The sequence below is a fragment of the Actinomadura chibensis NBRC 106107 genome (assembly GCF_001552135.1).
GTDB classification, from domain to species: domain Bacteria; phylum Actinomycetota; class Actinomycetes; order Streptosporangiales; family Streptosporangiaceae; genus Spirillospora; species Spirillospora chibensis.
Map to the genome: position 1 here is coordinate 1 of NZ_BCQP01000016.1, position 56,372 is coordinate 56,372.

At 72.9% G+C, this 56,372-nt stretch carries 52 protein-coding genes (1 of these 52 running past the window's edge); 13 read left to right on the forward strand and 39 right to left on the reverse strand.

What is annotated here, in order from left to right:
• The first annotated feature begins 171 nt into the window (after positions 1–171).
• Complete coding sequence (locus ACH01S_RS09130; protein WP_067887841.1) at positions 172–783, forward strand: hypothetical protein; 612 nt, start codon at positions 172–174, stop codon at positions 781–783.
• Between the two features lie 33 nt (positions 784–816).
• Positions 817–1,989, forward strand: a complete 1,173-nt coding sequence (locus tag ACH01S_RS09135) for an epoxide hydrolase family protein (protein WP_067887844.1) — start codon at positions 817–819, stop codon at positions 1,987–1,989.
• Between the two features lie 37 nt (positions 1,990–2,026).
• Here the strand turns inward: ACH01S_RS09135 and ACH01S_RS09140 are convergent, their stop codons facing one another.
• A complete protein-coding gene (locus tag ACH01S_RS09140; protein ID WP_218010197.1) occupies positions 2,027–4,072 on the reverse strand; it encodes a glycoside hydrolase family 31 protein in 2,046 nt (681 codons plus the stop codon).
• Between the two features lie 166 nt (positions 4,073–4,238).
• On the opposite strand from ACH01S_RS09140, the gene ACH01S_RS09145 reads away from it, so the two are divergent.
• Complete coding sequence (locus ACH01S_RS09145; protein WP_067887847.1) at positions 4,239–6,536, forward strand: hypothetical protein; 2,298 nt, start codon at positions 4,239–4,241, stop codon at positions 6,534–6,536.
• 278 nt (positions 6,537–6,814) lie between these two features.
• Positions 6,815–8,176 (forward strand): M28 family peptidase, encoded by a 1,362-nt coding sequence (locus ACH01S_RS09150; protein ID WP_067887851.1) that lies wholly within the window; start codon positions 6,815–6,817, stop codon positions 8,174–8,176.
• Between the two features lie 63 nt (positions 8,177–8,239).
• Here ACH01S_RS09150 and ACH01S_RS09155 read toward each other — a convergent pair whose 3' ends face one another.
• The 20 genes from ACH01S_RS09155 to ACH01S_RS09250 all read right to left on the reverse strand — a co-directional run bounded on the left by ACH01S_RS09155 (position 8,240) and on the right by ACH01S_RS09250 (position 28,952).
• Positions 8,240–8,995 carry an N-acyl homoserine lactonase family protein gene (locus ACH01S_RS09155; RefSeq protein ID WP_067887855.1) on the reverse strand — a complete coding sequence of 252 codons (756 nt, stop codon included), beginning with the start codon at positions 8,993–8,995 and terminating at the stop codon, positions 8,240–8,242.
• Positions 8,992–10,059 carry an Ldh family oxidoreductase gene (locus tag ACH01S_RS09160; RefSeq protein ID WP_067887858.1) on the reverse strand — a complete coding sequence of 356 codons (1,068 nt, stop codon included), beginning with the start codon at positions 10,057–10,059 and terminating at the stop codon, positions 8,992–8,994. The genes ACH01S_RS09155 and ACH01S_RS09160 overlap by 4 nt, the downstream gene beginning before the upstream one ends.
• Positions 10,056–11,495, reverse strand: a complete 1,440-nt coding sequence (locus ACH01S_RS09165; protein ID WP_067887861.1) for an aldehyde dehydrogenase family protein — start codon at positions 11,493–11,495, stop codon at positions 10,056–10,058. The genes ACH01S_RS09160 and ACH01S_RS09165 overlap by 4 nt, the downstream gene beginning before the upstream one ends.
• Positions 11,492–12,994 (reverse strand): amidase, encoded by a 1,503-nt coding sequence (locus ACH01S_RS09170; RefSeq protein WP_067887864.1) that lies wholly within the window; start codon positions 12,992–12,994, stop codon positions 11,492–11,494. Before ACH01S_RS09170 ends, ACH01S_RS09165 begins: the two co-directional genes overlap by 4 nt.
• Positions 12,975–14,393, reverse strand: coding sequence for a 3-oxoacid CoA-transferase (locus ACH01S_RS09175; RefSeq protein WP_218010198.1), 1,419 nt, complete (start codon positions 14,391–14,393; stop codon positions 12,975–12,977). The genes ACH01S_RS09170 and ACH01S_RS09175 overlap by 20 nt, the downstream gene beginning before the upstream one ends.
• 37 nt (positions 14,394–14,430) lie before the next feature.
• A complete protein-coding gene (locus ACH01S_RS09180; RefSeq protein ID WP_067887867.1) occupies positions 14,431–14,871 on the reverse strand; it encodes a Zn-ribbon domain-containing OB-fold protein in 441 nt (146 codons plus the stop codon).
• Positions 14,868–16,043 (reverse strand): thiolase domain-containing protein, encoded by a 1,176-nt coding sequence (locus ACH01S_RS09185; protein WP_067887870.1) that lies wholly within the window; start codon positions 16,041–16,043, stop codon positions 14,868–14,870. Before ACH01S_RS09185 ends, ACH01S_RS09180 begins: the two co-directional genes overlap by 4 nt.
• Positions 16,040–18,376, reverse strand: coding sequence for a CaiB/BaiF CoA-transferase family protein (locus tag ACH01S_RS09190; protein WP_067887873.1), 2,337 nt, complete (start codon positions 18,374–18,376; stop codon positions 16,040–16,042). Before ACH01S_RS09190 ends, ACH01S_RS09185 begins: the two co-directional genes overlap by 4 nt.
• Positions 18,373–19,179 (reverse strand): enoyl-CoA hydratase/isomerase family protein, encoded by an 807-nt coding sequence (locus ACH01S_RS09195; RefSeq protein WP_067887877.1) that lies wholly within the window; start codon positions 19,177–19,179, stop codon positions 18,373–18,375. The genes ACH01S_RS09190 and ACH01S_RS09195 overlap by 4 nt, the downstream gene beginning before the upstream one ends.
• Before the next feature lie 60 nt (positions 19,180–19,239).
• Positions 19,240–19,665, reverse strand: coding sequence for a Zn-ribbon domain-containing OB-fold protein (locus ACH01S_RS09200; protein ID WP_067887878.1), 426 nt, complete (start codon positions 19,663–19,665; stop codon positions 19,240–19,242).
• A gap of 31 nt (positions 19,666–19,696) precedes the next feature.
• Positions 19,697–20,827, reverse strand: coding sequence for a thiolase family protein (locus tag ACH01S_RS09205; protein ID WP_067887881.1), 1,131 nt, complete (start codon positions 20,825–20,827; stop codon positions 19,697–19,699).
• 65 nt (positions 20,828–20,892) lie between these two features.
• Positions 20,893–21,573 (reverse strand): GntR family transcriptional regulator, encoded by a 681-nt coding sequence (locus ACH01S_RS09210; RefSeq protein WP_067887884.1) that lies wholly within the window; start codon positions 21,571–21,573, stop codon positions 20,893–20,895.
• 73 nt (positions 21,574–21,646) lie between these two features.
• Entirely contained in the window at positions 21,647–22,702 is a 1,056-nt protein-coding gene (locus ACH01S_RS09215; RefSeq protein WP_067887887.1) for an ABC transporter ATP-binding protein, read from the reverse strand.
• A complete protein-coding gene (locus ACH01S_RS09220; protein WP_067887889.1) occupies positions 22,699–23,697 on the reverse strand; it encodes an ABC transporter ATP-binding protein in 999 nt (332 codons plus the stop codon). Before ACH01S_RS09220 ends, ACH01S_RS09215 begins: the two co-directional genes overlap by 4 nt.
• Positions 23,698–23,770: 73 nt before the next feature.
• The gene (locus tag ACH01S_RS09225) at positions 23,771–24,676 is read right to left on the reverse strand and encodes an ABC transporter permease (RefSeq protein WP_218010199.1); all 906 of its coding nucleotides are present in this window, start codon (positions 24,674–24,676) and stop codon (positions 23,771–23,773) included.
• A 14-nt stretch (positions 24,677–24,690) separates the two neighbouring features.
• Complete coding sequence (locus tag ACH01S_RS09230) at positions 24,691–25,635, reverse strand: ABC transporter permease (RefSeq protein ID WP_067887896.1); 945 nt, start codon at positions 25,633–25,635, stop codon at positions 24,691–24,693.
• Between the two features lie 81 nt (positions 25,636–25,716).
• Positions 25,717–27,303 (reverse strand): ABC transporter substrate-binding protein, encoded by a 1,587-nt coding sequence (locus ACH01S_RS09235; RefSeq protein ID WP_067887899.1) that lies wholly within the window; start codon positions 27,301–27,303, stop codon positions 25,717–25,719.
• Positions 27,304–27,670: 367 nt separating this feature from the next.
• Complete coding sequence (gene crcB / locus ACH01S_RS09240) at positions 27,671–28,036, reverse strand: fluoride efflux transporter CrcB (RefSeq protein WP_067887902.1); 366 nt, start codon at positions 28,034–28,036, stop codon at positions 27,671–27,673.
• Complete coding sequence (locus ACH01S_RS09245; RefSeq protein WP_067887905.1) at positions 28,033–28,410, reverse strand: DUF190 domain-containing protein; 378 nt, start codon at positions 28,408–28,410, stop codon at positions 28,033–28,035. The genes crcB and ACH01S_RS09245 overlap by 4 nt, the downstream gene beginning before the upstream one ends.
• A complete protein-coding gene (locus ACH01S_RS09250; RefSeq protein ID WP_067887908.1) occupies positions 28,407–28,952 on the reverse strand; it encodes a fluoride efflux transporter FluC in 546 nt (181 codons plus the stop codon). Before ACH01S_RS09250 ends, ACH01S_RS09245 begins: the two co-directional genes overlap by 4 nt.
• Before the next feature lie 279 nt (positions 28,953–29,231).
• On the opposite strand from ACH01S_RS09250, the gene ACH01S_RS09255 reads away from it, so the two are divergent.
• A complete protein-coding gene (locus tag ACH01S_RS09255) occupies positions 29,232–30,122 on the forward strand; it encodes an endonuclease/exonuclease/phosphatase family protein (protein ID WP_067887911.1) in 891 nt (296 codons plus the stop codon).
• Positions 30,123–30,126: 4 nt separating this feature from the next.
• Here the strand turns inward: ACH01S_RS09255 and ACH01S_RS09260 are convergent, their stop codons facing one another.
• From ACH01S_RS09260 to ACH01S_RS09290, 7 genes are all read right to left on the reverse strand, one after another.
• Positions 30,127–30,546: a carbohydrate-binding protein gene (locus ACH01S_RS09260; protein ID WP_067887914.1), complete on the reverse strand. Its 420-nt coding sequence runs from the start codon at positions 30,544–30,546 to the stop codon at positions 30,127–30,129.
• Positions 30,547–30,855: 309 nt separating this feature from the next.
• Positions 30,856–32,064, reverse strand: a complete 1,209-nt coding sequence (locus ACH01S_RS09265) for an acyl-CoA dehydrogenase family protein (protein ID WP_067887917.1) — start codon at positions 32,062–32,064, stop codon at positions 30,856–30,858.
• Positions 32,065–32,067: 3 nt separating this feature from the next.
• Positions 32,068–33,132, reverse strand: coding sequence for an acyl-CoA dehydrogenase family protein (locus ACH01S_RS09270; RefSeq protein WP_169809235.1), 1,065 nt, complete (start codon positions 33,130–33,132; stop codon positions 32,068–32,070).
• Positions 33,133–33,164: 32 nt separating this feature from the next.
• Positions 33,165–33,608: a nuclear transport factor 2 family protein gene (locus ACH01S_RS09275; protein WP_067888502.1), complete on the reverse strand. Its 444-nt coding sequence runs from the start codon at positions 33,606–33,608 to the stop codon at positions 33,165–33,167.
• Positions 33,608–34,129 (reverse strand): Zn-ribbon domain-containing OB-fold protein, encoded by a 522-nt coding sequence (locus ACH01S_RS44360; RefSeq protein WP_067887923.1) that lies wholly within the window; start codon positions 34,127–34,129, stop codon positions 33,608–33,610. The genes ACH01S_RS09275 and ACH01S_RS44360 overlap by 1 nt, the downstream gene beginning before the upstream one ends.
• Positions 34,130–34,131: 2 nt before the next feature.
• On the reverse strand, positions 34,132–35,364 hold the full coding sequence (locus ACH01S_RS44365; protein WP_067887926.1) for a thiolase C-terminal domain-containing protein: 1,233 nt from the start codon (positions 35,362–35,364) through the stop codon (positions 34,132–34,134).
• Positions 35,364–36,341: an LLM class F420-dependent oxidoreductase gene (locus ACH01S_RS09290; RefSeq protein ID WP_067887929.1), complete on the reverse strand. Its 978-nt coding sequence runs from the start codon at positions 36,339–36,341 to the stop codon at positions 35,364–35,366. The genes ACH01S_RS44365 and ACH01S_RS09290 overlap by 1 nt, the downstream gene beginning before the upstream one ends.
• Positions 36,342–36,477: 136 nt before the next feature.
• On the opposite strand from ACH01S_RS09290, the gene ACH01S_RS09295 reads away from it, so the two are divergent.
• Positions 36,478–38,190 (forward strand): thiamine pyrophosphate-binding protein, encoded by a 1,713-nt coding sequence (locus ACH01S_RS09295; protein ID WP_067887931.1) that lies wholly within the window; start codon positions 36,478–36,480, stop codon positions 38,188–38,190.
• Positions 38,191–38,201: 11 nt separating this feature from the next.
• Positions 38,202–38,543: a DUF6907 domain-containing protein gene (locus ACH01S_RS09300; protein ID WP_067887934.1), complete on the forward strand. Its 342-nt coding sequence runs from the start codon at positions 38,202–38,204 to the stop codon at positions 38,541–38,543.
• An 89-nt stretch (positions 38,544–38,632) separates the two neighbouring features.
• Here ACH01S_RS09300 and ACH01S_RS43315 read toward each other — a convergent pair whose 3' ends face one another.
• Genes ACH01S_RS43315 through ACH01S_RS09315 form a run of 3 tightly spaced genes read right to left on the reverse strand, consistent with a single transcriptional unit; the run spans position 38,633 to position 41,407 of the window.
• Positions 38,633–39,568: an enoyl-CoA hydratase gene (locus tag ACH01S_RS43315; RefSeq protein ID WP_067887937.1), complete on the reverse strand. Its 936-nt coding sequence runs from the start codon at positions 39,566–39,568 to the stop codon at positions 38,633–38,635.
• Positions 39,565–41,088: a class I adenylate-forming enzyme family protein gene (locus tag ACH01S_RS43320; protein WP_067887940.1), complete on the reverse strand. Its 1,524-nt coding sequence runs from the start codon at positions 41,086–41,088 to the stop codon at positions 39,565–39,567. The genes ACH01S_RS43315 and ACH01S_RS43320 overlap by 4 nt, the downstream gene beginning before the upstream one ends.
• A gap of 10 nt (positions 41,089–41,098) precedes the next feature.
• The gene (locus tag ACH01S_RS09315) at positions 41,099–41,407 is read right to left on the reverse strand and encodes a hypothetical protein (protein ID WP_067887943.1); all 309 of its coding nucleotides are present in this window, start codon (positions 41,405–41,407) and stop codon (positions 41,099–41,101) included.
• 138 nt (positions 41,408–41,545) lie between these two features.
• On the opposite strand from ACH01S_RS09315, the gene ACH01S_RS09320 reads away from it, so the two are divergent.
• On the forward strand, positions 41,546–42,442 hold the full coding sequence (locus ACH01S_RS09320; RefSeq protein ID WP_169809236.1) for a VOC family protein: 897 nt from the start codon (positions 41,546–41,548) through the stop codon (positions 42,440–42,442).
• Between the two features lie 80 nt (positions 42,443–42,522).
• On the opposite strand, the gene ACH01S_RS09325 is transcribed toward ACH01S_RS09320, so the two are convergent.
• The 5 genes from ACH01S_RS09325 to ACH01S_RS09345 all read right to left on the reverse strand — a co-directional run bounded on the left by ACH01S_RS09325 (position 42,523) and on the right by ACH01S_RS09345 (position 48,212).
• Positions 42,523–43,419, reverse strand: coding sequence for an SDR family oxidoreductase (locus ACH01S_RS09325; RefSeq protein WP_067887946.1), 897 nt, complete (start codon positions 43,417–43,419; stop codon positions 42,523–42,525).
• A gap of 157 nt (positions 43,420–43,576) precedes the next feature.
• Complete coding sequence (locus ACH01S_RS09330; RefSeq protein ID WP_148344653.1) at positions 43,577–44,257, reverse strand: TetR/AcrR family transcriptional regulator; 681 nt, start codon at positions 44,255–44,257, stop codon at positions 43,577–43,579.
• 186 nt (positions 44,258–44,443) lie between these two features.
• Positions 44,444–45,652 carry a CaiB/BaiF CoA transferase family protein gene (locus ACH01S_RS09335; RefSeq protein ID WP_067887952.1) on the reverse strand — a complete coding sequence of 403 codons (1,209 nt, stop codon included), beginning with the start codon at positions 45,650–45,652 and terminating at the stop codon, positions 44,444–44,446.
• Positions 45,653–45,666: 14 nt separating this feature from the next.
• Positions 45,667–47,313, reverse strand: a complete 1,647-nt coding sequence (locus tag ACH01S_RS09340; protein WP_067887955.1) for an AMP-binding protein — start codon at positions 47,311–47,313, stop codon at positions 45,667–45,669.
• 17 nt (positions 47,314–47,330) lie between these two features.
• Entirely contained in the window at positions 47,331–48,212 is an 882-nt protein-coding gene (locus tag ACH01S_RS09345) for an acyl-CoA thioesterase (protein ID WP_067887958.1), read from the reverse strand.
• Between the two features lie 158 nt (positions 48,213–48,370).
• Here ACH01S_RS09345 and ACH01S_RS09350 point away from each other — a divergent pair, with 158 nt between their 5' ends.
• Together ACH01S_RS09350 and ACH01S_RS09355 are read left to right on the forward strand one after the other, a co-directional pair.
• Entirely contained in the window at positions 48,371–49,585 is a 1,215-nt protein-coding gene (locus ACH01S_RS09350; protein ID WP_218010200.1) for an amidohydrolase family protein, read from the forward strand.
• A 90-nt stretch (positions 49,586–49,675) separates the two neighbouring features.
• Complete coding sequence (locus ACH01S_RS09355) at positions 49,676–50,194, forward strand: DoxX family protein (protein ID WP_067887964.1); 519 nt, start codon at positions 49,676–49,678, stop codon at positions 50,192–50,194.
• Positions 50,195–50,216: 22 nt separating this feature from the next.
• On the opposite strand, the gene ACH01S_RS09360 is transcribed toward ACH01S_RS09355, so the two are convergent.
• The 3 genes from ACH01S_RS09360 to ACH01S_RS09370 are packed head-to-tail and all read right to left on the reverse strand — an operon-like array spanning position 50,217 to position 53,181.
• Positions 50,217–50,894, reverse strand: coding sequence for a TetR/AcrR family transcriptional regulator (locus ACH01S_RS09360; RefSeq protein WP_067887966.1), 678 nt, complete (start codon positions 50,892–50,894; stop codon positions 50,217–50,219).
• A 26-nt stretch (positions 50,895–50,920) separates the two neighbouring features.
• The gene (locus ACH01S_RS09365) at positions 50,921–52,117 is read right to left on the reverse strand and encodes an acyl-CoA dehydrogenase family protein (protein ID WP_067887969.1); all 1,197 of its coding nucleotides are present in this window, start codon (positions 52,115–52,117) and stop codon (positions 50,921–50,923) included.
• Between the two features lie 2 nt (positions 52,118–52,119).
• Entirely contained in the window at positions 52,120–53,181 is a 1,062-nt protein-coding gene (locus tag ACH01S_RS09370; RefSeq protein ID WP_067887972.1) for an acyl-CoA dehydrogenase family protein, read from the reverse strand.
• Positions 53,182–53,593: 412 nt separating this feature from the next.
• Here ACH01S_RS09370 and ACH01S_RS09375 point away from each other — a divergent pair, with 412 nt between their 5' ends.
• The 3 genes in view from ACH01S_RS09375 to ACH01S_RS09385 are tightly spaced (at most 12 nt apart) and all read left to right on the forward strand, a layout consistent with a single transcriptional unit that may run on beyond the window.
• Positions 53,594–54,700, forward strand: a complete 1,107-nt coding sequence (locus tag ACH01S_RS09375; RefSeq protein ID WP_067887974.1) for an ABC transporter substrate-binding protein — start codon at positions 53,594–53,596, stop codon at positions 54,698–54,700.
• Positions 54,701–54,712: 12 nt separating this feature from the next.
• Positions 54,713–55,579, forward strand: a complete 867-nt coding sequence (locus tag ACH01S_RS09380; protein ID WP_067887977.1) for a branched-chain amino acid ABC transporter permease — start codon at positions 54,713–54,715, stop codon at positions 55,577–55,579.
• Position 55,580: 1 nt separating this feature from the next.
• Positions 55,581–56,372, forward strand: partial view of a branched-chain amino acid ABC transporter ATP-binding protein/permease gene (locus ACH01S_RS09385; protein ID WP_083980493.1) — the beginning only. It continues 1,086 nt past the right edge of the window; the window shows 792 of its 1,878 coding nt (coding positions 1–792); the start codon lies at positions 55,581–55,583; its stop codon lies beyond the right edge, outside the window.

Below are 56,372 nucleotides of genomic sequence, written 5' to 3' on the forward strand. Positions count from 1 at the left end.
GGCCGCCGTGGACCGGCCCGCCTCGCCGGGCGTCGTCCGGTACTCGCCCGTCCCCGGCCGGATGATCGCCTTCCCGAGCTGGCAGGCGCCCCGGATGGTGGCGGCGCCGGCCGGCGCGCGGACGCGGATCGCCGTCGCCTGGACCATCTCCTACGCCCGGGGACGGGCGTCATGACGCTCACCGTTCCCGCGCCCGTCCCGTCCTCCGGCAGCGTCCGGCGCAGTTGCGGCGCCGCCGGGACCGCCGTCCGGCAGCACTGGGGGACGCCCGTCGCGTTCGCCACGCTCGACCCCGCCGGGCTGCTGTCGCCGTCCGCGGCCGCCATCGGAGCAGACGGGCCGCCGGTCGAGTCCGTCCCGCCGGGCGAGGCTGTCACCGACCCGGAGGCGCTCGCCGCGCAGTTCCGCGCCTCGTTCGACGCGCTCGCCGCCGCCCACGGGCCCGGTCTCGCGTCCCCGGTCGGCCGCGTCGACGTCGCCGTGCGGATCTGGCGGCACGGCCACGCGGCGCCCGCCGCCGCGCATCCCGCCGACATGGTCGGATGGTGGGTGCTCGACGCGAGCCCCGCCCCCGCGCACTCCGAGTCCGGCGCGCTGGCCTTCGCCGACCCCCGGGACGGCACGGAGGCGGCGGCGCTGCCCGGCCGCCCCTGGGGCCGCCGCCTGCTGGTCCGGCCGGTGCCCGGCGCGCACGTCGCCGTCCCCGGCTGGCTCGCCGCCGCGGTGATGCCCGTGGCGCGCGGCCAGCACGTCCTCGTGGCCGTCGCCTCGACCGTCCGGTGATCACCGGGAGGGCGCCCGCGTAGGGTGGGTGCCATGCCGGAGACGCCGTCCCGACCCGAGCCCTTCGTCCAGCGGACCGACCCGGCGGCGCTCGCCGACCTGCGCGCCCGCCTGCGCGCCACGCGCTGGCCGGACGCGCCCGAGGACGCCGGGTGGTCGCTCGGCGCCGACGTCGGCTACCTCCGCGAACTCGTCGCCTACTGGGCGGACGGCTTCGACTGGGCCGCCCAGGAGGAGGCGCTCGCCCGGCTCCCCCGGTACCGCGTCCGGGTCGGCGGGATCGGGATCCACGTCCTGCACGCCCGGGCGGCGGCGCCGTCCGGGCCCGTGCTGCCGCTCGTCCTCGGGCACGGCTGGCCGGACTCGTTCTGGCGGTACACGAAGGTCGTCCCGCTGCTCACCGATCCCGGCGCGCACGGCGCCGACCCCGCCGACGCGTTCGACGTGGTCGTGCCCGACATGCCCGGGTTCGGGTACTCCGACCGGCCGACCGGGCCGCCGCTCGACTCCGTCGCGGTGGCCGGGCTGTGGGCGGAGCTGATGGACGTCCTCGGGTACCGCCGGTTCGGCGCCTCGGGCGGGGATCTCGGCAGCCACGTGAGCCGCTACCTGGCGCTCGACCACCCCGACCGGGTGGTCGCCGTCCACCGCACGGACGGCGGGCTGCCCGTCTTCGGCGGCGACCCGGCCGAGCTCACGCCCGAGGAGCGCGACTGGTTCGCCGACGTGGCGGCCTGGGGCGCGGCGGAGGGCGCGTACGCCGCCGTCCACCGCACCAAGCCGCAGACCGCCGCGTTCGGGCTCACCGACTCGCCCGCCGGGCTGGCCGCGTGGATCGTCGAGAAGCTCCGGTCGTGGAGCGACTGCGACGGGGACGTCGAGAACAGCTTCACCAAGGACGAGATCCTCACGAACGTGATGATCTACTGGCTCACCGGGACGATCGGCTCGTCCATGCGGATGTACCAGGCCAACGCGGCGATCCCGGTCGAGCAGCACGCCCGGCGGGTCGAGGTCCCGTCCGGCTTCTCGCTGTTCGCGGGCGACGTCCTGCGCCCCCCGCGGGCCTGGCTGGAACGCACGACCAATCTGGTGCGCCTTTCCGAACCGGCCCGCGGCGGGCATTTCGCGCCGTTCGAGGAACCCGAACTCTACGCCGCGGAACTCCGCGAGTTCTTCCGCCCTTACCGGAAGGAATGGGCGTAGCGCGCATCCGGGTTCTCTCCGGGCTTCGGACTCCCGGCTACCGGTTGCCGAGTACGGAGATGAGGCGGGACGTGTCCTCCGTTCCCATTCGGACGAACAGCGGAAGCGCGCCGAGGTCGGCCTTGTACGCCTTGATGTCGCCGCCGCCGATCACCTTGCGGCGCGCCACGTCGTACCAGCGTCCGGGCGGCAGATGGACGGCGCGGGAGGTGCCCTTCGCCAGCACCGGAGCGGCCAGCAGCGAATCGCCGAGCAGCCATTCGTCGGAGATCGAATAGCCGGCGCGGTCGTCCGGGAAGGCGAAGAACAGCGGCTTCATGATGGGCTCGCCGGTCGCCACCGCCCCCTTCACCTGATCCTGGATGTAGGGGTTGAGGGCCTTGTGCAGGCGCATCGCCGCCGTGTAGTGCCGCGCGACCTCCGGCGGATAGGTGACCCATTTCTTGTTGACCTGGTCGTACACCCGGATGGGCGAGGTCGAGGAGTAGACCAGCGGCATGGCGGCGGCGGCCTGCGCCCAGCGGACGAGGACGTCCTTCGACGGCGGCGGCTGGCCCATCGAACCGCCGATCATGTCGGTCTCCACGAACGGGTATCCGACGGTCGAGACGGCGAGGTTCTGATTGACCGCCGCCCGCAGCGAGGGGAAGTCGGTGCCCTTGTCGAGCATGCGGGTGACGAAGCCGTACTTCTGCGCGCCGGTCCAGTGCACGCGGACGCCGACGCTCTGCTGGTCGAACCCGTCGGCGAGCTCGGCGCCGAGGCGGCGGTAGTCGGCGGCGGTCAGGCCCTTGGCCGGGGCGCAGCCCTCGTCGAAGAACCGGGTGTCGAACTTGAAGCCGTCGATGCCGTATCTGCGCTGCAGGTCGCGGAGGTTGTTCTCGTACCAGCGGTAGGCGGCCGCGTTCCCGAGGTCGATGAGCCCGGCCTCGCCGTTCCACCACGTGACGACGCACGGTTTCGACGGGTCCCCCTTCGACTTGAGGAGGTAGCCCTTCTGCTTGGCGATCGCGTAGTTGTCGGCGTCCATGTTGATCCATTGCGTGACCCACACGCCGAAGCGGTAGTTCATCTTGTGGATCTCGTCCGACATCGCCTTCGGATCGGGGAACTTGTCGTTGAAGACGAAGTCGCCGTAGTGCTTCATCCAGCCGGAGTCGAGCGACATCGTGTGGCCGGGCAGGCCCTTGGCGTGGAGGCTGCGGGCGTATTCCAGGAAGCTCTTCTGGTCGACGTCGTTGTAGAACTGCGCCCAGGAGTTCCAGAGCGGGCTCTCGAACTGGTCGGGGGGCGCGTCGCTCTTCTCGGGCTTGCCCGCGATGCCGATGTAGTCCTGGTAGACGGCGCGGGGCGTCGGCTCGACGAACACGGTCGCCTTGAGCGAGGACGTGTCGGCGACACTGAGGTCGGCGACGCCCTTCTGCTCGCGCCCGAGGGACACGTGCATCAGGTTGCCGGTGTCGACGTAGATCCCGGCCGCGGACTGCGTGAACCAGAACGGCTCGACCATCAGGTAGGACGCCGGGCCGAACGCGGGGTCGTTGACCTGCTCCTTGCCGCGCGCGGCGTCCAGCGGCCACGGCTGGAGGAGGTGGGGGTCGCCCTCGGCGTCGGACCTGGCCTCGCCCTGGCCGTACCAGTGCCCGGCGGAGGCGAGGTCGAAGTGCACGCCGACGCGGGTCGCCTTCACGCCCTGGACCGAGGTCTCCAGCCCGTACCGGTCGGCCTCCGGCCTGATCTTCACGCGCAGGGTGGCGCGCCGGTCGGTCGTCGCCACGGTCAGGTCGAGGACGCCGTTGGTCAGGGCGAACTTGGTGACGGACGTGGGCCTCGTCCGGCCCTTCAGCCCGGTGAAGTCGAACGCTCCGCTGCCGGCGGTGGCGAGGACGGTCCGCCCGGCGCGCTTGGTCGTGAGGGAGAACGGCGACACACCGACCACGACCGAGTAGTCGCCGTTCGTGAGGGTGAGATCGTCGCCGCTGCGCCGGAGCTCGGGCCCGGCCGCGGCGGCGGGAACGGCGGCGACCAGCGGCGGGGCCAGGGCCAGACAGGCAAGAACGCGTAAGAGACGCTTCCGCGACACGGACACCTCGCAGGTGACGGAGCGGGTCCCCCGAGTTGACCTGCTCATTTGTGTGTGCTTTAGACAATTTGCAAGCATAAATGGATACAAACGAGCGATCAACAAGCATTGTCAGGCAGATCCGGGACTGGCCGGATTCGGCATACTGTCCCCGTGGAGGCGCCCCATGGGGATCGGACGATGGCGGGCCGAGCGCCTGGTCAGGCTGGCCGCGGAGCCGGGCGGCGCGGCGCGGCTGGACGCCCTGGCCCGGCGCGCCGCCGCGGGCGGTCCGGAACTGGCCCTGCTCGTCGCGGTCGCGGTCCGGGATGAGCACCGCGCGCACCCGCTGCGCGCCTGGGCACGGGACCTGATCCCGCGCGTCTGGGCCCGGCGGCGCGATCGGAGGCTGCGCGCGGTCGTGCGGAGGCACCGCCTCCTGCCGGACGGCGGCCCCGCCCGCCGCACGGTCGCGGCCCTGCACGGCCGCCTGCTCGAACACTGGGACGACGGCGCCGGACAGGCGGTCCCCGCCCTGCTCACCGACCCCGACCGCGACGTGCGCGAGGGCGCGCGGCACGCGTGCGGCGCGGCCGCCGAGCCGGTGCTCGGCGCGCTGTGGCGGACCGCCGCAGAGGCGTCCGGCGACGGCCGCCGCGCCATGCTGGACGCCCTGTCGCGCAACCCCCGTCCGCTCGCCGGTCCGACGCTCGCGCACGCCTGGCGGTGCTGGATCGACGGGCCCACGCCGGAGCTGTGGGCCCGCCTCCGCGAGACCGGGCAGGAGGCGCCCGGCGGCGGCGACGTCGCCAGGCTCAGCGCGCTGGCGCTCGGCACGGCCGCGCCGGACGAGCTGTGCCGCGCCGTCCTCGCCGACCGCACGCCCGAGCACGTCCGGCGGCTCGTCGCGCGGACCTGCGCCGAGCGCGGGCTCGTCCCGGACGACGCCCTGGAGCGCGCCGCGTTCCTGCTGCTCAGCGGCCGGACGGCGGAGTACCGGGCGGCCGACCCCGACGGCGGCCTGCTGGCGGTCGGCTACGCGGGCGGCTCGGCCGGGCTGCGCGCCCGGGTGCGCTCCGCCGTCGCGGGCGACCTCGACCTCGTGCGGGTCCTCGCCGCCACCGCGCCGCCGCGGGCGATGAGCGTCCGCGAGCGGGGCTTCCTCGCCGGGCGGCTGGCCGCCGAGGAGGCGTGGCCCGACCTGTGGCGGCTCGCCCGCGACCTCCCGCTCGCCGAGGCGATCGAGGCGGTCCGGCCGGTCCGCGGGTGGTGCCCGCCGGGGCTGCCGCGCGACGCGTTCGAGCGGTTGCGCGCGATGCCGTCCGACCGCGTCCGGGCCGCGCTGTCCTCGTTCTCGCTGCGCGGGCCGCTGCGTCCCGTGCACGACGTCACGGTCGTCGAACGGTGCGCCCTCTCCCCGGACGGGACGCGCCTCGCCGTCACCGGCCGGAGCCGGACCACGGGCGCCCAGGTCCTCGTGGACCACGCCCTGCCCGGAGGGGCGGTCGTCGCGTCGTACACCAGCGAGGGCCGCACCGAGCAGTGGCGGAGCCTGGTCCACACCGGCGACGAGGTGATCGCGATCGTGGGGCACCCGGCCGGGCGGCTCGTCCGCTACCGGGACGGCGGACGCCATCTCCTGATCGACCCGCCGCACATCCCCGGGCACGTCCGCGACGACATCTGCGCCGTCGCGCTCGCGCCCGACGGGACCCTCGCCGCCGCGAGCCTGCTCGACCTGCACCTCTTCGCGCCGCCCTACGACGGGACGCGGCGCACCGTCCCGTTCGCCGGCCTCGGGCTGGCGGACGTGTGGGGCTTCGCGCTGGCCGTGGAGCCCCGGACCGGGCTGATCGCCGTGGGCGGCGCCGCGCCCGCCGTGCTGGACGCGCGGGCCGAGACGCTCGTCGCGCGCGGGGACGGCGACCGCGCGCGGACCGAGGGCGCGGTCTTCACCGGTCCGGACCGCCTGGTGACGACGGGCATGTCCGGCGGCCTGACCCGCTGGCGCCTCGCGGACGGCGCGCTGCTCCCCGAGACGTCCCGCACCTATGGCGGCGGCGGCCCCTCCCTGACCTCATTGCCTGCGCACGGCCGGATCTGGGCCCGGTCGGGGGACGTCTACGTCGACGCGGAAACCCTGCGCGAGACCGGCCCGCCCGACGGGTCGCGCCCCGACCGGCTGTCGGTCTGGGCCACGCCGTCGGGCCGGCACTTCGCGGTCGCGGGGCTCGACGGGCTCGACGTCCACGGCCCGTACCGGGACGCGGCGGCACGGCTGCTCGACCGCCCGCTGGCGGACCTCGTCCCCGGCGACCTGGACCGCGCGGACGCCCTCCTCGCGTCCGGCCGCTACGACGGCGACGCGGCCGAACTCCTGGCGCTGCTCCGCATCTGCCTGGAAGAACGCTACGGAACCGAGGTCGCCCTAGGCCCCGCGACGTCTCTCGCCGCCGAAACCGACATAGCCCTGAGCACCGACTAGCAGAACGAGCCGACGATCACCTTCGGCGCGAATTCGGCTGTCCGGTTATGGTTTTTGGAGCACCACCACAAGGCGCGGACCGGGCGAAATGCGGCTCGCCGTCTTGATCACGGTTCCGTTGCGGAGAGGTGCGCCATTCTTGTCGATATTGGGGTGATTACGTAGATTCACCCGGAACGGGGGCCCTGTTCTCTCGCGGCGCCGTCGTCCGTTCGCGTGCGGCCCGGGATCCGGGCCCGGCCGGCGGGCGCGGCCCCTTATCTCCTTGAGGAGACGCCATGTCCGAGGTCAACCGACGCGACCTGCTGGCCGGAGCGGCGGCCTTCGCCGGGTTCGCGACCGTCGGCCTGCTCCCCGGCACCGCGGCAGCCGCGACCCGGCGACGCCCCGGTGCCCTCCGCCCGCCCTCCCTCACCGTCGGTGACAAGGCCGTCGTCGCCCGCGTCGACGCCCGCCGGGCGCTGCGGCACCTGAAGGTGCTGAGCGACGAGATCGGCTGGCGCGTCGCCGGGACCCGGTCCGAGCACCGCGCCGCCCGCTACATCGCCGACGAACTGCGCGACCTCGGGTACGAGGTCGAGCTGCAGCCGTTCCCCGTCGCGGACAAGTACCTCGCGGAGATCCACGCGCGGGGCGAGCGGCCGTGGCAGTCCAGCGCGTCCCCGCAGGCCGCCGTCGGCTCGGTGGACGGCCGGGTCGTCGACTTCGGCCCGGCCACCGAGGTCACCGGCGACGTCCGCGGGAGGCTCGTGCTGTTCGACCGCGTGGCCGGGAAGGAGACCGACCAGGCGAAGGCCGCCGCGGGCGCGGGCGCCGCCGCCGTGCTGATCGCCAACGTGCGCTCGACCACCTACCCCGAGCGCAAGGCCGCGTCGTTCGCGCCCGTCCTGGCCGAGCCGGTCGCGATCCCCGTGCTGGGCCTCGCCGAGTACCACGGCGAGCGGATCCGCGCGGGCGCGCGGCGGCTGTCCTTCGACGTCACGGCGCACACCGGGCTGACGTCCCACAACGTGCTGGCCGAGCGGAAGGCGACGCTGCCGAACCCGGAGGGCAGGGCGGTCATCGTCAGCGCCCACTACGACACGGTGCCGGGGTCGCCGGGCGCCAACGACGACGGCAGCGGGACGGTCCTGTGCCTGGAGCTGGCGCGGGTCCTGCGCCGGCTTCCGACGCAGCAGGCGGTCCGCATCTGCCTGTGGGGCGCGGAGGAGTACGGCCTGGTCGGCGCCCGGCACTACGTCAAGCAGCTCGACGACGCGGGCGCCAAGCGCATCACCGGGTGCTTCCAGAACGACATGGTCGCCACGAGCAGCCCGCCCGCGGGCACGTACTGGCTCCTGTCGGTGGACGGCGCGAACAACACCACCACCGCCGCGGTGAACGCCGCCGCCGTGCGGCTCGGCTACGTCGACCAGACCAAGGGCCCGACCGCGCGCGGCTCCAGCGACCACGAGGCGTTCTTCGAGCGCGGCATCGCCGCGGGCAACTTCAGCTGGCGCGGCGGCGAGGCGCCGAGCCAGCTCGAACCCGTCTACCACACGCCCGAGGACAGGATCGTCCAGAACGTCAGCCTTGACCGGCTGCAGGTGTCGCTCGAACTGATCGGCTGCGCCGCCTACGACGTGGCCCGCCGCAAATAGCGGCCGTCCGTGGATGCGGGGACGGGCCGGGCCCGTCCCCGCATCCGTCGGCTCGGACGGCCGTCACGTCTGGAACAGGCGGCTTTCGGCGATCCGGCCGTCGTGGCTCGGGACCACTTCGCAGTCCAGCCCCGCGACGTACTCGAAGGTCTCGTAGCACTCGAACAGATTGGTGTGAATGGTCGGCGCGACGCATTTCCGCCAATCGCTCGCGTCCCAGTTCTCGTAGACGCCGATCGCGTCGCCCGCGAGGAGATAGCGGCCGGTGTCCGTTTCGACCAGGACGCCCTGCGAGCCGGGCGTGTGGCCCGGCATCGGGACGACGGTCACCCCCGGGCAGATCTTCTGCTCCCCGGTTATGGCCTCTGTCTTATCCCATGCCGACATCCAGGGGGCCTGGAGTCCGGGCAGTTTCTCATAGGCGCGCTCGTGCACCGGAAGCGGGTTGACCGCGTATTCGAGTTCCCGCCGGTTCACCAGGATGCGGGCGTTGCGGAAAAGGGCGTTGTTCGAGCAGTGGTCCCAGTGCAGATGGGTGTTGACCACGTAGTCGACGTCGTCCGGCTCGATCCCGGACTCGCGGAGGACGCCGGCCGGGGTCTCGTCCGAGTCGCGCACGAAATCGTACGCGTGGTGCCGCCGGACGTAGTCGGGCGCGAGCGTCCCGGTGTCCACGACGATCCGCGTTCCCGCCGCCTCGACGACGAACATGAACATGATGATGTCGATCGTCTCGTCGCTCGCCGACCCGTACACCGCGGCGGGCAGGGGGACGTTCTTCGACCGTCCGACGCGCAGCGCGGTCACCTTCACGCTCATCGCTCCCCCAGCCCGTCGACTCCCAGCCCGTCGACTCCCAGGCTGGCGGCGACTTTGCGCAGGTCGGCGAGGGTGCGTTCGGGGAGCAGCAGCCCGTCGCGGGCGTTGCGCGCCGCCGCCAGGTCCTCGATCTCGCCGGGATAGCGCACTTCCTCCGCCCCTTCGCGCGACCCCGACTTCAGTTCCGCCACCAGTGCCGCCATCCGGTCGCCGAATTCCTGGACGGGGCCGAACGCCGCGATGTCGAGAGCGAGGTACAGGTGCCCCGACCGTCCCCGATGCTCGGATTGGTAAGGCCCATGGACGCCCGAACCGAAACCGCTGCCGCTCAGCACTCCCGAAAGGACGTCCATCATCACCGAGATGCCGTAGCCCTTGTGCCCGGCCATCGGCAGGACCGTGCCGAGCAGCGCCTCCTCCGGGTCGCGCGTCGGCAGGCCTGCGGCGTCCACGGCCCAGCCGTCCGGGATCTCCGTCCCGTGGTTCCGGGCCAGATAGATCTTCCCCCGCGCCACCCCGGTGTTGGCGATGTCGAGGACCATCTGCCGGTCGGCGTCCACGGGCGCCGCGATCGACCACGGGTTGCTGCCGACGAGTTTCCCGCGCCCGCCCCAGGGCGCCATCGCCGGGCTCGAATTCGTCGTCAGGACGCCGACGCAGCCGCGCGGCGGCGCCATTCTCGTGAAGTAGGCGGCGGTGCCGAAATGGTTCGAGTTCCGCACCGCGACGACGCCGACGCCGTGCCGCTTCGCGCGTCCGATCGCCTCCTCCGCCGCGTGCGCGGCGACCACCTGGCCGATGCCGTCGTGCCCGTCCAGGGTCGCGACGGCGCCCGACCCCGCGACGATCTCGCACGTGGTCTCGGCGTTCATCACCCCCGCGCGGAGCCGGTCGACGTACCAGCCGACCCGCAGCACGCCGTGCGACTGGTGGCCCCACAGGTCGGCCTGGACGAGGCTGTCCGCGACGAGCCACGCGTCGTCCGGCGGGACGCCGCACGCGGTGAAGATCCGCGTGGCGGCGTCCCGCAGCTCGTCGGCGGAGACCTGGACGGCCGTGCTCACTTCCGGCCGCCCGCGGGCTCGATCAGGATCAGCCGCTCCTCCGTCATGTCGCGGACGGCGTAGCGGGGGCCCTCCGTCCCGTAGCCGCTGTCCTTCACTCCGCCGTAGGGCATCAGGTCGGCCCGCGTGCTGGACGTCGAGTTGATCACGACGCCGCCCATCCGGAGGCGGCGCGCCGCGACCAGCGCGGTGTCGAGGTCGCGGGTGAAGATGCCCGCCTGGAGTCCGTACGGGGTGTCGTTCACCGCCTCGATCACGGCGTCCACGTCCTCGAACGGGACGACCGACACGACCGGCGCGAACACCTCCTCGCAGAGCAGGCGCGCCTCCGGGGCGACGTCGACCAGGATCGTCGGGGGCATCATCGGGCCCGACCGCTTCCCGCCCGTGACGACCCGCGCGCCCTGGTCGACGGCCGCGTTCACCCACTCCTCGGCCCGCTTCGCGGCGGCCTCGCTGATCATCGGGCCGATGTCGGTCGCCGGGTCCTCCGGGTCGCCGAGGACGAGCTTCGCCGCGGCGGCGGAGAGCTCGTCGAGGAACTGGTCCATGACGTCGGCGTGCACGTACAGGCGCTGCACCGACGTGCAGACCTGGCCCGACTTCCGGAACGCGCCCCGGCTGCACTGCCGCGCGGCCGAGGCGACGTCGGCGTCCCGGCACACGATCGTCGCCGACACGTTGCCGCACTCCATCGTCGCCCGCCGCATGCCGAGCCGCGCGGAGATCGCCTTCCCGGCGGCGGTGCTGCCGGTGAACGTCACGAAGTCGACGCGCTCGTCGTCCACGAGCGCCCGGCCGACCGGGTCGCCCGGGCCGAGCACCAGCCCGATGAGCCCGGCGGGCAGGCCCGCCTCCAGCAGCATCCGGCACAGCGCCGCCGCCGCGATCGGGGTGAACGGCGACGGCTTGACCACCGCCGCGTTCCCCGCCGCGAGCGCGGGCCCGACCTTGTGCGCGACGGTGTTCAGCGGCGAGTTGAACGGCGTGATCGCGCCGACCACGCCCACCGGCTGCCGGATCGTGAACGCCAGCCGGTGCTCGAACCCCGGCGCCGCCTGGATCGGGACGACCGCGCCGTCGATCCGCTTCGCCTCCTCCGCCGACGTCAGCATCGTCTGCACCGCGCGGTCGGTGTCGCCGAGGCAGTCCTTCACGCTGAACCCCGACTCGCGCGCCACGTCCAGCGCGAGCTGCTCGCGGTTCTTCGCGATCGCGTCGGCCACCGCGCGGAGGACCTCGTAGCGCGCCGGGGGGTCGAGCGGCGTGCGGCTCGCGTCCCGCGCGACGGTCACGGCGTCCGCGACCATCTCCGGCGTCGCGTCGTAGGCCAGCGCGATCGGCTCGCCGGTGAACTTGTGGTGCACCGTCCGCTCGTGGTCGCTGCGCAGCCACTCGCCGTTGATCAGGTTCGCGACCGTGGGTAGCCCGGTCATGTCGGCTGTCCTTTCCTCGTCTTCGGCGTCGTCTCGCGCGTGCGCATCGCCCGCGTCCGGGCCGCCTCCGCGACCGGCGACCAGCCGGTGTGCCGCTCGTAGGCGCGCCCGACCCGCAGGACGCGCGCGTCCGCGTGGCGGGGGCCGACGATCTGGAGCCCGGCCGGGAGCCCGGCGCGCGTGAGGCCGCACGGCACGCTCAGCGCCGGCTGCCTGGTCATGTTGAAGGGGTAGGTGTAGGGCGTCCACGACGCCCAGACGCGCGAGCGCTCCGGGGTCGGCCCGTCGGCGCCCGCCTCGAACGCGACCGTCGGCACGGTCGGGGTGATCAGGACGTCGTAGGTCTCGTGGAACCGCGCCATCCGGTACCCGAGGTCGGCGCACACCGCGATCGCGTCCAGGTAGGCCACGGCGGTGATCCCGCGACCGCGCTCGGCGTACTCCAGCATCGCGGGGTCGACGCGGGCGAGGTCGTCCGGGCCGTAGGGGCGCAGCGTCCGGGCGAGCCCGGCGCACCACATCGTCTGGAACGCCTCGACCGGGTCGTCGAAGATCGGCCCGACCTCGGTCACGCGCGCGCCCATCCCGGCGAGGACGTGCACCGCCTCCGCCACCAGCGCCTCGACCTCCGGGTCGTTGCGGCCGTAGCCGAGGTTCGGCGAGTAGCCGATCGACAGGCCCCGCACGCCGTCGTCGATGCCGGCGGCGAAGGAGCCCTCGCGCGGGGGCGGCGCCGCCCAGTCGCGGACGTCCGGACGCGAGATCACGTCCAGCAGCAGCGCCGCGTCCAGCACCGACAGCGTGATCGGCCCGCGGTGCGACAGCGGCCCGTTGCCGCCCGGCGGGTACGCCGGGACGAGGTCGCCGGTCGGCTTGAACCCGACCGTCCCGGTGAAGGCCGCCGGGACGCGCACCGACCCGCCGCCGTCCGTGCCGATCGACCACGTGCCCATCCCGGCCGCGACCGCGGCGGCGGACCCGCCGCTGGACCCGCCGGGGGTCAGCGCCGGGTCCCACGGGCTCCGCGTGATCCCGAACCGGGGCGAGTCGGTGACGCCCTTCCACCCGAACTCCGGCGTCGTGGTCTTCCCGAGCAGGACGGCGCCCGCCTCCCGCAGCCGCGCCACGCCCGGCGAGTCCTCCCGCCACGGGCCCGGGTCGTCGACCAGCCAGCTGCCGCGCAGCGTCGGCCACCCGGCGGTGCGGTCGAGGTCCTTCACCGTGGTGGGGACGCCGTCCGCCGGTCCGCGCTGCGTCCCGGCCGCCCAGCGGGCCTGCGACTCGGCCGCCGCGCGGACCGCGACGTCCTCGCCGACGAGCACGAACGCGTTCAGCTCCGGGTTGCGGGCCGCGATCGCGTCCAGCGCGGCGCGGGTCGCCTCGACCGGCGACAGCTCGCGCCGCTCGTAGGCGCGGGCCAGCTCCGCCGCCGTCATCCCGGCGAGGCCGGACGGCTCCGGCGGCGGGGCGTCCCGCCGGTCAGCCCGCGGCGCCGCCATCGGCCCGCGCACCTCCCGGGGCGAACTCGCCGAAGTCGAACTCGAACTCGGTCAGCTCAGCGACCTCGGCGGCGGTGAACCCCGGCGCGACGTGTTCGAGCCGCCACCCGTCGCCGGTGTGGCGCAGCACGCACAGGTCGGTGACGACGATGTCGACGCAGTTCCGCCCGGTCAGCGGGTACTCGCACTCCTTGACGAGCTTCGGCCGCCCCTTCGAGTCGAGGTGCGTCGTCAGGACCATCACCGTGACGTCGCCCGCGACCAGGTCCATCGCGCCGCCGATGCCCCCGCCGATCATGTTCGGGGTGCTCCAGTTCGCGAGGTTGGCGACGGCGTCGACCTGGAACGCGCCGAGCGCGACGAAGTCGACCTTCCCGCCGCGCACCATCTCGAAGGACGTCACGCTCTCGAAGAACGACGCGCCCTTCTCCAGGTGGACGTACTGCCCGCCCGCGTTGTAGATCTCGGGGTTGTAGTCGTCGCGGGACGCGATCGTCCCGTAGCCGAGCACGCCGTTCTCCGAATGCAGGACGATGTCGCGCCCGGAGATGTAGTTCGAGATGAGCGTCGGGATCCCCAGGCCGAGGTTCATGTAGCTGCCGTTCGGCACGAGCCCCGCCGCGGTCTCCGCCATCTGAAGCCGGGTCAGCCCCTTCTTGCCGTTGTAGGTGCGGGCGCTGTCGGCGCCGCGCCCCTCGCGCGGCGCGGGGTGGTCGTGCGGGACGTCCACCGTCTTGCGCACCACGCGGCTGACGAAGATGCCGGGCAGGCCGATCCGCTCGGGGTCCAGCTCGCCGTCGACGATCTCGTCCACCTCGGCGATGGCGATCTTGGCGCCCTTGGCGAAGGCGGGCATGAAGTTGCGGCCCACGCCCTCGAATTCGAGGTTGCCGAAACGGTCCGCGCGAGAGGCGCGGATGAACGCGTAGTCGACCTTCAATCCCATTTCCAGCACGTGCTCGACGCCGTCGATCACGCGGGTCTCCTTGCCCTCCGCCACGGCGGTGCCGACGGCGGTACGGGTGTAGAACGCGCCGATCCCGGCGCCGCCCGCGCGCAGCCGCTCGACGAGCGTGCCCTGCGGGACGAGCTCCACCTCGATCTCGCCCGCGGCGATCTGCTTCTCGGCCGCCGACGTCGCCTCGCCCGCGCGCGCCGAGAACGACACGATCAACCGGTTGACCTGGTTGTTCTCGATCAGCGTGTTCGAGCGGTAGTCGCCCGTCCCGAGCGAGTTCGCCACGATGCAGAGCCGCCGCGCGCCCTGCTCGCGCAGCGCCACGGTGAGGCTCGTCGGGAAACTGTGCGTCATCCCGAACCCGGCGATCGACACGCTCGCCCCGTCCGGGACGTCCGCGACCGCGGCCTGCGGGGACTCGTACACCTTGTTGATGGTCATCGCCTGACTTCCTCTGCGCTCACGGTCCTCGCCACCCTCAGCCGTCCTGGTTCGTGCCCACCGGGCGGAAGCGGGGCAGCGCGCTCCCGTGCCCGGTGTCGTCGAAGACCACCTCGACCGCGTCCCCGATGGCGACCCGCTCGACGTCGCAGTCGACGATGTTCGTCATCAGGCGGGGGCCTTCCTCCAGCTCCACGTACGCGAGGACGTACGGGGTGACGCCCTTCCAGTCGCCCCCCGCCCGCCGGACGACGCTGTGCGAGTAGACGACGCCGCGTCCGCTGAACTCCTCCCACCGCGTGTCCGTGCTGTGGCAGAACGGGCAGATGGGCCGCGGGTACCAGATCGCCTCGCCGCACGCGCCGCAGCGCCTGCCGAGGAACGTCCCCTCGGCCGCCGCCTTCCAGAACTCCTCGGTGTCCGGGGTGACCGGCGGCTTCGCGGTCGGAAGGGTCGGGTTCCGCCTTACCTCACTCATGCGCTTTCCCTTCCAAGAATCATCGTCGCCGCGCGCATACGAGTGCCGAGGTCGCCGCCGTTGCCGTGGACGAGGGCGATCTCGCAGTCGGGCACCTGCACGCCCGGGTTCGCCTCGCCGCGGAGCTGCCGCACCGCCTCGATGATCTTCGTGATGCCGCCGCGGTGCGCGGGGTGGTTGTTGGCCAGGCCGCCGCCGTCGGTGTTGAACGGCAGCCGCCCGTGCGGGGCGACGAGCGCGCCGTCCATCACGAAGCGCCCGCCCTGGCCCTTCTCGCAGAAACCGAGGTCTTCGAGGATCTCCAGCACGGTGATGGTGAAGCTGTCGTAGACGGACACGTAGTCGACGTCCTGGACGCTCACCCCCGCCTGCTGGAACGCCCGGGGCCCGGACCACACGGCGGGCGTGTAGGTGAGGTCGACCCGGCCGCCGTTGGTCAGCTTCCCGGCCTCGCCCTGGCCCATGATCCGCACCGGCTGCCGCTTCAGCGTGCGCGCGACCTCGCGGCTGACGACGACGACGGCGCCGCCGCCGTCGGTCACCACGCAGCAGTCGGCGCGGTGCAGCGGGTCCGCGACGAGCGGGGAGTTGACGACGTCCTCGACCGTCATCACCTTCTGCAGGAACGCGTTCGGGTTGTGGGACGCGTGGATCGACGCCGCGACCTTGATCTCGGCGAGCTGCTCGCTCGTCGTCCCGAACTCGTACATGTGCCGCTGCGCCGCCAGCGCGTAGGTGCTGACCAGCCCCGCGCCGGTGTACATCGCCATCTCGAAGGCGTCCTCGGGGCGGGCGGGCCCGCCGCCGCCCGGCTGGACGCCCGTGCGCGGCTTGCCCGCGAGCGTGATCAGCGCGACGCTGCACTTCCCGGCCGCGATCGCCGCCGCCGCGTGCGACACGTGGTAGATCGGCGAGGCGCCGCCGCTCTCGGTCGAGTCCATGTAGGTGAGGTTGCGCAGGCCCAGGTACTCGGCCATCGTGACCCAGCCGCCGCCGTACCCGGGCGCGTCGTGCCCGCAGAAGAAGCCGTCGACGTCGTCGAGCGTGAGGCCCGCGTCCGCGACCGCGCCGAGCGCGACCTCGGCGTGGATCTGCGCGAGCGACTTGTCCGGCAGCTCCCGGCCGGGATGCTCGTACGCTCCGATGATGACGGCGGCGTCGTTGGCGTTCATGTCGATCCTCCGGGACGCTGGGACGGCACTTCGGTGGGCTCCTTCTCGGGGACGTGGCCGGGCAGGCGGCCGGCGCGGACTTCGGTGTCGTGCTGGCCGAGGCGGGGCGCGGGCCCGGGGGGCGGCGGCTCGTGGCCGGACAGCCGCAGCGGGAACCCCTTCTGCCGGGGCGGCCCGTCGAGGAAGACGCGGCGGCGCGCGAAATGCGGGTCCTGGGCACGTTCCAATGCCGACAGGACAGGCGCGGACGGTATTCCGGCCCTGTTCAGCTCGGTCACGCACTCCCCCTTCGCGCGCCGCCGCGTCCAGGCGGTGACGGCGGCGTCCACCTCCTCGTGGTGGTCCGCCCACCAGCGGGACGTCTTCCTCGCCAGCCGGTCCGCGCCGACCAGCGCCGCCAGGGCGGCGCGCTCGGCGTCGGTGCGGCAGGCGATCGCGACCCACTGGTCGTCTCCGGCGCAGCGGTAGACGTCGTGCGGCGTGCTGCCGGGGCGCCGGTTCCCGGTCGGCGCGGGGACGGTTCCCGCGTCGAGGTGCTCGATGACGCGGTCGGCGAGCGTCCAGCTCACCAGCTCGCGCTGGGAGACGTCGAGGTACGTCCCGCGCAGGTCCTGGACGACGCAGTAGGCGATCAGCCCCGCGCCGAACAGGGATACGAGCTGGTCAGGATAGTTGATGTCGGCGGACGACCACATGGGGCCGTCCGTCCCGTAGCCGGTGACGGACGCGAGGCCGGAGAGCAGGTCGAGCGTCGAGCCGTAGGAGCGGGTGCCCGACTCGGGCCCGGACTGCCCCTGGCTGGACAGCGACAGGTAGATCAGCCGCGGGTTGACCTCGCGCAGCGTCGCCGGGTCGATGCCGAGCCGCTCGGTGACCCCGACCGTGAAGTTCTCGATCAGGACGTCGGCCCGCGCGACGAGCCGCCGCATCTCCGCCCGTCCCGCCTCGGACTTCAGGTCGAGCGTGATGCCGAGCTTGCCCGCGTTGTTCGACTGGAAGAGCGGGGACTCCTCCATGGCCTCGGCGTCCTCGGCGGCGGGCACCGGCCACACCCGGAACGCGTCCGGCCGGTCCATCGACTCGATCTTGACGACGGTCGCGCCGTAGTCGGCGAGGAGCCGCCCGGTGGCGGCGCCCGCCGTGATCGTGCCGAGGTCGAGGACGACGACGCCGGCGAGCGGAGCGCGGTCGGCGGCGTCCGCCGCCGTCGCCTCCGGCTTCCTGGGGCTCGGGACGAGCGGCTCGGCCTCGATGCTCGGCGGCGCGCCGAACCGCCAGGGCAGCCCGTTCACCGGCGCCAGCCGGATCCGGCCCTCGGCGTCGGTGATGAACGACCGCGCCCGGTACTGCGGGTCGGACGCGAGGTCGGCCAGGTCGGCGCAGTATCCGAACGGCAGGCCGAGCCGCTGCGCGCGCTCGTAGATCTCCCGCTTCGGGAGCCGCGCGGCCCACCGCTCGACGACCGCCCACCAGGCGTCCCGCAGCTCCCAGCGCGCCTGGTCGGTGCTGAGCAGCGGGTCCGCCAGCGCCGGGTGGCCGACGAGTTCGACCACGGCGTCCCACTGCTCCGGCTGGAAGATGAACCCGAGCCAGCCGTCGGCGGCCCGGACGATGCGCCAGCGCCCGCTGTTCGTGCCCGACCGCGTCTGGACCAGGCCGGTCTCGGCGTGGACGACGTCGCTCTTCCAGTCGATGTAGGCCGCCGCGTCGCAGAGCGCCACGTCCACGGCGTCGCCGCCGGGCCGCCGGAGCGCGAGCATGGCCCCGTAGAAGCCGACGAACGCGGCGGTGTGCGCGGCCTGCTCGCCGCCGAGGCTGAGCGGGGCGCGCTCCGGCTCGCCGACCATCGCGGCGAGGCCGCCGTAGGCCTCGGCGAGCAGGCTGTCGCCGGGGACGTCGGAGCGCGGGTCGGACGCGCCGTAGGGCGTGATCGACACGACGCTCAGCCGCGGGTGCTCGGCGCGGAGGCGGTCCGGTGAGAGGCCGGTCTCGGCCGCCCGCGCGGGGCCGAGATCGGTGATGACGATGTCGGCGGCGGCGAGCAGCCTGTCGAGCCTGTCCCGGTCCTTTCCAAGGTCGAGGACGACGCTCTTCTTGTCGGCGTTGTACGCGGCGAAGGCGTAGCTCAGGCCGCCGGAGTCGACCGGTTCCCGGGTGCGCAGCGGGTCGCCGCCGGGCGGTTCGCACTTCGTCACCGCGTGGCCGAGCCCGGCGAACAGCCGGCCGCAGACCTGCCCGGCCACGCTCTCGGCGATCTCGACCACCCGGAGGAGCCGTCCCCGCCCCTCCAAGGCCCCGGTCTCGGCCGCGCCGCCGCCGGCTGGACGGCTCATCGGGCGCCTTCGGCGGCGCGGCCGACCGCCGTCCGGTGCGTCGCGTGCGGGTCGTCGAGGACGTCCGACCGCGCCGTGATCTGCGCGCGGACGTCCTCGCCGTATTCGAGGGCGCGCGTCCAGTCGGAGATGTACATGGGGACCTGGTGGAGGGCGCGTTTGGCCCAGGTCAGCGTGACGCCGTTGTGGCGCGCGATCCGCTCGGCGAGCGCCAGCGCGGCGGCGGGCAGCTCGGCGGCCGGAACGGCCTGGTTGACAAGACCCCATTCGGCGGCCGTCGCGCCGGTGATGCGGTCGGCGGTCAGCACCATCCACGCGGCCCGCTTGGCCCCGAGCCGCAATTGCGTCGACGGCCCGGCGAGCCCGGGGTAAAGACCGAAACCGACCTCCGGCATTCCGATGGGAGCGTCGTCGGCGGCGATGGCGAGATCGCTCGAATTGATGAGTGTCAGACCGCCGCCGAGCGCGAATCCGTTGACCGCGGCGATGACGATCGCCGAATGCTGCCGGATCCGCTCCTGGACGGCGAGCCAGCTCGTCCGCCGGCCCGCGCCGCGGCGGTCGGCGTCCATCTCCTCGTCCGCCGACTCCTTCAAGTCGACGCCCGCGCAGAAGGCCGGACCGGCGCCCGTCAGCACGATCACCCGGACGCGGCCGTCGCAGCGGTCGAGGACGTCGAGCAGCGCGGCCCGCGCGGCGCGGCTCATCGCGTTCCGCTTCTCGGGGCGGTTCAGCGTGATGCGCGCGACGCCGTCGGACAATTCCTCGTACCGGACGAGTTCGGGGTCAGCGATCGAATCCATTTAAGTGCAACCTCACCTATTCGGGACGGGACGCGGCGGGGGGCCGGGCCGATGGCGCGGTCATTTCGGGTCGGCCGTCTCGGTGCTGAACCGCAGGACGGCGCGACCGGCGGCGTCCGGGCGGAAGACCGCGCGGACGGGCTGGTCGACGCGCGGTTCGGGCGACCCGTCCACCAGGGTGCTGATCACGAGCGGGCCCTCGGCGAGCCGCACGTAGACGAGCTGATAGGGGACCTCGTCGGCGAAGGCGGCGAAGTACTTCTGGTGCATCGTGCACCACGACCAGATCGTCCCGGCGCCGCTGACGGCCTCCCACGACGCCGAACCGGAAAGGCAGTCCGGGCACACGGGAGAGTCGGGGAAGCGGCGCCGCCCGCAGTCGGCGCATTTCTGCAGCCGCAGCTCTCCGGCGGCGCAGCCGTCCCAGAACGGCTGGTTGGTCGGCGTTATCTCGGGGAGGAGTTCCTTGTAGGCCGCGACGTCCATCGGCTCGCCCTTCCACTCGGCTCTGGTCGGCTCAGTCGGCAACGAGAACGTGCGATGTCACGATGGGCGAGACGCACATGTACTGCGCGGTCCGGCAGTTCTCGACCTGCCGTTCCCCGGCCTCGCCGCGCAGTTGCCTGACGGCCTCCACATGAAGCGCGAAACCCTGCATGTAGCTTTCGCTCGTATGCCCGCCGGAGGTGTTGAGCGGGCGCTCTCCGCCGAGTTCTATGCGGCCGTCCCGGACCCATTCCCAGGCGCCGCCGCGCGGCGCGTGGCCGAAGCCCTCCAGGGTGAAAAGGATCGTGGGCAGGAAATTGTCGTAGACCTGCATGCAGTCGATGTCGTCCGGGCCCATCCCGGCCTTCTTGTACAGTTCCTCGGCCACGGCGGCGCTCGTCGAGTAGTAGAAGTCCGGGCTGATGTAACTGCGGCTGAGTTCGGCGCGGCCCGCCGTCGCCGCGACCCGCACGGGCTTCTTGCGCAGCCCGCGGGCGCGGTCGGCCGTCGTCACGATGAACGCGACCGCGCCGTCGTTGATGATGCAGTAGTCCAGCTTGCGGAGCGGCTCGGCGATGAACCGGGATTCCAGGTACTCGTCCCGGGTGATCTCCTTCTGGAAGACCGCGATGGGATTGCGGGCGCCGTTCGCGCGGTTGTTGACGGCGAGCGGCGCGAGAGCGTCCTCCGGGGCGCCGTAAAGGCTGCTGTACCGCTGGTACATCATCGAGACATAGGCCCCGGTGGACGTCATCCCGTACATGGCGTCGTAGGCCCCGGCGGGATCGGCGTCCCCGCCGCCGTATTTCAGCCCGGCCGTTCTGCCGTTCGTCGCGTAGACGCAGGCGACCATTTCCACCGTGCCCGACTGGACGAGCGCGTACGCCTCCTGGAGGGCGACGCCGCTCATCCGGCCGGTGCCCTCCAGGTCGTGGACGAACGACGGGCCCGTGAGGCCCGTCATCTCCCCGAACCTGCCGTACCCGATGTTGATGCAGAGGAGCCCGTCGATGTCGCGCTTGTCGGCGCCGCAGTCGTCCAGGGCGTCCCTGAACGCCTCCGCGGCGAGCTGATAAACGTCGTTCGGACGGCCCTTGTCCGCGTAGAGCCGCCGGAAGTCCGACGACCCGACGCCGACTATGGCCACATCCTTTTCAGGCATGACGAACCCACCCTCGTACTCATCCGGTGTGGCTCAGCGCCACGGTGTCGTGGTGTGTCGCGCCCCTATTTCGAGGGCTGCTGCTTTTCGAGGATCTCCACGGCCTCCAGCGCCGCCTTGGCGGCGGCCCGGACGTGGCGGTGCGCCGCCTCCGCCGCCCGCTCCGGCGAGCGCGCCGCGATCGCCTCGGCGAGTTCGAGGTATTCCTGCCGGGACGCCTCGTGCCGTCCCGGAATGGTCACCGAAAGGCTCCGCAACGCGTGGATCCGGGTGTGCAGGGGCTCCAGCATCGACTTCAGCAGCGAATTGCGGGCGCCCGCGAGGAGCAGCTCGTCGAATTCGTATATCGCCTGGAGGCGCTCTTCGCCGGAGGGGCGGGGCTGCACCTTCTCCACGAGCTCGGCGACCTCCTCGTCGGTCGCGCGCAGCACGAACAGCTCGGCCGCGGCGGGCTCCAGCGCGTCCCGCACCTCGTAGATCTCGCGGACCTCGGCGCTGCCCAGCCGGGCGACGCGGACGCCGCGGCTCGGCGACGGCTCCACCAGGCCGAGCGTCTGCAGGTGCCGCATCGCCTCGCGCACGGACGTCCGGCTCACGCCGGTGAGTTCGACGAGCTCGCGCTCGGTGAGCTGGCGGCCCGGAGGGAGCAGGCCCGCGGCGATCGCCTGGCGGATGCGCCGGACGACCATCTCCGGGACGGACTCGGTCGGGCGGTCGATCAGCAGGTCGAGCTTCGGATCGGTCACGGCAGTCCTTACTACTTTGTCTGACGTACTACAGACTACGTGCGCCAGTATATGTCGGTCAATGTGGGGCGAGTCACGGCCGCGAATTGACGTCGAGTTCGTTCAGCGGGGCGCCCGACAGCGCCGGACCGCTCGTTTGCAAATGGCATGCCACCTCCCCTCCGCCGTCCACCGCGGTGTGCTCGGGCATTCGCTGCCTGCAGACTTCCATGACGAACCGGCAGCGGGTTTGGAACGGGCACCCGACCGGCGGATTGGCCGGATCCGGTAGATCACCTTCAAGGACGATCCGCTCGGTTTTCCGGCGCGGATCCGGGATCGCCGACAGCAATGCCCGGGTGTAGGGATGCGCGGGCGCGGAGTAGACGCGTTCCGCCGGTCCGGTCTCGACGATCCGGCCGAGATACATCACCCCGACCCGGTGCGAGATATGCCGCACGACGGCGAGGTCGTGCGCGATGAACAGATAGGTGAGCCGGAACTCGGCGCGCAGCCGCTCCAGCAGATTGATGACCTGGTTCTGGGTGGAGACGTCCAGCGCGGAAACGGCCTCGTCGCACACGATGAAGCGCGGATTCAGCGCGATCGCCCGCGCGATGGCGAGCCGCTGCCGCTGCCCGCCGGAGAACTCGTGCGGATACCGGTCGGCGTAGCTCGCGCGGAGCCCGACCATCTCGATCAGCTCGTCCACGCGGGCGCGCGCGGCCTTCGCCGACATCTTCTCGTGGACGAGCAGCGGCTCGGCGATGCTCGCCGCCACCGTCGACGACGGGTCAAGCGACGAGTACGGGTCCTGGAACACCATCTGCATGCTCCGCCGCGCCCGCCGCAAGCCCCCGCCGCGCAGCGCCGTGACGTCGTGCCCGGCGACGGTGATCGTCCCGCCCGCCGTCGGGACGAGCCGAAGCAGCGCCCGCCCGGTCGTCGACTTGCCCGATCCCGACTCGCCGACCAGGCCGAACGTCTCGCCCTCGGCGATCTGGAAGGTGACGTCGTTGACCGCGCGCACCTGCCGCGCGGGGGCGAGCGTCCGCCGTTTCCGGAACACCACGCTGACGCCGCGGGCGTCGACGAGCGGCCCGTCCTCGGCCGCGGGCGGCGCGGCCCCGGTGGATTTCGTGAAGGTCATGGGGAACCTGCCAAGTGCAACTGCTCGATTCGGCAGCAGCGGCTGCTGCGGCCCGGTTCGACGGTCCGGAGCGCCGGCGCGGCGGAGCACTCCTCGCCCGCGTGCCCGCACCGGGGGCCGAACCTGCACCCGTCCGGCATGCGCCACGGCTCCGGCGGACGGCCCGGGATCGTCGGCAGCTCCTTCCCGCGGACCCCGAGCTGGGGCATCGCGTTCAGCAGCCCCGCCGTGTAGGGGTGCTTCGGCGCGTCGTACAGGTCGAGCGCGGGCGCCGTCTCGACGACCTCGCCCGCGTACATCACGACGACCCGGTCGGCCAGCTCGGCGACGAGCCCGAGGTCGTGGGTGATGAAGAGGATCCCGCAGCCCGTCTCGTCGCGGAGCCGGGCGAGCAGCGCGACGATCTGCGCCTGCACCGTCACGTCGAGGGCGGTGGCGGGCTCGTCCGCGATCAGCAGCTTCGGCTCGCAGGCCAGCGCCATCGCGATCATCGCGCGCTGGCGCATCCCGCCGGAGAACTCGTGCGGGTAGTCGCGCACGCGGCTGCCCGCGTCCGGGATGCCGACGAGGTCGAGCATCTCCGCGGCCCGCGCGAACGCGGCGCGGCGCCCCCCGCCCTTGTGCCGCCGGTACACCTCGGCGATCTGGTCGCCGATCGTGAACGCCGGGTTCAGGCTGGTCATCGGCTCCTGGAAGATCATCGAGATCTCGTTGCCGCGGATGTCACGCAGCTCCTTCGGCGGCATCCCGACGAGGTCGCGGCCCCGGTACCGGACGTGGCCCGCGGGCGTCCGCGCGTACCCGGACGGCAGCAGCCGCAGCACCGACAGGCTCGTGACGCTCTTGCCCGACCCCGACTCGCCGACCAGCCCGACGATCTCGCCCGCCCCGACGTCGAACGACACGCCGTTGACGACGTTCGTCCACCCCCGATCGGTGAGGAAGTCGACGTGCAGGTCCTCAATTTCCAGCAGCGTTTTCCCTTCTTCTGTCATGACGCCCTGCCTTTCTGGGGGGCGCCCCCCAGACCCCCGAAGGGGAGGCGCCGTGATCCTCGCTTCGCTGCGGTCATGACGCCTTCCTTGTCTCGCGGCCGAAGGCGTCCCGGAGGCCGTCGCCGATCAGGTTGAAGCAGAGCGTCGCGATCGCGATGGCGATCCCGGGGTAGACGGCGAGGGACGGGTTGGTCCGCATCTCCAGGAACGCCTGCCCGAGCATGCTCCCCCAGCTCGCGGTCGGCGGAAGGGCGCCGAGGCCCAGCAGGCTGACCGTCACCTCCGCCAGCAGCGCGGACGCGAGCAGGAACGACAGCTGGACGAGCGCCGCGGGCATGATGTTCGGCAGCACCCGCTTGCGCAGGATCGTCAGGTGCGGCGTCCCGATGCTGGTGGACGCCTCGATGTACACCTCGCGGCGGACTTCGAGGGTGCTCCCCCGCACCACCCGGTACATGCGGGGCGCGTACACGATGCCGAGCGACACCATCGCGGTCGTGAGCCCCGGCCCGACCATCGCGATGATCGCGATCGTCAGGATGATCGCCGGGAAGGCCATCAGGATGTCGGCCGCGCGGTCCAGCAGCCAGTCGACGACGCCGCCGAAGTAGCCGCTGACGAGGCCGAGCGGCAGCCCGATGCCGGTCGCGATCGCGACGGCGAGGGCGGCCGCGGCGAGCGACACCCGGCCGCCGTGCATCAGGCGGGTCAGCGTGTCGCGGCCGAGGGTGTCGGTGCCGAGCCAGTGCTCGGGGGTCGGGCCGGACAGCCGGTCGCTGATGTCGACCTGCGCCGGCCCGTACGGGGCGATGAGCGGGGCCGCCGCCGTCACGACGATGATCGCGAGCAGCAGCAGGGCGCCGACGACGGCCGACCGGTTCGAGCGGAACCGGCGGACGACGGCGCGCGTCCTGGACACCGGCTCGACGGAGTCGGCGTCCTTGACGGGCGGCGCGGCGACCGGCTTCCGGATGTCCACGCTGTCACTTTGAGTCATGACATTTTGACCTTCGGATTGAAATAGCCGTACGACAGGTCGACCGCCAGATTGACGAGCATGATCAGGACAGCGGTGATCAGCAGGATTCCCTGCACCATCGGGAAGTCGCGGGAGAACACCGAGAAATAGGCGAGCTTCCCGACCCCGGGAAGGGCGAACAACTGCTCGATGACGACGGTCGCGCCGATCAGCCGGTTCGCCTCGACGCCGAACGCCGTGACGACCGGGACGGCCGCGTTCTTCAGCACGTGCTTGACCGCGACCCGCCGCGGGTGCAGCCCTTTCGCGACGGCCGTGCGGATGTAGTCCTCCTGCATGACCGAGGTCACCGCTGCCCTGGTCTGCCGGGCGACGACCGCCGTCGGGACGGTCGCGAGCGAGAACGCGGGCAGGATGAGATGCCCGAGCCAGTCGAGCGGGCTGTCGGTGAAGGCCACGTAGCCGACGGCCGGAAGCGTCCGCATCTGGATGGCGAAGACGAGCACGAGCATCATGCCGACCCAGAAATAGGGCAGCGCCATGAACGCGCTCGCGGTGACCGTGGAGATCCGGTCCACCCAGCTGCCCGGCCGCAGCCCGGCGGCGAGGCCGAGCGCGAGCCCGAGCACCGCCGCGATCAGCAGGGTCAGCCCGACCAGCGACAGCGTCACCGGGAACCCGTGCGCGATCGCCGACCAGACGCTCTGGCTGTCGACGAACGACGTGCCGAGGTCGCCGTGCAGGACGTCGGTGAACCAGTTCCAGTACTGGACGAGGAACGGCTCGTCCAGCCCGAGCTGCTCGCGGATCGCCTGGATCCGCTCGGGCGTCGGGTTGCTTCCGGCGAGGGCCACCTCGGGCCCGCCCGGCACCAACGCGATCAGGCTGTAGATCAGGAAGCTGACGATGACCAGCAGCGGGACCATCGCGAGCAGCCGGACGCACAAGAACCGCAGCACGCCGGGAACCTCCGTTCGTTACGGGGTGGTCGTCCCCGGCCGGGCCCGCGCGGGGCCCGGCCGGGGACCGCTAGCGGCGCGTCACTTCCTGATCGCGACGCCGCGGAACTGGCGGGACCCGTCGACGTAGACCTCGACGCCCATGACCTTGTTGTTCATCGCCAGCGGGGTGTTCAGGTGGCACAGCGTGACCGGCGAGGCCGCGTCGTCGTGGGCCGCCTTGAAGAGCTGCTTGTAGATGGCGGCGCTGCTCTCCCGGCTCTCCGCGCCCTTGGCCTTCGCGGCGAGGTCGTTGATCGTCGGGTTCGAGTAGCCGCCCGGGTTGCTGAAGCCGTCGGGCAGGTAGTAGGAGGCGACCTGGATGCTCGGGTCGGCGTCCGCCTTCTGCTGCACCATGATCGCGTCGACGGACTTGTTGACCGAGAAGCCCTCCATGAGCTTCGGCAGCTCGACCGGCCGGATCGTCATCTTGACGCCGATCTCCTGGAGGTTCGCCTGGATGAGCTCCGCGACCCGCTGGTAGGCGTCGAGGTTGTCGGTCTCCAGCGTGAACGAGAACCCGTCCTTCACCCCGGCCTTGGCGAGCAGTTCCTTGGCCTTTCCGGGGTCGTACTTGTAGGCGTCCGGGGTGAGGCTCGGGTCGGACGCGTAATAGGTCGACGGGAACATCTGCACGCCGGGCTGGCAGAAGCCGCCCTGGAGTTCGTTGACCGCGGAACGGTCGATGGCGTAGTTCAGCGCCTGCCGCACTTCCTTCTTGTCGAAGGGCGGGCGCGCGACGTTCAGCGCGATGGTGAAGCTCGCGAGGCTCGGCTTCTGGCAGACGACGAGTTTCCCGTCCTTCGCCGGCTGGTACATGGCGGACCGCAGGAACGTCGCGTCGGCCGACCCGGTGACCGTGGCGTTCAGCCGCGCGTTGTCGTTGCTGGAGATCAGGTACACCATCTTGGCGACGTTGACGGCCTTCGGGTCCCAGTAGTCCTTCACCGGCGTGTACTCGACCTTGGTGTTGGGCTCGTAGGCGCTGACCTTGAAGGCGCCCGACCCCCCGGTCGGCGTCCGGCCCTGGCCCGGGTCGTCGAAGACGGCGGGGCTCATCATCATGCCCGCCGAGCTGGACAGGATCCCGATCAGCGGCGCGGCGCCCTGCTTCGTGCGGACCTTCACCGTCGAGGCGTCCACGACGTCGACCCCCGTGACGTCGCTCAGCGCCTGCTTGTTGAAGCTCTTCGCACCCCGGTGCCGGTCGAGGTTCGCCTTGACGGACGCGGCGTCGAACGCCTTCCCGTCGTGGTACTTCCAGCCGTCGATGAGGTGCAGCGTCAGGGTCTTGCCCTTGTCGCCGATCTCCCACTTCTTCGCCAGCATCGGCTGCGGCTCGCCGGCGGCGTCCATCCGGATCAGCGTGTCGTAGACCGGATACAGGTACATCCAGCTGTTGCTGGTCGTGATCTTGTCCGGGTCGAAGCTCGTGTTGGCGACGCTGTACATCCAGGTGAACGTCGCGCCCTTGTCGATCGCGGCCTGGTCGACCGGCGGGCAGGCGACGTCCTGCTTCGGCTTGGCCGCACCCGTGCCGCCGCCGCCTTCGTCGCCTTGGTCGGCGCTACACGCGCTCGCGATCATCAGGAACGCCGCGGCGGCCGCGACGATGAGCTGTTTCCGCATCTTGGGGGGTCCTCCGAACCAGGAACGTGGTGATGGAAAACGCGGTGAAGCGGGGAAAACGCCGTCCGAGCAGAGCGGTGCCGGATGTCGGAGTGGGCCCGATCGCCCGCAGGGTCACTGCGTCCGGAGGTGACGGGCCGATCGCTCGCGGGGGGTCGGCCCCGCGCGGGGTGCCGCGGTGTCACTGCGTCGCGGTCGAGTTTGTACTTTGTCTGATGAATGAGAACATACGTAGACCCGTCCGTCAAGGAAACGCCGGACGGCTCCCGGTCGCATGCGAAAGGCCGCACCGGGGCGTCCCGGTGCGGTGATCGGCCCAGGTCGGGCCGCTAGGGAGCGGGGCCGGTCGAGGAGCCGCCGCGGCGGGTCAGCCGCCGACGATCGCCTGGGCCACGGCCATCCCGGCGTAGGCGGCGCCGAGCCCGGCGGCGAGCGACATCAGGGCGTTGAGCAGCGCGTAGGTCCCCGACCCGTTCTCGATCAGCCGGACGGTCTCGTACCCGAACGTCGAGTACGTGGTGAGCGCGCCGCAGAAGCCGGTGCCCGCGACGGCCATGACCCCGCTTCCCGGGGCCAGCTCGGTGAGCATGCCGAGCACCGCGCAGCCGACGATGTTGACGGTGAACGTCCCCCAGGGGAACACCGAGTCGTGGCGGGACTGGACCGCGCGGTCCGTCAGGTAGCGCAGCGGCGCGCCGAGCGCGGCGCCGAGGGCGACGAGCAGGACGGTCATTCCCCGCTCTCCTCCGTCTTCCCCGCCGCCCCCGTCTTCCCCGACCGGCCCGCGTAGCGGACGACCTCGACCGGGTCGAGGACGACGAGGCCCTCCTCGATAAGCTCGTCCAACTGGGGCAGGAACGCGCGGACCTTCTCCTCCGCGTCCACGATGACGATCGCGACCGGCAGGTCCTCGGTCAGCGACAGGATCCGGGACGTGTGCACGCGGCTGGACGTCCCGAACCCCTCGTACCCGCGCAGGACGGTCGCCCCGGCGAGCCCCGCCTCGTGGGCCCGGTGCACGATCTCGTGGTAGAGCGGCCGGTGGTGCCACTGGTCGTCCTCGCCGATGAGGACCGTCAGCCGGAGGGCCGAGCCGTGCAGCTTCATGCGTTCTCCTTACCCTCGTCGCCCGCGCCGCCGCCCTCGGCCGTCCCCGTCCCCGTCCGCGGGCGGGAGAGCAGCCGCGTCAGCCAGACCCCGGCCTGGACCGCGAGCAGCGCGCAGACGAGCGTCCCGAACAGGTAGAGCAGCGCGCTGCGGGCCGTCCCGTCCTCGACGCCCCGCTGCACCTCGACGAGCGCGGTGGAGAACGTCGTGTACCCGCCGAGGATCCCGACGCCGAGGAACGGCCGCACCAGCCGGTGCGCCCGCCACACCTCGGTGATCAGCACCATCAGCACGCCGATCAGCAGGCAGCCGGACACGTTGACCAGGAAGATCGCCCAGTCGAACGCGCCGGACCGGTGCGGGAGCGCGGTCGAGATCCCGTACCGCGCGAGCGCGCCGCAGACCCCGCCCGCGGAGATCGCGGCGAGCGTGGACCAGTGCTCGCGGCCGAGGTCCCACCGCCGCCGCGGCGGGACGCGCAGATCGAGGTCCGGGGCGGCGGACGGGGCCGCCTCCGGCCGGACGGGACGTGCGTCGGACACCGGACTCCTCCTACCAGCGTGCGCGAGAACCACTGGCAGGGACCGTCGACGGCCGATGCCGCGGTTTCTCCGCTCGGGCGAGCTGGAAGCGGCGAGCCCCACCGCCGCGGTCCCCGGCGTGCGGGAACCGCGTCCAAGCTTAGTCGCACCGCGCCGCGAAGCCCGGCGGGAGGCACCGGCGTCCGTCCGGTCCGGCGCCGAAATCCTTGATCAGCCGGGGCCGGCGGCCGATCCTGGAGGGACGCCGACGCGGTCGGCGGGGACCGGGAAGGGGGCGGCATGTCCGCGAGCCTCCCGCGCCGCCGCTGGTTCCGGCCCGCCGCCGCGGCCGTGGCGCTGCTGCTCATGTCCGGCTCGGCGCTGCCCGGCCGGACGGCCGAGGGCGGCCGGACGATCCGCGTGATGACCTTCAACCTGCGCGGCGCGGCCGACCCGCCGCCGCGCGACTGGCGCACCCGGCTGCCGCTGGTCGAGCGGCTGCTGCGGCGCCACGAACCGGACCTGCTCGGCGTCCAGGAGGCGCGCTGGCGGCAGATGCGCGACCTCGCCGCCGCGCTGCCGGACTACGGCTGGGTCGGCCTCGGCAGCCAGGGCGGCACCCGCGACCAGTTCCTGTCGGTCTTCTACCGCCGGGACCGGTTCGAGCTGCTCGACTTCGACCATTTCTGGCTGTCGAGCACGCCGAGCGTCATCGGCTCATCGACATGGGGCAATTCCTATGCGCGGATGGTGACGTGGGCCAAGCTCCGCGACCGGCGCACGGGCGCCGTCCTCTATCACCTCAACACGCATCTCGACAATAAGTCGGCGTATTCGCGGCTGCGCAGCGCGGAGCTGATACTCGACCGCGTCCGGAGGCTGCAGCGGGGAATTCCGGTGGTGCTCACCGGGGATTTCAATTCGGCGGCCGGGGCGTCACCGGCGTACACGGCCCTGACCGCGCCCGGCGCTTTCCGGGACACCTGGACGGCGGCTTCCCGGCACGGCCCGCAGTACCGCACCGACGCCCATTGGGAGCCGCCGGTGAAGGACGGCGAGCGCGTCGACTGGATCCTGTCGCGCGGCGCCGTGCGGACGGACTGGGCCGAGATCGACCCCTATCCCGCCGACGGCCGCTACGCGTCCGACCATGATCCGGTCGTCGCCCACCTGCGGATCGGCGCGGGCTGACGGCTCAGGTCGGCTGCCAGAGCCCGGGCGTGAGCTGCGGCTGCCAGTCGGCCTGCGACCGGTGCGCCTGGCGGCAGACGTAGCGGACGCCGTGGTAGGTCACCGCGTCGCCCTGGCGGTAGGCGACGCCGACCGCCCACGCGGGCGTACTCACCCGCCGCCCGGGCGGAGGCGTCGGCGGCCGGGTTCCGCTGGTCGGGACGGCGGACGGCGTCGCCGAAGGCGTCCGGGACGGCGTGGGCGAGCCGGACCTGCCGGGCGCCGCCGGGCCCGGCGGCACCCACGTCGACTCGGTGGGCGGGGCCGATTCCGGGACGGGTCCCTCGGACGCCGCGACGCCGGGCGCCGGGTCCGGGTCGGAGCGCGGCTGGAGTGCGGAGAAGAAGCCCACGAAGAGCACGATCGTCACGACGGCGCCGAGCACGGCGTAACCGAACCTGAACGTCCTCGGCGCGCGACCGCCACCGCGACCGCCACCGCGATCGCCGCGCCCGCGCTCCGGCGCGCTCCTGTGCACTCGACCCCCAGTTCCCGGTCGCGGAAGGACATGCCGCCGCGCCCGCCCGCCCGAGCGCCGACCATGGTCGCACATTCGCGCGGAGCGTGTCACCCGTCCCTTCGCCCGCGCCCCAGCACACTAGAACGGGAACATCGGCGGCGGGATATCGAGACCGGATGCGGTCGATGCCGTCCGCCGGAACGGAGGCCGGGGTGACTCGCTGTCCCTATGCGTTCACGGAGAAGTGCCCTGCTTTCCCGGACGGTTACGCGCGTATTTCGGCAATCCAAGGACGCGTTCCGCGATGAGGTTGCGATGCACTTCCGTCGTGCCCGCGTAGATGGCGGTGCCCTGGGCGAAGCGGTGCGCCCATTCGATGACGCCGTCCTCCAGGGCGCCGTCCGCGCCGCGCGCGACGAGCGCCTCCTGGCCGACGAGGTCGATGATGTCGGCCGAGTCGCGGATCAGCAGCTCGGACGCGAGCACCCGGCCCATCGGCGGCGGGGTGTTGCGGGACGCCTCCACGTCCAGCGCGACCTGCCCGAGCCTCGCGCGGACGATCGGGTCGTCGATGGGGCGCCCGCCGTCCGGCCGCCGCGCCGTCGACGCCCAGCGCAGCGTGTGCTCCAGCAGCCGCTCCAGCGTGTGGAGGTAGGTCTGCCCGGACGGGTTGATCTCCGCCAGCCCGTGGGCGTCGTCGCGTCCGATGCCGTGCTCGGCGCGCAGCGGCTCGGACAGGACGGTCCAGCCCTGGCCGCGCGGCCCGAGCCGGTAGTGGTCGGGGACCCGGACGTCCCCGTAGTAGACGACGTTCGTCCGCTCGCCGCCGAGCGTGTGGACGGGCCTGATCTCGACGCCCGGCGAGTCGAGCGGCACGAGGAACATCGTCAGCCCGCGGTGCTTCGGCGCGTCCGGGTCGCTGCGCGCGAGCAGGAAGCTGTACTGGCAGTTCTGCGCGCCGGTGGTGAACATCTTGGAGCCGGAGATCGTCCAGGTGTCGCCGTCCAGGACGGCCCTGGTGCGGGCCCCGGCGAGGTCGGAGCCGGTGTCGGGCTCGGTGTAGCCGAGGCAGACGCACACCTCTCCCCTGGCGATCCGGGGCAGCACGTCCGCCTTGAGGGCGTCGTTGGCGTACGCGCGGATGCCCGCCACCGACAGCCCGGTGGTGCCCTTGGTGATGCTGGGCGCCTCGCGGCGGCGCAGCTCCCGGTCCAGCAGGTGGACGCGCAGCGGGTCGAGCCCCGCGCCGCCCTCCTCGACCGGCCACGCCGGGAAGATCCAGCCCTTCGCGCCGAGCGCGCGGTGGAAGGCGCGGTTGTGGCCCGCGCCGGTCTCCCACTCCTCGTCGAGGACGTCCTGGGTGAGGTGCTCGTCGAGGAACGCGTCCACCTCCTTCACGAAGGCGGTGAGTTCCTCGTCCAGTTCGAGAACGCCGAAGTCCACGGGTCAGCCCTCCACACGGTCAGCGAGCAGGTCGCCGATGGCCGACAGCTCGGCCCTCGGATCGCCGGCGAGGACGCTCCAGCCCTTCGCCCGGCGGAAGTAGAGCTGGACGTCCGACTCGACGGTGAAGCCGAACCCGCCCTGGACGTGCGTGGCGACGGTCACCGCCTTCGTCGCGGCCTGGGCGGCGTACGCGAACGCCATCGGGACGAGCTCCGGCCGCGCGTCCGGCTCGTTCCCCGCGAACCAGGCCGCCTTGCGGGCGAGGTTGCGGGCGCCGACGACGCCGGTGTGCGCGTCGGCCAGCGCGTGGGAGATCGCCTGGAACGCGCCGATCGGCGTGTCGAACGCCGTGCGGTCCTTGACGAAGTCGAGCCCGAGCGCGAGCGCGCCCTCGCCGATCCCGGACAGGGCGGCGGCGGTGAGCAGCTTCCACTCGCGCACGGCCGCCGCGTACAGCGAGCGGGCCCGGTCCCCCTCGGCGAGCACGGCGCCCCCGCCGGACGGCGGGCTCCACCACGCGACCGGGGCGCGTCCCTGGTTCGCGACCAGCGGCGCGGGCTCGCCCTCGTACAGGACGAGGTCCCCGCCGGTCAGCGCGACGACCGCGCCCGTGACCGCCCCGGCCGGGACGAGCTGCCGCGCGCCGTCGGGCGCGACGGGATGGAGCGCGAGCGTCGGGAACCGGCCGTCCTCCAGGGCGCCGCCGATCCACGTCCGCGCCACGTCGGGCGCGGCCGCCGCGAGCAGCCGCAGCGCGGTGGACGCCTCGGTCAGCGGGACGGGCGCGACGTGGCGGCCCGCCGCCTCGGCCACGAGGACGAGGTCGAGCGGCGCCGCGCCGCCGCCGCCGAGCGCCTCGGGCAGTCCCATCGTGGCGGCCCCGGTCCGGACGAGCGACCGCCACAGCCCCTCGTCGTGGCCGAGCGGCTCGGCCTCCCGGACCCGGGAGCTCGGGCACTCCCGGGCGAAGAGCTCGGCGAAGGCGGCCTGCACGTCCGCCTGCTCCTCGCCGAGCGAGTAGTCGTTGCGTCTGAGCTCCGGGCGGTGCGCTGTCGCTGTCGTCACGGGCATCTCCCTTCCGGCGCGAACGCCGTGAATCAGCCGGTCGTCGTGTGGTCCGCGGCGCGGCCGTCCACCCGGACGCGGCGCCGCGCGAACCGCCAGCGGCCTCCGGCGAGGACGTACTCGTCCTGGTAGCGGCCCCAGTGGTCGAGGCCGTGCGCCATCAGGACCTGGAAGTAGGCGCGGCCCCGCGCCCGCCCGCGGTCGAGCAGGTCGATCTGGTGGGTGCTCACGAAGTGCCGCACGTAGGGCGGGGCGCCGCGGCCGTCGGCGGCGGTCCGCCAGCGGTCCCGGGCGCCGGTGAAGATCGTGGCGATCTCGTCCCGGCCCCGGTACGCGCGGCCGTCGCCGATCTCCATCGCGGCGTCCGGCGCGAACAGCTCCATGAGGTCGTCGAAGCGTCCGGCGTCCCCGTAGGCGTTGTAGCGCGCGACGAGGTCGCGGACGGCCTCCCGCGCCGCCGCCTCCCACGGCTCCATCAGCGGTTCCGCTCGGGGGCCCGCCACGGGTCGTGCTCGGGCGGCTCGTCGGTGAGCCGGAACTGCGGCAGCGCGAGCCCGTCGTCGAGCTTCGTGAAGCACACGCGCACCCGCAGGCCGATCGCCACGTTCGCCTCGTCCTCCGGGCGGGACGGGTCGTCCCGCGCCACCAGGTTCGCGATCTTGCGCAGCGAGACGGACTCGTCCTCGCGGCCGCCGCGCCACGGGACGCCGCGCTGCTCGTCCAGCTCGACGAGCACCACCGGGTACGGCACCCAGTCGGCGAAGGCGGGGCTCACCGCCCGCGCGACGACCTGGTAGCTGTAGATCACGCCGGTGCCGGCGACCGGCTCCCACGCCCAGTCCAGGCAGGTGCAGAACGGGCAGGCGGCGCCGATCTGCCCGCGCAGCAGGCCGCACTCCGCGCAGCGCTGCACGACCAGCTCGCCGCGCCCGGCCGCCTCGAAGTACCCGGCGTGCTCCGGGTCCGCCGCGACGTCGAACCCCTTGTAGACCGCCACCGCTACCTCCTCATGATCAGCGCGCTGGACACCGCCGGGGTCCCCCAGCCCATGTTCATCGCGAGCTCCACGTCCCTGACCTGGCGGCAGCCGCCCTCGGCGTGGTCGTAGGTGTGCTCGCCCTCGCGCCACCCCGGGCACGAGTCGTCGGCCTGGTGGCGCAGCTGCCGGACGTTCTCGATCACCAGGTTCATGCCGTGCGTGTAGCCCTCGCAGAGCTGCCCGCCGCTGGTGTTGTTGGGACGCGCCCCGCCGAGCTCGATCGTCCCGCCGGAGACGTACTCGCCGCCCTCGCCCTCCGCGCAGAACCCGTACCCCTCGAACAGCAGGACGGGCGTGAAGGTGAACGCGTCGTAGCACCCGGTGAGCTGGATGTCGGCGGGCTCCACCCCGGCGTTGCGGAACGCGATCCGGCCGCCGTAGTACCCGGCCTGCCGGGTGATCGGGTCGCACTGGTAGTGGGCGAGCGGGTCCTGGTAGGGCTTGTTGGCCCGTCCCGTCACGGACATGATGTACGCCGGGCGCTGCCGCAGGTCGCGCGCCCGGTCCGCGGACGTCACGATCACGCAGGTCGCGTTGTCGGTCTCGACGCAGCAGTCAAGCAGGTGGCAGGCGGGCTTGACGATCCACCGCGAGTCGAGCACGTCGTCGACCGTCACCCGCTTGCGGTAGTACGCCCTCGGGTTGTTCGACGCGTGCTTGGCGTGCGCGACCTTCACGGCGGCGAGCTGCTCGCTGGTCGTCCCGTAGGTCTGCATGTGCCGCGCGAACGTGAACTGGAAGCGCTGCGCCGGGCTGCTGACGCCGTAGGGCGTCGTGTCGAGCGCGTCGCCCACCAGCCGGGCCGGGCCCGGGCCGGACGGGGCGGGGCGCCCGCCCATCCGCAGCGACGAGTAGCCGTTCATCGACCGGAACACCGCGACCGTGCGGCACATCCCCGCCTCGATCGCGCCCATCGCCAGCCCGATGATCGTCTCGGTGCTGGAGCCGCCGCCGTAGGTGTCGGTGTAGAAGTTGAGCCGGATGCCGAGGTCCGTCGCGATCGTCTGGGACAGCGTCGAGTCGCCGACCTGGTAGCAGAGCATGCCGTCGACGTCCGTCGCGTCCAGCCCGGCGTCGGCCATCGCGGCGCGGACGGCCTCCACGCCCATGCTCCGCGTGCTGCGCCCGGAGCCGCGGACGTAGGCGGTCTCCCCCACCCCGACGATGCAGTACTTGTCCTTGAGCCCGCCCATCAGCCGTCTCCCGTCCGCGCGATCACCTCGTCGGCGAAGCGCTTGATGCCGTCCAGAACGTCCTCCTTGGTGGCCCGGCCCGCGTCACTGTGGGGGGACGACCCCCCACGCCCCCCGGAACGGCCCGCGTCATTGTGGGGGGACGACCCCCCACGCCCCCCGGAACGGCCCGTATGGCCGCGGACGGGCGCGGCGACGACGCGCGTCACGCCGAGCTCCGCCGCGCGGCGGACGGTGTCGAGGTCGCCGGGCAGGCTGCACGTGACCTCGAACGGCTCGTCCGTCCGCCCGGCCTCGGCGCGGGCCGCGCGGACGACCGCGAGCATGCGGGCGACGTCGTCGAGGTCCCGCGCGCCGATCTCGATCCAGCCGTCGCCGAGCCGCCCCGCGCGGCGCAGCGCGGGCGGGGACGTCCCGCCGACCTCGATCGGGATGCCGCGCCCCGCGCCGTACCGCTGCACCGGCTTCGGCTCGAACGCCACCGGCCCGAACGCGTAGTGCCGCCCCTTGTGCTCGACCGTCTCCTCGCTCCACAGCCTGCGCAGCAGCGGGATGACCTCGTCCGTGCGGTCGCCGCGGTCGTGGAACGACATGCCGACGGCGCCGAACTCCTCCGCCAGCCAGCCGACCCCGACGCCGAGCGTGACCCGTCCGCCCGACACCCGGTCGAGCGTCACCACCGAGCGCGCGGTGATCACCGGGTGCCGCAGCGGCAGGACGTACACGTTCGTGGCGAGCCGGATCCGCTCGGTCGACGCCGCGATCGCCGCGAGCACCACCCACGGGTCGTACATGGGGGTGCGCGGCTCGATCGGCGGCCGGCCGTCCGCGGTGTAGAGGTAGGTCGAGGGCAGCTCCGCCGGGAGCACCAGGTGCTCGGGGACCCACACCGACTCGTAGCCGTTCTCCTCCGCGACCCGCGCGGCCTCCGGCTGGTGCCGCGGGCTCAGCCCGTACATCGGCAGACCGAACTTCATGTCCCGTTCCTCCCGTGCGACAGCGCGCACCGCGATCATATATCTACCAGACGGTTGGTTGACTAGAGGCGATCGCGAATGGCATCGTGAAGGCGATCCGGCCGACCGTGACGCGAGTACGAGGCGAGGACGAGACATGCCGACAGCACGCACCTTCCAGACCCCGACGCCGGTTCCGGAGGCCATCGCGACGGTGCTCGCCGAGGCGGGGATCGACATCGTCTTCGGCGTCCCGGGCGGCGAGACCGGCAAGATCTTCAACGCGCTGGAGAAGTACCGCGACACGATCCGGACGGTCGTCGTCCGGCAGGAGTCGCTCGCCAGCGCCATGGCCGAGGTGTACGGGCGGCTGACCGGGCGCCCCGGCGTCCTCATCGGGCAGGGCCCGTGGGTGCTCGGCTACGGCATCATCGGCACGCTGGAGGCGCACCTGTCGTCCAGCCCGATGCTGCTGCTCACCGACTTCTCCGACGGCGCCGGGCTCACCCAGCACGGCTCCTACCAGACCGGCACAGGCGAGTACGGCAACTGGGACGCCAGGCAGAGCTTCGCGGGCGTCACCAAGCAGGTCGTCGAGGCGCGCGGCGCGGCCGAGGCGGTGCACGGCACCCAGCTCGCGATCCGGCACGCGCTGAGCGGCGAGCCGGGACCGGTCGCCGTCGTCTACTCGGGCGCGGCGCTCACCGGGACGGTCGGGCCCGACTCGCGTCCCCGCCTCTACCCGACCGCCGGGTACGTTCCGCAGCCCCCGCCGCCCGCCCACGCGGAGCGTGTCGAGGCGGCGGCGCGGGCGGTCGCGGCGGCGCGGGCGCCGGTGGTGGTCGCCGGGAACGGCGTGCGGATCGGCCGGGCCGAGGACGCGCTGCGCCGGTTCGCCGAGGCCCTGGACGCGCCCGTCGTGACGACGCCGTCCGGAAAGGGCTGCGTCGCCGAGACGCACGACCTCGCGCTCGGCGTGTTCGGCACCTTCGGCGTCCCGGCCGCGAACGCGGCCGTCGCGGGCGCCGACCTCGTCGTCGCGGTCGGGACCAAGCTGAGCTCCGGCGACACGGCCATGGAGAACCCGGCGCTGCTCGACCCGGAGCGGCAGACGCTCGTCCACCTGGACGTCGAGCCGCTGAACGCGGGACGCGCGTTCCCGAGCGAGCACGTCCTGCTCGGCGACGCCGCCGCGACCCTGAACGCGCTCACCGGCGCGCTCGACGGGAGCCCGACCGGGCGCGGCCGGGAGCGGGCGGCGGCGCTGCGCGACGAGCACGGCCACTTCGACCACCCGGCCGCGACGTCCGACGCCGTGCCGATCATGCCGCAGCGGCTGATCGCCGAGCTGTCCCGGGCGATCGGCGACGACGGCATCGTGACCTGCGACGCGGGCGAGAACCGGATCTTCATGACGCACTACTACCGGACGCCGAACGCGGGCGGCTTCCTGCAGGCGGCCGGGGTCGGGCCGATGGGCTACGCGATCCCGTCCGCGCTCGGCGCGAAGCTCGTCCACCCGGGCCGCCGGGTCGCCGCGGTGACCGGCGACGGCGGCTTCGCGATGGCGATGAACGGCCTGATGACGGCGGTCGAGCACCGCATCCCCATCGTCACCGTCGTGTTCAACAACGCGGCGCTCGGCTGGGTGGTGCACGGCGGCTCGTCCGTCTCGCACTTCGACGACTTCGACCACGCGGCCATCGCGCGGTCGATGGGCTGCCAGGGGATCCGCGTGGAGGACCCGGCGGACCTCGGGGCGGCGCTGCGCGCCGCGTTCGCCGAGGACGCGCGCCCGACCGTCGTGGACGTGCGGATCTCGATGGAGACCTCGTTCCGGGACGTGACGTCCCCCCTGGTGCGCGGTTGAGGAGGAACCCCATGCCCGTGGCCTCGACGAACGCCTGCGCGCGCGACCAGCGCTGCCCCCGCTGGTGCGCCCTGGACCACTCCGGGACGCGGACGGCGCTGCTGCACGAGAGCGAGGCACAGGGGCTCCCGCTCTCGCACCGGCACGACGTCCGGCTGCCCGAGTCGGTGGACCTGCGGGTCGTCCAGTACGGGCCGGACGAGCCGGGCGGGGACGCCGTCCCGCCGTCGGTGGAGCTGACCTACCACGTCGGGTCCCGCTACCGGGTGATCGGGCTCTCGGCCGCCGAGGCGCGGCGCCTCGCCGGGATGCTGCTGGCCTGCGCCGCCCACGCGGACGACACCGCGGACTGACCCCCGCGTCGAGCTCGTCCGTCGAGCTCGTCGAGCGACGGCCGCCGCCGGATCCCTCCGGCGGCGGCCGTCGCGTCGCGGCGCCGGGACTAGGGGGCTGGAGCCTCGGCGACGTCCTTCAGGGCGGGCTTCACCGGCGGGGCGGTGCGCCAGTCCGGCACGCCGTGCTCGGGCGTGGCGACGATGCTCTGCCCCTTGGTCTCGTTCGACCAGTGCGCGTGGTTCAGCTCGTGCAGCGTGAAGCAGGCGTTGAGCGAGTTGTAGAAGCCCATGTTGTCGACGGTCTGGTTCACCGACTCCTTGATGAGCAGCGCGGCCATGGTGGGGAGTTGGGCGATGCGGCGGGCCAGCGCGAGCGTGTCGTCCGCGAGCCGGTCCGGCGCGAAGACCTTGCTGACCATGCCGAGCCGGTGCGCCTCGTGGACGTCGATCGAGTCGCCGGTGAGCAGCAGCTCCTTGGCCTTGCGCGGGCCGAACTCCCACGGGTGGCCGAAGTACTCGACGCCGCACATGCCGAGCCGGGTGCCGACCACGTCCGCGAACCTCACGTCCTCGTCGGCGACGATCAGGTCGCAGGCCCACATCAGCATCAGCCCGGCCGCGTAGACGGTGCCGTGCACCTGGGCGATCGTGATCTTGCGGAGGTTGCGCCAGCGGCGGGTGTTCTCGAAGAAGTAGTGCCACTCCTGGAGCATCATCTTCTCGATGCCGGTCCGCGAACCGCCGTTGATCTTCGTGGTGGGGTGCTGGTCCGGGCCGGGGCCGTACTCCGCGCGGGACTCCGCGGAGCCGATGTCGTGGCCGGAGGAGAACATCGGCCCCGCCCCGCCGAGGATGACCACGCGGACGTTGTCGTCGCGCTCGGCGCGCATGAACGCCTCGTCCAGCTCGACGAGCAGGCCCCGGCTCTGCGCGTTGCGGGTCTTCGGCCGGTTCAGCAGGATCCGGACGATCGTCCCGCCGTCGAGCTCCTCGTAGGTGACGAACCTGTAGTCGGATGAGCCGTTCGAATGGGCTGCGGTCACGGCATGCTCTCTTCCTGGTCGCCGAGCAGCTCCGCGCGCAGCTCGCGGCGGAGCAGCTTGCCCGTGTCGGTGTAGGGCAGTCCGGTGCGGAATGCCACGTGTTCGGGGGTGCGGGACGAGCGCAGCCGCGCCCGCACCCAGTCCTTGAGCCCGGCCGCGTCGGGCGCGTGCCCGTCGCGGAGCACGACCGCCGCGACGACCCGCTCGCCCCACTCGGTGTCGGGGAGCCCGACCACGGCGGCGTCGGCGACGGCGGGGTGCGCGGCGAGGACGTCCTCGATCTCGCCGGGCGAGATGTTCTCCCCGCCGCGGACGATCACGTCGTCGAGCCGTCCCTCGACGTACAGGTAGCCGGCGTCGTCGAGGCGGCCCTCGTCGCGGGTGGGGAACCAGCCGTCCGCGCGGATCGCGCGCCGGTCCAGGTACTCGCCCGCGACCTGCTCGCCGCGCACCCAGATCTCCCCGGCCCGCCCGGCGGGCAGCGGCCGCCCGGACGGGTCGCGGATCTCGACCTCGACCGACGGGACCGGCACGCCCACCGAGCCGAGCCGCCGCCGGACGTCCGGGTCCTCGCCGCCGAGCGCGGCGCGGTGGTCGTCCGGGCCGAGCACGGCGATCGTCGAGCTGGTCTCCGTCAGCCCGTAGGCGTTGACGAAGTCGACGTGCGGCAGCAGCCGCATCGCCCGCTCGATCACCGGGACCGGCATCCGGCCGCCGCCGTAGGACAGCGCGCGGAGGGCGGGCAGCGGGCGGCCGCCCGCGGGCAGCGCGTCGAGGATCCGGCCGAGCATCGTCGGGACGACCATCGCGTGCGTGACCCGCTCCTCGGCGGCGAGCCGCACCCATTCGCGCGGGTCGAACGACGGGAGCTGGACGATCCGCCGCCCCGCGTACACCGAGGTCAGGACCGCCGAGACGCCCGCGATGTGGTACGGCGGGACGCTCACCAGCGTGGCCTCGTCCTCCCCCGCGCCCATGAACTCGACCGTGGACACCACGTACGACGCGAGGTGCCGGTGCCGCAGCACGGCGGCCTTCGGCTCGCCCGTGGTGCCGCTCGTGAACAGCAGCACCGCGACGCCCTCGGGGTCGGGCGCGTCCTCGTCGGCGGGCGCGGTCCCGGCGACCGCCTTGAGGAAGGTCTCGGTGTCGGCCTGGACGAGGCCGTCCGGCGACGTCCGGACGCGGTCGGCGAAGGCGGCGTCGGCCACCGCGACGCCGGGGACGACGCGGCGCAGCACGGCGGCGAGCCGCTCGTCCGCCAGCCGGTAGTTCAGCGGGACCATCGGCACGCGGGCGAACGCGGCGCCGAACAGCAGCAGCGGCACGGCCGGGGAGTTCACGCCGACGAGGACCGCGTGGTCCGCGCCGCGTCCGGCGAGCCACCCCCCGGCGCGCCGGGACAGCTCGTACAGCCTCGCGTAGGTCAGCGCCTCGGCCGGTCCGCCGTGCCGGGGGCCGAGCGCGACGCGGCCGCCGAAGCCCTCGGCGGCCATCCGCAGCAGGAGTGCGACGTCCATCGGGCCCCGCTCAGTCGGAGGACGGGAGCGGCTTGGCGTCCTTGATCCCGAGCGGCTCGTCCGCCACGGCGAGCGACCCGGCGCCCGGCTTCGTGCACAGCAGCTCGAAGCTGCCGTCCGCGTCGACGTAGCGCTTGCCGAGCAGCACCCCGGCGGCGAAGCCGGAGTCGGGCGCGGCCCCCTCCGGCGCGGGCTCGTCGATCCCGAGCATCGGCCGCCCGCCGCACCGCAGGTCCACCTCCCCGCCGCTCGACCGGACCACCACGACCTCCGCTTCGCACACCGCGCTGCGCAGCCGCGAGCCGATTCTCAGAATCATGGAAGACCCTCCCCGACCGGCGCGAACCCGGTCTACGGCAGTACATCAGGCACTCTGTAAACAACCAACCGTCTGGTAGATATGTTAGGGCCGGGCGAGCGGAATCGCCAGGGCCGGGCGAGGAGAGGGAGCGGAACGTTGTTCGAGATCGGCAGGTTCTACCACGCGATCCACATGGTGTCCGACCTGGACGCCGCCGACGACTGGTACGACCGGGTGTTCGGCGTCGAGCGCTTCTACAAGGGCCACCTGGCCGTGGAGAAGCGGGACGCCTCGCTCGTCGTCATCGCCGACTTCGTGATGGAGCCGATGATGTCCAGCCGGCTGCCGGGCGCCGAGGCGACGCCCGTCGGCCGGTTCTACGCGAGGTTCGGCCAGCACCTGCACTCGCTGGCCTGGTACGTCACGGACCTGCGCGGCCTGTACGAGCGGCTGCGGTCGGCGGGCGTCCGGGTCACCGGGCCGGGCGGCGGCGACATGGAGTCGGGCGAGTTCCCCGGCTCCCTCTACACCCATCCGAGGGACAGCCACGGCGCCATCGAGTTCGTGGACGCCGGGGCCGTGAGCGGGCTGGTCGACCCCCGGCTCCGTCCCGGGTTCTCGACCAGGTACTGGAGCGACGGGCACCCGCTGGGCGTCGAGCGCGTCTCGCACCTGACGGTCGTCGTCCGCGACCTGGAGCCCGCCGTCGCCTTCTACGCGGGCACCCTCGGCGGCGAGGTCCTGCGCCGGGGCGCCGGGACGGACGGCGCCGACAGCGCGTTCGTCCTCGTCGGCGCGGACACGGTCATCGAGCTGGCCCGCCCGGACGGCGAGCGCGGCCCGGCGGGGCGCGACCTCGCCCGCAACGGCGAGATCCTCCACTCGGTCACGTTCAAGGTCCGGTCGCTCGCCGCCGCGCGCAAGCACCTCAGCGCGTGCGGGGTGCGGATCGCGGACGAGTCGTCCGGTGAGCTGCTGCTGGAGCCGGACGACTGCTTCGGCGCCGTCCTGCGGCTGGCCGAGACCGCGGCCCTGGAGCCCGCCGGGGGCTGAGCCCGTCGCGGCCGTGCCGCCGTCCCCCCTCCTGACGGCGGCACGGCCGCGCGGCGGCCGCGGACCGGCGGAGGCCGGGGTCAGCGAAGGGAGACGTTCGCGGCGGCCTTCGCCACCAGGTGCGGCATGACGACGGCGAGCTCGGACGGCTCCCACCGCGCGCCCTTGTCGATGACGGGGCCCTCGCGCCACCCTTCGAGGACGCTGATCCGGCCGCCGTGGACGTTGAAGACGCGCCCGGTGACGTCCTTGGAATCGGGGCCGGCGAGCCACGTCACGAGCGGCGCGATGTTGTCGGGGGCGAAGGGGTCGAAGTCCTCGCGGGCGGCCATCCGCTCCTGCCCGCGCGGAGTGATCATCCGGGTGCGGGCGGACGGCGACACCGCGTTCACCGTGATCCCGTACCGGGCCAGCTCCAGCGACGCGATGATCGTGAACCCGGCGATGCCCGCCTTGGCGGCGCCGTAGTTGCTCTGCCCCGTGTTGCCGAACAGGCCGGACACCGACGAGGTGTTGATGACGCGGGCGTCCACCGGGGCGCCCGCCTTGGAGCGTTCCCGCCAGTGCCGCCCGGCCTCGCGGGTGACGAGGAACGTGCCGCGCAGGTGGACGGCGAGGACGGAGTCCCACTCGTCCTCGGTCATGTTGAGGATGGTGCGGTCGCGGAGGATGCCCGCGTTGTTCACCACGGCGTGCAGCTCGCCGAAGGTGTCGAGCGCCAGCCGGACGAGCCCGGCGGCGCCGTCCGCGGTGGACACGTCGTGGCCGCTCGCCACGGCCTCGCCCCCGGCCGCGACGATCTCCTCGACGACCTCCTTCGCCGCGGCCGAGTCGGGGTTCGCGCCGTGCACGTCGCCGCCGAGGTCGTTGACCACGACCCGGGCGCCCTGGCGCGCGAGCTCCAGCGCGTGCCCCCGGCCGATCCCCCGTCCCGCGCCGGTGACCACCGCAACCCGGCCCTCGCAGATGCTCGCCACTGCCGTACTCCTCTACTCGTCGCAAGACCCGCCGAAGGCGGGTCGGACGACCCGCCCCGGAGCCCGTCCGGGCCCTGCTAGACTACCAACCGTCTGGTGGATATCCAATTGCCGGGAAAGGTTTATCCGGCGGGCCGGGCGGTACCGGGGAAGAGAATTACGCGGATTCGGACGACGCGGCGGCGGCCAGCTCGTCGGAACCGCCCAGGCCGCGGATGAAAAACGTGGCGTACCAGTCGGCGAGTTCGGCGTAGGAGAGCCGGCCGGAAGGCTTGAACCAGCGCGGCGTGGTGTTCATCAGCTCGAACAGGGTGCTGGTCACGACGCTCGGGTCGACGCCCGAGTCGAAGTCGCCGTCGCGCATTCCCTGCTCGATTATCTCCTTGGCGAAGGCGCTGAATTTGTCGCGCTCGGCGATGACCTCCTTCAGCCGCTTGCCACGCAGCCGGCTGAACTCGCTCTCCGCGACGCCGCGCCAGAGCCGCTGCTTGCGGTTGAGCGCCATCCAGCGGCGGATGAAGGCGCGCAGGCGGACGGGGGCGGGCGCCTCGGCGACCTCGGGCTCCTCCACCAGCGAGGGCTGGTGGGCGGCGAGCGCCCGCTGCACCAATTCAAAGAGCAGGTCTTCCTTGTTCTTGAAATAGTAGTACATGCTGCCCTTGAGGATCCCCACCGTATTGGCGATGTCCTGCAGGCTGGTCGCCTCATAGCCCTTCTGCGAGAAGATCTTCGCCGCCGCCTCGACAATCTCTTCCCATCGCTGTTCTCCGGCGATGCGCGTTTTGGCGGCGCCGCGCTGGCGCCCCTGGGACACGCTCAAAACCATCATTCCCTTCATCGATTCGGCGTGCCGCACAGTCTACCAAGGGCATCGTTCCAAAAGCGCCGGGACAAGGATGTCCCGCGCCCACGCGGCCCGCGCCCCAATTCGGCCGGACGCCGCCTCCACGGGGCGCGCGGGCGCAAATCGGACGCCCGCTCGGGCGACCGCGGGGCACGGAGGCCGCCTTGCGGACCGGTCGGCTCAGGCGATGGCGCCGATCTCCTTGAGGCGGGCTATCTCGGGCCAGTCGCGGCCGAGTTCCAGCAGGACCTCCTCGGTGTGCGCGGCGGCCTCCGGCGCGGGACGCAGCTCGGGCTGCCGCCCGTCGAACCGGACCGGCGCCCGGACGAGCGTGATGTCCTGCCCGGTCGGGTGCTTGACGTCGGTGACGTAGCCGTTCGCGGCGACCTGCGGGTCGTCCAGGACCTCGGGCAGCGTCTGCACCGGCTCCCACGGGCCCTTCACCGGGCCGAGCCGCTCGCGCCACTCCGCGAGCGTCGCCGAGCCGAACGCCGCGGCCAGCTCGGCGACGCACTCGGCGCTGTTCGCCGTCCGGTCGGCGGCGGTGGCGAATCGCGGGTCGGCGGCGAGGCCGTCCCGGCCGAGGTGCCGGCACAGCGGCCCCCACCAGCGGTCCGACTCCAGCATGAGCAGCGCGATCCAGCGGTCGTCGGCGGTGCGGTAGACGTGCGAGATCGGGTTCGGGACCTTCACCTCGCGGCGGCTGAAGTCGCCGCCGATCGCCTTGGAGTAGACGACGTCGCTGGAGTTGACCCAGAGCGCCGTGGCGAGGAGCGACACGTCCACCTCGGACGGCGTGCCCGTGGTGGCGCGGCGGTAGAGCGCGGCGGCGACGCCGAAGGCGAGGTTCATCGCGCCGGTCTTGTCGCCGAACCCGGGCCGCTGCCGCGTCGGGCGCTCCGCGCCCTCCTCGGTGAGCGCGTGCGCGATGCCGCTGCGCGCCCAGAACGCGCTCATGTCGTAGCCGGGCTTGCCCGCGTCCGGCCCGGCGGGGCCGACCGCGTCCGCGCGGACGTAGATGACGTCCGGGTTCACCGCGCGGATGTCCTCCAGGTCGATGCCGAGCTTGGCCCGGTTGCCGGGCAGGAAGCTCGTCATGAACACGTCGCAGCGCGCGGCCATCTCCAGCAGCAGTTCGCGGCCCTCGGGCCTGGCGATGTCGAGGCCGACGCTGCGCTTGCCCCGGTTGGTCTGCTCCATCGTGACGCTGACCCCGTCCAGGGTCGGGGTGATGCCGCCCGTGGAGAGGCCGCGCTGCGGGTCGCCGCGCAGCGGGTGCTCGACCTTCACCACGTCCGCCCCGAAGTCGGCGAGGACCGCGGCGGCCGCCGGGACGAACGTCCACGTGGCCACCTCCAGCACCCGGACGCCGTCGAAGATCCCGTCCATCCCGTCCTCCGTCGTCAGGCCGCCGGGTCGGCGAGCGACTCCCGCAGCGCGTACTTCTTGATCTTCCCGGACGCGGTCCGGGGCAGGTCGTCCACGTACCGCCAGATCCGCGGGATCTTCTGCGGGGCGAGCCCGCCCTGCCGCAGGAACGCCGACAGGGCCTCGTCCGCCACCGTCACGCCCGGCCTGAGCAGGACGAACGCGGCGGGCTGCTCGCCGAGCCGCGCGTGCGGGGCCGGCACGACCGCCGCGTCCAGCACCTCGGCGTGCCGGACGAGCGCGTCCTCGATCTCGCGGACGGAGATCTTCTCCCCGCCGCGGTTGATGATCTCCTTCGTCCGCCCGGTGACCAGGCAGGAGTAGCGGGGCTCGCCGCCGCCGACGTCGTGCGCGGTGAGCTGGCCGAGGTCGCCGGTGCGGAACCAGCCGTCGTCGGTGAAGCCCTCCCGGGTGTGCTCGGGGTCGACGTAGCCGAGCGCGAGCTGCGGCCCCCGGACGAGGAACTCCCCCGCCTCCCCGGCGGGCAGCTCCGCGCCGTCCGGGCCGAGCACGCGGACCTCGCAGCCGGGCATGATCCAGCCGTCCGTCGCGAGCCTGATGTGCGGCGGGTCCAGCCGGGGGCTGGCGCCGGTCACGCCCGGGCACTCGGTCATGCCGAACGCGCGGGCCGGGGCGAGGCCCTTCGCCTCGCACGCCTCGGCCAGCGAGGTCGGGATCGACGAGCCGCCGCACGGGTAGCCGCCGGACAGCGGCAGCCGGTCGATGCCGCGCCGGTCCAGCGCGTCCACCAGCTCCTTCATGAACACGGCGGCGCCCGCGGACGTCGTGACCCCGTGCTCGCGGATGTCGTCGATCGCCCGGTCGGCGTCCCACCGGTCGCGCAGCACGACCGACGCGCCCGTGTACAGCGGGACGGCGATCGCCGACAGCAGCCCGGTGGCGTGCGCGACCGGCGCGGGCATGTAGGCGCGGTCGGTCCAGGTGGTGCCGGACGCGCGGGTCGACCGGACGGGCGAGGCGATGAGCCCGCGGGTGCTGTGCACGACGGCCTTCGCGCCGGACGTCGTCCCCGAGGTGAAGCCGATGAGCGCGGGCGCGTCCGGGTCGACGTCCACGCCGATCGCGCCGCGCCCGGTCACGGTCGTCTCGAACGGCGTCCAGCCGGTGGCCGTCCCGCGCAGCACGACCCGGACGGACGGCTCCCACCCGGCCATGCGGCACGCCTCGTCCACCAGCTCGGGGTGGCGGCACTTGCGGAACTCGGCGGCGGTCACGACGCAGGCCGGGCGGACCGTGGACACGATCGCGGCGACCTCGGCCTCGCGGTAGATCGGCACGACCGGCGCGCTGATCGCGCCCGCCGCCCAGATCCCGTAGGCGACGACCAGCGACTCCCACCAGTTCGGGACCTGCCAGGCGACCACGTCGCCGGGGCCCACGCCCCGCGAGGACAGGAATCCGGCGAAGCGCCCGGCCGTGTCGACCAGCTCCCGCCAGGTCAGCTCGACGCCGTCGTCGAAGACGGCGGGCAGCCCGCCGAACTCGACGCGGTTGCGGGTCATGAGCGCGCCGACCGAGACGGGCACCTGGTGGGCCCGCCGCTCGTACCGGGCGGTCAGCCCGTCCGGACGCGGCGCGGGCGCGAACTCGAACGATCCCATCGGGGCTCCCCTCCCGCTCAGAGGACGCTCGCCTTGTCCCGGCCGCCGTCGCGCGTCCCCGCCGGGGACGCGAACCCGCGGATGATGCTGTCCTGCGCGAACGAGGCGACGAGCCGTCCGTCGCGGGCGAAGGCGTGGCCGCGCCCGTAGGAGCGGCCGCGTCCCGCGTATGGGCTCTCCTGCGCGAGCAGGATCCAGTCGCCCGGGTCGACCTCCTCGTGGAAGGTCACGCTGTGGCCGAGGATGCCGGTGGAGAACTTGTCGTGCGCGTCGGCGACGGAGAGGCCGGGGTGCGGGCGCATCGCGGCGCCGATGAGGAAACCGGCGGTGGCGTGCGCGAGCATCCCCTGGAGGACGGCCTGCTCCCCGGACGCGCCGGGCGTCCGCGTCCAGACGGCCAGCTCGGTCGAGGCCGCGTCGCCCGCGTTCGCCGCGGGCGCGGTGCCGTTGAGGTCGGCGCCGCCCGCGACGCGCAGCTCGCGTCCGGCGTAGGGGTCGGTGAGGGGTTCGAGCGCCTCGGGCGGCTCGACGTCCGGCATCGGCGCGGCGTGCCGGATCAGGTCCTCGTCGTCGGCGGTGAGCAGGACGTTGGCGCGGGCGCGCAGCCGTCCGTCCTGGGACGCGGTGACGGTCGCGCTCGCCATCGTCCGGCCGGAGTGCAGGGGCTCGACCTCGAAGTCGATCGGCTTCGCCTTGGACGCGACCCGCGCGAACAGCGCGTGCACCGTCTTCACCCGTTTGCCCGGCTCGCCGCGCGCCGCGGCGACGGCGAGCTGCGCGACGAGCTGGCCGCCGAACACCACGTCCCGTTCCGGGCTGTCCACGCTGTTCCCGCGGTAGCGGCCCGGGTCGAGCCGCTCCAGGTCGAGTGCGCTGGCGAGGTCGGCGACGATGCCCATCCGGCACCTCCAGGTTCCCGGGGCGATGCCACGGATCCTAACCTCGGCGACTCTCTGTGTCTACCAGTCGTCCGGTAGATAATCGCCGTTCGTTGACTACCGGACGACCGGTTGACAAACTGGCGAGAGGACCACGTGAGAGGACTGCCATGACCACCATGCGGACTCCCGATCTCAACTGGCTGATCTCGGTCGACGACCATGTCATCGAGCCCGGCCACGTGTGGACGGACCGCGTCCCCGCGAAGTACAAGGACGTCGCGCCGCGGCTCGTCGACGACGCCGAGCACGGCGAGGTCTGGGTGTATGAGGACCGCCGGGTGCCGTCGTCCGGGCTCGCCGCCTCCGCGGGGCGCCGGAAGGAGGAGTTCACGCCGAACTCGATCCCCTACTCGGAGATGCGGGCGGGCTGCTACGACTCCGTCGCGCGGCTGGAGGACATGAACCGGGCCGGCATCCTCGCGTCCCTGTGCTTCCCGTCCGTGCCGCGCTTCTGCGGGCAGCTGTTCTGGGAGGCGGAGGACAAGGAGCTCGCGATGCTCTGCGTCCGGGCGTACAACGACTTCATGATCGACGAGTGGTGCGGGTCGGCGCCCGGCCGGTACATCCCGCTCGTGATCGTCCCGCTGTGGGACCCGAAGGCCGCCGCCGCCGAGGTCGAGCGGACCGCCGCCAAGGGCGCGCGGGGCGTCGCCTTCTCCGAGAACCCGGCGCCGCTCGGGCTGCCGACCATCCACGACCCGAAGCGCTACTGGGACCCGCTGTTCGCCGCCGCGCAGGACGCCGAGCTGATCGTGTGCATGCACGTCGGGTCGTCGTCCACGATGCCGAAGATCAGCCCGAACTCGCCGTTCATGGCCAACATGACCTGGGGCGCGAACCGCACCTCCGGCGCGCTCCTCGAATGGCTGTTCAGCGGCGTCTTCCAGCGGTTCCCGTCGCTGAAGATCGCGCTGTCGGAGGGCAACATCGGCTGGATCCCGTACTTCCTGGAGCGGGCCGAGCAGGTCCTCGACCACCAGCGCGCGTGGATCCAGCGGGGCGAGGCGTTCGGCGGGTCGCTGGAGGGCAAGCACGCCATCGGCTCGCTCGACCTCGACAACTTCGACCTGCGGCAGACCTACCACGACCACGTCTTCGGCTGCTTCATCGACGACATCCACGGCATCCGCAACCTGGACGTCATCGGCGAGGACAACGTCATGATCGAGACCGACTACCCGCACTCGGACTCCACCTGGCCGGACTGCATCAAGCTGGCCCAGGAGCGCCTCGCCGACGTCGACCCGCAGGTCGCCTACAAGGTGCTGCGCGGCAACGCCGAGCGCGTGTTCCGCTTCACCCCCGCCGATCCGCCCGCGGTGACCCCCTGACGCGGATCCGGCGCGCCGCGGCGCGCCGCCGTCGCGGGGGTGCCGTGGCGGCGGCGCGCCGCGCCTTCTGAGCGAGTGGAGGATACGGAGATGGACGAGGTGTCGGCGGGGCTCCTGCTCGTCCGGGTCGTCGTCGGGCTGACGCTGGCGGCGCACGGCTACAACAAGTTCTTCGGCGGCGGCCGCATCCCGGGCACGGCGCGCTGGTTCGAGAGCATCGGGATGCGGCCGGGACGGCTGCACGCCCTCGCCGCGGCGGCGACGGAGCTCGGCGCGGGCGCGCTGTTCGCCGCCGGGCTGCTCACGCCGCTCGCCGCGGCCGGGTTCGTCGGGCTCATGCTCGTCGCGGCGTGGACGGTCCACCGGGCCAACGGCTTCTTCAGCGCGGGGAACGGATGGGAGTACAACCTGGTGCTCGCCGTCGTCGCGGCCGGGGTGGCGACCACCGGGCCCGGCGACTGGTCGCTGGACGCGGCGGCCGGGCTCGACCTCGGCGGCTGGGGCCTGCTCGTCGCCGCGGGCGGCGGGCTCGCCGCGGGGGCCGGGCTGCTCGCCGCCTGCTACCGTCCCGCGCCCCGGACGGACGGCGCCCGGGCGGAGGCCGCCTGAGCGCCGGAGCCGGGCGAGCGGGTCAACGCGGGCCGTCGCCGTCGGCGGCGGCCCGCGAAGCGTCGACCGGCTCGGCGTCGACCGGCTCGGCGGCGAAGAGCCCGTTGGACGGGACGGGACGCAGCCCGAGCAGCGTCCCGTAGATCTCGATCGTCTTGGCGATCAGCGCCTCCGCCTCCTCCGCCGTCTCGCAGTCGGCGACCTCGCGGGCGACGCCGCCGATGGAGCCGGTGACGATCGAGGACAGCGCCCGGTCCCCCAGCGGGTCGCTCGCCTGGAGCAGCTTCGTGTTCTGCCGCGCCCACTGCTGGCTGAACCGGCGCGCGACGCCCGCGAACCCGGCGGGCGCGTCCCCGTCCGACACCATCCGGACGAGCCCGCTGTGCTGCCACGCGCTCGTCAGGTACGCGCGGGTGCCCGCGAGGAACAGGCGGCGGCCGTCCGAGACGCCCGCGTCCCGGAGCAGGGCCACCGCCTCGCGCGTCCGGGCGGACTGCGCGTCCATGTAGCGGGACCACAGCGCGTGGTAGACGCCGTTCTTGCTGGCGAAGTGGTAGTAGAGCGCGCCGACGCTGGTGCCGGCGCGCTCGGTGATGTCGGAGACGCTCGTCCCGTAGAAGCCCCGCTCGGTGAAGAGCTCCTCGGCCGCGTTCAGCAGGGCCTGGGCCTGACCGTTCTCGCCGACCTCGGACTTGCGCATGGACCCCATTCTCCCGCCGCCGCGCCTCAACGCGAGGAGGCTGCGTTCCCAGCGGCGGGACGGCCCCCCGCACCTCCCGGGGAGCTCTTGCGCGGCATGGAGAGGATGTGCCAGGCGAGCAGGTTCCGCTGGATCTGGGACGACCCGCCGTAGACGCTGATCGGACGGGAGCGGAAGTAGCCCGCGAGCACGTCGGGGGCGGCGCCGGTGACGGCGTCCGCGCCGACGAGGTCCAGCGCGAGGTGGTACAGCGACTGCTCGGCCCGCGACCACAGCAGCTTCCCGACCGACCCCTCGGGGCCGGGCTCGCGTCCGGACACGCGGAGCGAGAGCTGCTGCGCGACGTTCAGCCGCAGCGCCTCGCCGAGCACGTACGCGCGGGCCAGCTCCCTGCGGACCTCCGGCCGCGCGGTGAGGCCGCGGGCGGCGGCCTCCTCCTCGATGGCGCGCAGCGTCTTGCGGTAGTTGGAGATCATGCCGACGTCGGCGGGGCCGCGCTCGTAGGTGACGGTCGTCATCGCGATGTGCCAGCCCTGGCCGGGGCGTCCGAGCATCTGGTCGGCGGGGATCTCGACGTCGTCCCAGAAGACCTCGCTGGTCTCCGGCTCGCCGTCGGCGAGGACGATCGGCCGCGTCGTGATCCCCGGGCTCTTCATGTCGACGAGGAACGCCGAGATGCCCTTGTGCTTCGGGGCGTCCGGGTCGGTGCGGGCGAGCAGCAGGCACCAGTCGGAGTACTGGCCGCCGCTCGTCCACATCTTCTGCCCGTTGACGACGTAGTCGCCCGACGCGTTGCGCTCGGCGCGGGTCTGGAGGGCGGCGAGGTCGGAGCCCGCGCCCGGCTCGGAGAAGCCCTGGCACCACTGGATCTCGCCGCTCAGCAGCGTCGGCAGGAAGCGGCGCTTGTGCTCCTCGCTCCCGTACGTGTAGATCGCGCGGCCGAGGTAGTTGACCTGGCCCGGCACGGGCGGCCCGTCGGACGCGCCGACCTCCTCGTTCAGGATCGCGTCGTACACGGGGCTGAGGTCCTGGCCGCCGTACTCGCGCGGCCACGCCATCCCCATGTAGCCCGCGTCGTAGAGGCTGCGGTGCCAGCGGCGGCGGATCGCGGCCTTCGCGTCGTGGTCGGCGGCGGCGTCGTAGTCGGCGGGCGCGTTCGCGGCGAGCCAGTCGCGCAGCCGGGCGCGGAACGCGGCCTCCTCGGGGGTGTCCCGGAAATCCATGATCAACCCTCTTCCGGCCCGGGGCCCTCGCCCAGGCGCAGATCGGCGACGCGGAGCAGGCTGTGCCCGGCGTCGCCGAGCACCTGGCGGTCGAGCAGGACGCGGCGCGCGTACAGGTGGGCGACGTGCTCCCAGGTGTGCCCGATGCCGCCGTACACCTGCATGACCGTCTCGGCCACGTCGAGCGCGGCGGACGCGGTGTAGGCCTTCGCGGTGTGCGCGGCGAGCAGCGCGTCGGCGGGCTCGGCCGCGTCGGCGGCCCAGGCGGCGTAGCTCACGCAGGCGGACGCGGCCTCGCAGTGGACGAGCGCGTCCGCGCACATGTGCTGGATCGCCTGGAACGACCCGATCTGCTGGCCGTAGGCGACGCGCTCCTTGGAGTAGGCGACGACGCCGTCGAGCGCCGCGCGCATCGCGCCGACCGCGTCGGCGGCGACGGCGGTGAGCGCGAGCGCCCGCCACCGGTCGAGGTCGGCGGGGGCGAGCGGGCGTCCGATCTCCTCGGCGCCGGCCGGGGCCGGGCCGGTGAAGCGGGCCAGCTCGCGGGTGAGGTCGGCGCCCGGACGGGGCTTCGCGGCCCCGTCCAGCGGGACGCGCACGAGCCGCCGCCCGTCCGCCAGCGCGAGGCCGTGGGCGGCGCCCCAGGAGTCGAACGCGACCGCCCCGCCGAGGTCGTCGGCGGCGGCGACGCCGGACAGGTCGCGGGTGAGCAGGACGGCGTGCCGCTCGGCCCCGTCCGCGGCGCGCTGGAGCAGATCGGCGGGCGCCCCGGCGAGCGCGAGCAGCTCGGTGGCGAGCACCGCCGAGCCGAGGTAGGGCAGCGGGGCGAGCGCGCCGCCGAGCGCCTCGGCGACGATCATCACCTCCACCCCGGAGCCGGTCGGCGCGCCGGACCCGTCGCGCACCCGGAGGCCGAGCACGCCCGCCTCCGCGAGCGCGGCCCAGCCCTTTCCCCGATCGCTCTCCGCGATGTCCCGCGGATTGCCCGCGCCCACCGAACCGGCCAGCGAACCCATCATTTCCCGAAGCATCTGCTGTTCATCGTTCAGCAGCGCAAGAACCATTATCGGCTCCCTGTGAGCAAGCGAGAATCGCGGCGCAGCCCCGGCCGTCGAATTACTCCGCCCAAACGCGGTAGGACTACCAGACGACCGGTAGGCAACTGAACCTTGTTCAGGGATACCTCGCGGGCCTCCGCCCTGTCAACCCTCGGCCTCTGAGCTGCCCTGTTAGGAACGATCAGAGCCATGTGAACTCGTGCCCGCCGGACCGTTGACGCCCGGCAGGCCGGATGTTACACAAGACTGAACCACATTCACTTGACAGAATCCTGGTAGAGCGGAGGACGTCATGCTTGCTCTGAAACGGGGCAGGAGAATTCTCGGCACAATGGCGCTGGGAACAATTGTCGGCACCGTTGCGGCATGTGGAGGCGGCTCCGGGGATTCTGCGGGCAGCGGTCCCTACGTCTTCTACGTGTCGATCGACACCTCGGGCCCGACCGCCGTCCTCGGCGGCGGCCTGCTGGCCGGCGCGCGCACGGCGATCAAGGACATCAACGCCAAGGGCGGCGTCGACGGCCGCCAGATCAAACTGGAGGTCTCCAACGACCAGAACAACCCGACGAAGGCCGTCAGCGAGCTGCAGCGGCGGCTCGCCAAGGGCAAGCCGGACCTCGTCTACCCCGGCGGGTCCAGCGCGGTGTCGATGTCGATGCTGCCGATCCTCACCCGCGACAAGGTGCTCTCGGTCGGCGCCACGAGCAGCATCCAGCTCAACGACCCGAAGAAGTTCCCCTACCACTTCGGCGTCACCCCGCCGAGCGCGGCGTACGTGCCCACCTTCGTCCAGCTCGCGAAGGAGAAGGGCTACAAGAAGGTCGCGATGATCTACTCCGACGACGCGACCGGGCAGAGCTCGTTCAAGCAGTACGAGGGGCCGGTCAAACAGGCCGGGATCGAGCTGGTCAGCGCCAGCTACGACACCACCGCGCTCGACATGACGCCGCAGCTCCAGCAGTTGCGCGCGCAGAAGCCGGACGCGCTGATCGTCAACGGCTACGGCACCGCCGTGCTGTACGTGCTGCGCGGCCGGGCGCAGATCGGCTGGACGCTGCCGTCCTACGGCGACCAGCTCGCCAGCCCGTCCCCGATCGCGGGCAAGGTGACGGCGGCGCAGATCAAGAACTACCAGGTCATCATGCAGACGTCCTCGCTCGTCGGGGACCACCAGCACCCCGGGCTCGCCCCCGTCATCAAGGAGTTCCAGTCCTCGGACGGCGCGAAGTTCCTGACCCAGACGGGCGTCGCGGTGTTCACCACGACCTACGACCTGCTCCAGTTCGTCGCCTACGAGGCCGGGCAGGAGAAGACCGCCGACGGGCAGAAGCTCGCGAAGGCGTTCGAGAGGTTCAAGACGCCCGCGAACCCGCCGTGGGTCGGCAAGGGGCCGAACGGCGAGGTGACGAAGTACGAGTACACGCCGTCCAACCACTTCCCGATGACGAGCGCGACGTCGTTCAAGTACGTCCAGCCCGGCACGTACGACGCCAACGGGTTCTACGTGCCCGGCAAGGGCTACTGAGGCGGCGGCCCGATGACGACCATCTGGGCGGGCCTCGCCACCGGGGCCCTCTACAGCCTCGTGGCGATCGGCTACAACGTCGTGCTGCTGGCCTCGGGCGTGGTGAACTTCGCGAACGCCTACCTGATCATGATCGGAACGTTCCTCGCCTACGTCTGCCTGGTCGACTGGGGGCTGCCCGTCGCGGCGGCGATCCCGCTGACCGGCCTCGCCGTCGCGGTCATCGCGGTTGTCGAGGAGCGGATCGCGATCCGGCCGCTGCTGAACCGGCACGGCGGGCACGCCGCGCTGATCACCACGGTCGGGGTCGGCACGCTGCTCGGCGGGATCGCGGCGAAGGTCTGGGGGACGGAGCCGGTCAAGGTCCCGTCCCCGTTCTCGGCGGAGCCGCTGACGCTGCTCGGCGGCACGATCCAGCGCAACGACCTGGTGCTGATCCTGCTCGTCCTCGCGCTCGGCGTCGGCCTGCACCTCTGGTCGCGCCGGACGCTGCTCGGCCTCGCCTCGCTCGCCACCGCCGAGAACCGGCAGGCGGCGCAGGCCCGGGGGCTGAACGTCCGGGCGCTCGGCCTCGGCGCGTTCGCGCTGGCCGGGCTGATCGCCGGGCTGTTCGCGGTGTTCGTCGCCGGGCGCACCTACGCGCACTTCCACCTCGGCGAGACGCTCGCGCTGTTCGGGTTCGTCGCGATCGCGATCGGCGGGTCCGGCAGCCAGCTCGGCGGGCTGATCGGCGGGTTCACGATCGGGCTGCTGTACGCGGTCACCGCCCGCTACGTGGGCGACTCCTATCCGCAGATCGTGGTGTTCGCGGTCTTCCTGCTCATCCTGCTGACCAGGCCCCGGGGCCTGTTCGGCGGGGCGGCGGAACGGCAGGTGTGAGATGACGACGCTGTCCGCGTCCCGCGAGAACCCTCCCGGCGGGAACCCCCGCGGCGGGAGCACGGCCGTGCCCGCGCTGCTGCGCGGCGGCAGGCCGCTCGCCGGAGCGCTGCTGACCGTGCTCGTGCTGGTCGCGCCGCTGCTCGGCCTGAACGACTACTGGGCCCGCACCGTGCTGCTGGTGGCGATCCTGGCGCTGCAGGTCAGCGGGCTCAACATCGTCCTCGGCTACGCGGGCGAGCTGGCCGTCGGCCAGGTCTTCCTGTACGCCGTCGGCGCCTACGTCACCGGCTACCTCGGGGTGTCGCACGGGATCACCGACGCCGGGGTCGTCGTCGCCTGCGCGATCGCCTGCGCCGTCGTGGTCGGGCTGATCACCGGCGTCCCCGGGCTGCGGCTCGGCGGCTGGTCGCTGGCGATGCTGACGTTCTTCCTCGTCCTGATCATCCCGAACCTCGTGAAGGTGCTGGAGTCGTTCACCGGCGGCGCGAACGGGCTCGCGCCGCCCGTCCCGACCCTGTTCGGGACGCCGCTCGGCCGCGACGCCCTCTACATGCTGATCGTCGCGGTGACGGCGGTGTGGTTCCTCGTCGCGCGGAACCTGATCCTGTCGCGGCACGGCAACGCGTTCCTCGTCCTCAAGCAGAGCCCGGTGCTCGCCGGGTCGCTCGGCATCTCGGTGTTCCGGCTGAAGCTGCTCGTGTACGTGACCGGCGCGATCCCGGCCTGCCTCGCGGGCGTGATGTTCGCCTGGCTGGACGGCTTCATCGCGCCGGAGACGTTCACGTTCACG

Bases quoted from the DNA above. Each gene is read 5' to 3' on its own strand.
- ACH01S_RS09130 (WP_067887841.1), top strand. From the start codon at position 172: ATGACGCTCACCGTTCCCGCGCCCGTCCCGTCCTCCGGCAGCGTCCGG.
- ACH01S_RS09135 (WP_067887844.1), top strand. From the start codon at position 817: ATGCCGGAGACGCCGTCCCGACCCGAGCCCTTCGTCCAGCGGACCGAC.
- ACH01S_RS09145 (WP_067887847.1), top strand. From the start codon at position 4,239: ATGGGGATCGGACGATGGCGGGCCGAGCGCCTGGTCAGGCTGGCCGCG.
- ACH01S_RS09150 (WP_067887851.1), top strand. From the start codon at position 6,815: ATGTCCGAGGTCAACCGACGCGACCTGCTGGCCGGAGCGGCGGCCTTC.
- ACH01S_RS09155 (WP_067887855.1), bottom strand. From the start codon at position 8,995: ATGAGCGTGAAGGTGACCGCGCTGCGCGTCGGACGGTCGAAGAACGTC.
- ACH01S_RS09165 (WP_067887861.1), bottom strand. From the start codon at position 11,495: ATGACCGGGCTACCCACGGTCGCGAACCTGATCAACGGCGAGTGGCTG.
- ACH01S_RS09170 (WP_067887864.1), bottom strand. From the start codon at position 12,994: ATGGCGGCGCCGCGGGCTGACCGGCGGGACGCCCCGCCGCCGGAGCCG.
- ACH01S_RS09175 (WP_218010198.1), bottom strand. From the start codon at position 14,393: ATGACCATCAACAAGGTGTACGAGTCCCCGCAGGCCGCGGTCGCGGAC.
- ACH01S_RS09180 (WP_067887867.1), bottom strand. From the start codon at position 14,871: ATGAGTGAGGTAAGGCGGAACCCGACCCTTCCGACCGCGAAGCCGCCG.
- ACH01S_RS09185 (WP_067887870.1), bottom strand. From the start codon at position 16,043: ATGAACGCCAACGACGCCGCCGTCATCATCGGAGCGTACGAGCATCCC.
- ACH01S_RS09190 (WP_067887873.1), bottom strand. From the start codon at position 18,376: ATGAGCCGTCCAGCCGGCGGCGGCGCGGCCGAGACCGGGGCCTTGGAG.
- ACH01S_RS09195 (WP_067887877.1), bottom strand. From the start codon at position 19,179: ATGGATTCGATCGCTGACCCCGAACTCGTCCGGTACGAGGAATTGTCC.
- ACH01S_RS09200 (WP_067887878.1), bottom strand. From the start codon at position 19,665: ATGGACGTCGCGGCCTACAAGGAACTCCTCCCCGAGATAACGCCGACC.
- ACH01S_RS09205 (WP_067887881.1), bottom strand. From the start codon at position 20,827: ATGCCTGAAAAGGATGTGGCCATAGTCGGCGTCGGGTCGTCGGACTTC.
- ACH01S_RS09215 (WP_067887887.1), bottom strand. From the start codon at position 22,702: ATGACCTTCACGAAATCCACCGGGGCCGCGCCGCCCGCGGCCGAGGAC.
- ACH01S_RS09220 (WP_067887889.1), bottom strand. From the start codon at position 23,697: ATGACAGAAGAAGGGAAAACGCTGCTGGAAATTGAGGACCTGCACGTC.
- ACH01S_RS09235 (WP_067887899.1), bottom strand. From the start codon at position 27,303: ATGCGGAAACAGCTCATCGTCGCGGCCGCCGCGGCGTTCCTGATGATC.
- crcB (WP_067887902.1), bottom strand. From the start codon at position 28,036: ATGACCGTCCTGCTCGTCGCCCTCGGCGCCGCGCTCGGCGCGCCGCTG.
- ACH01S_RS09245 (WP_067887905.1), bottom strand. From the start codon at position 28,410: ATGAAGCTGCACGGCTCGGCCCTCCGGCTGACGGTCCTCATCGGCGAG.
- ACH01S_RS09255 (WP_067887911.1), top strand. From the start codon at position 29,232: ATGTCCGCGAGCCTCCCGCGCCGCCGCTGGTTCCGGCCCGCCGCCGCG.
- ACH01S_RS09275 (WP_067888502.1), bottom strand. From the start codon at position 33,608: ATGGAGCCGTGGGAGGCGGCGGCGCGGGAGGCCGTCCGCGACCTCGTC.
- ACH01S_RS44365 (WP_067887926.1), bottom strand. From the start codon at position 35,364: ATGGGCGGGCTCAAGGACAAGTACTGCATCGTCGGGGTGGGGGAGACC.
- ACH01S_RS09290 (WP_067887929.1), bottom strand. From the start codon at position 36,341: ATGAAGTTCGGTCTGCCGATGTACGGGCTGAGCCCGCGGCACCAGCCG.
- ACH01S_RS09295 (WP_067887931.1), top strand. From the start codon at position 36,478: ATGCCGACAGCACGCACCTTCCAGACCCCGACGCCGGTTCCGGAGGCC.
- ACH01S_RS09300 (WP_067887934.1), top strand. From the start codon at position 38,202: ATGCCCGTGGCCTCGACGAACGCCTGCGCGCGCGACCAGCGCTGCCCC.
- ACH01S_RS43320 (WP_067887940.1), bottom strand. From the start codon at position 41,088: ATGGACGTCGCACTCCTGCTGCGGATGGCCGCCGAGGGCTTCGGCGGC.
- ACH01S_RS09315 (WP_067887943.1), bottom strand. From the start codon at position 41,407: ATGATTCTGAGAATCGGCTCGCGGCTGCGCAGCGCGGTGTGCGAAGCG.
- ACH01S_RS09330 (WP_148344653.1), bottom strand. From the start codon at position 44,257: ATGAAGGGAATGATGGTTTTGAGCGTGTCCCAGGGGCGCCAGCGCGGC.
- ACH01S_RS09335 (WP_067887952.1), bottom strand. From the start codon at position 45,652: ATGGACGGGATCTTCGACGGCGTCCGGGTGCTGGAGGTGGCCACGTGG.
- ACH01S_RS09340 (WP_067887955.1), bottom strand. From the start codon at position 47,313: ATGGGATCGTTCGAGTTCGCGCCCGCGCCGCGTCCGGACGGGCTGACC.
- ACH01S_RS09345 (WP_067887958.1), bottom strand. From the start codon at position 48,212: ATGGGCATCGTCGCCGACCTCGCCAGCGCACTCGACCTGGAGCGGCTC.
- ACH01S_RS09350 (WP_218010200.1), top strand. From the start codon at position 48,371: ATGCGGACTCCCGATCTCAACTGGCTGATCTCGGTCGACGACCATGTC.
- ACH01S_RS09355 (WP_067887964.1), top strand. From the start codon at position 49,676: ATGGACGAGGTGTCGGCGGGGCTCCTGCTCGTCCGGGTCGTCGTCGGG.
- ACH01S_RS09360 (WP_067887966.1), bottom strand. From the start codon at position 50,894: ATGCGCAAGTCCGAGGTCGGCGAGAACGGTCAGGCCCAGGCCCTGCTG.
- ACH01S_RS09365 (WP_067887969.1), bottom strand. From the start codon at position 52,117: ATGGATTTCCGGGACACCCCCGAGGAGGCCGCGTTCCGCGCCCGGCTG.
- ACH01S_RS09370 (WP_067887972.1), bottom strand. From the start codon at position 53,181: ATGGTTCTTGCGCTGCTGAACGATGAACAGCAGATGCTTCGGGAAATG.
- ACH01S_RS09380 (WP_067887977.1), top strand. From the start codon at position 54,713: ATGACGACCATCTGGGCGGGCCTCGCCACCGGGGCCCTCTACAGCCTC.